Origin of the sequence: Streptomyces sp. CA-210063 (assembly GCF_024612015.1) — a bacterium.
Classification (GTDB): domain Bacteria; phylum Actinomycetota; class Actinomycetes; order Streptomycetales; family Streptomycetaceae; genus Streptomyces.
This window is the reverse complement of the sequence record NZ_CP102512.1, coordinates 2,471,850-2,529,520: the sequence shown is the minus strand read 5'-3', so window position 1 is coordinate 2,529,520 and position 57,671 is coordinate 2,471,850. Positions and strand designations below refer to the sequence as shown.

The 57,671-nt window shown below is 70.0% G+C and carries 48 protein-coding genes and 2 pseudogenes (2 of these 50 cut by a window edge); 35 read left to right on the top strand and 15 right to left on the bottom strand.

Going from position 1 to position 57,671, the window contains the following annotated elements; genetic code table 11:
* Window positions 1-344, bottom strand: the beginning of a protein-coding gene (locus JIX56_RS10930; RefSeq protein WP_257539682.1) for an ABC transporter ATP-binding protein. The gene continues 625 nt to the left of window position 1, outside the view; 344 of the gene's 969 nt are visible here — the first part of the coding sequence; the start codon lies at window positions 342-344; its stop codon lies beyond the left edge, outside the window.
* 297 nt (window positions 345-641) lie between these two features.
* On the opposite strand from JIX56_RS10930, the gene JIX56_RS10925 reads away from it, so the two are divergent.
* The 10 genes and pseudogenes from JIX56_RS10925 to JIX56_RS47630 all read left to right on the top strand — a co-directional run bounded on the left by JIX56_RS10925 (window position 642) and on the right by JIX56_RS47630 (window position 11,849).
* Complete coding sequence (locus JIX56_RS10925; RefSeq protein WP_257539680.1) at window positions 642-1,298, top strand: class I SAM-dependent methyltransferase; 657 nt, start codon at window positions 642-644, stop codon at window positions 1,296-1,298.
* A gap of 14 nt (window positions 1,299-1,312) precedes the next feature.
* Window positions 1,313-1,667, top strand: a pseudogene (locus JIX56_RS10920) (NF041680 family putative transposase); the annotation flags it as partial.
* Between the two features lie 158 nt (window positions 1,668-1,825).
* Window positions 1,826-1,993: a hypothetical protein gene (locus JIX56_RS10915; protein WP_257539678.1), complete on the top strand. Its 168-nt coding sequence runs from the start codon at window positions 1,826-1,828 to the stop codon at window positions 1,991-1,993.
* Window positions 1,994-3,171: 1,178 nt separating this feature from the next.
* Entirely contained in the window at window positions 3,172-5,970 is a 2,799-nt protein-coding gene (locus JIX56_RS10910; RefSeq protein WP_257539677.1) for a tetratricopeptide repeat protein, read from the top strand.
* A gap of 557 nt (window positions 5,971-6,527) precedes the next feature.
* The gene (locus JIX56_RS10905) at window positions 6,528-6,986 is read left to right on the top strand and encodes a flavoprotein (protein ID WP_257539676.1); all 459 of its coding nucleotides are present in this window, start codon (window positions 6,528-6,530) and stop codon (window positions 6,984-6,986) included.
* Between the two features lie 142 nt (window positions 6,987-7,128).
* Window positions 7,129-9,243, top strand: a complete 2,115-nt coding sequence (locus JIX56_RS10900) for a tetratricopeptide repeat protein (protein WP_257539674.1) — start codon at window positions 7,129-7,131, stop codon at window positions 9,241-9,243.
* A 388-nt stretch (window positions 9,244-9,631) separates the two neighbouring features.
* Window positions 9,632-10,261: a site-specific integrase gene (locus JIX56_RS10895; RefSeq protein WP_257539672.1), complete on the top strand. Its 630-nt coding sequence runs from the start codon at window positions 9,632-9,634 to the stop codon at window positions 10,259-10,261.
* Between the two features lie 231 nt (window positions 10,262-10,492).
* Window positions 10,493-10,699 (top strand): helix-turn-helix domain-containing protein, encoded by a 207-nt coding sequence (locus JIX56_RS10890; RefSeq protein ID WP_210525259.1) that lies wholly within the window; start codon window positions 10,493-10,495, stop codon window positions 10,697-10,699.
* A 162-nt stretch (window positions 10,700-10,861) separates the two neighbouring features.
* A pseudogene (locus tag JIX56_RS47970) lies at window positions 10,862-11,020 on the top strand (tyrosine-type recombinase/integrase); the annotation flags it as partial.
* A 487-nt stretch (window positions 11,021-11,507) separates the two neighbouring features.
* A complete protein-coding gene (locus JIX56_RS47630; protein WP_306819938.1) occupies window positions 11,508-11,849 on the top strand; it encodes a tyrosine-type recombinase/integrase in 342 nt (113 codons plus the stop codon).
* A 64-nt stretch (window positions 11,850-11,913) separates the two neighbouring features.
* On the opposite strand, the gene JIX56_RS10875 is transcribed toward JIX56_RS47630, so the two are convergent.
* The gene (locus JIX56_RS10875) at window positions 11,914-12,081 is read right to left on the bottom strand and encodes a hypothetical protein (RefSeq protein ID WP_257539671.1); all 168 of its coding nucleotides are present in this window, start codon (window positions 12,079-12,081) and stop codon (window positions 11,914-11,916) included.
* 398 nt (window positions 12,082-12,479) lie between these two features.
* Between JIX56_RS10875 and JIX56_RS10870 the strand changes: the two genes are divergently transcribed.
* Complete coding sequence (locus tag JIX56_RS10870; RefSeq protein WP_257539669.1) at window positions 12,480-12,953, top strand: hypothetical protein; 474 nt, start codon at window positions 12,480-12,482, stop codon at window positions 12,951-12,953.
* A gap of 52 nt (window positions 12,954-13,005) precedes the next feature.
* Here the strand turns inward: JIX56_RS10870 and JIX56_RS10865 are convergent, their stop codons facing one another.
* Window positions 13,006-14,421, bottom strand: coding sequence for a NucA/NucB deoxyribonuclease domain-containing protein (locus tag JIX56_RS10865; RefSeq protein WP_257539667.1), 1,416 nt, complete (start codon window positions 14,419-14,421; stop codon window positions 13,006-13,008).
* Between the two features lie 461 nt (window positions 14,422-14,882).
* Between JIX56_RS10865 and JIX56_RS10860 the strand changes: the two genes are divergently transcribed.
* Both JIX56_RS10860 and JIX56_RS10855 read left to right on the top strand, forming a co-directional pair.
* On the top strand, window positions 14,883-16,355 hold the full coding sequence (locus tag JIX56_RS10860) for a TIGR02680 family protein (protein WP_257539665.1): 1,473 nt from the start codon (window positions 14,883-14,885) through the stop codon (window positions 16,353-16,355).
* Window positions 16,352-17,602 (top strand): TIGR02679 family protein, encoded by a 1,251-nt coding sequence (locus tag JIX56_RS10855; protein ID WP_257539663.1) that lies wholly within the window; start codon window positions 16,352-16,354, stop codon window positions 17,600-17,602. Before JIX56_RS10860 ends, JIX56_RS10855 begins: the two co-directional genes overlap by 4 nt.
* Window positions 17,603-17,666: 64 nt before the next feature.
* Here JIX56_RS10855 and JIX56_RS10850 read toward each other — a convergent pair whose 3' ends face one another.
* From JIX56_RS10850 to JIX56_RS10835, 4 genes are all read right to left on the bottom strand, one after another.
* The gene (locus JIX56_RS10850) at window positions 17,667-18,431 is read right to left on the bottom strand and encodes a class I SAM-dependent methyltransferase (protein ID WP_257539662.1); all 765 of its coding nucleotides are present in this window, start codon (window positions 18,429-18,431) and stop codon (window positions 17,667-17,669) included.
* 81 nt (window positions 18,432-18,512) lie between these two features.
* On the bottom strand, window positions 18,513-19,715 hold the full coding sequence (locus JIX56_RS10845; protein WP_257539660.1) for an aminotransferase class V-fold PLP-dependent enzyme: 1,203 nt from the start codon (window positions 19,713-19,715) through the stop codon (window positions 18,513-18,515).
* Window positions 19,716-19,719: 4 nt separating this feature from the next.
* Complete coding sequence (locus JIX56_RS10840; protein ID WP_257539659.1) at window positions 19,720-21,063, bottom strand: pyridoxal-phosphate dependent enzyme; 1,344 nt, start codon at window positions 21,061-21,063, stop codon at window positions 19,720-19,722.
* A complete protein-coding gene (locus JIX56_RS10835) occupies window positions 21,060-22,568 on the bottom strand; it encodes a Y4yA family PLP-dependent enzyme (protein ID WP_257539658.1) in 1,509 nt (502 codons plus the stop codon). The genes JIX56_RS10840 and JIX56_RS10835 overlap by 4 nt, the downstream gene beginning before the upstream one ends.
* Before the next feature lie 424 nt (window positions 22,569-22,992).
* Between JIX56_RS10835 and JIX56_RS10830 the strand changes: the two genes are divergently transcribed.
* Window positions 22,993-23,736: an alpha/beta hydrolase gene (locus JIX56_RS10830; protein ID WP_257539656.1), complete on the top strand. Its 744-nt coding sequence runs from the start codon at window positions 22,993-22,995 to the stop codon at window positions 23,734-23,736.
* Between the two features lie 291 nt (window positions 23,737-24,027).
* Here JIX56_RS10830 and JIX56_RS10825 read toward each other — a convergent pair whose 3' ends face one another.
* The 4 genes from JIX56_RS10825 to JIX56_RS10810 all read right to left on the bottom strand — a co-directional run bounded on the left by JIX56_RS10825 (window position 24,028) and on the right by JIX56_RS10810 (window position 26,054).
* Window positions 24,028-24,495, bottom strand: coding sequence for a hypothetical protein (locus JIX56_RS10825; RefSeq protein WP_257539655.1), 468 nt, complete (start codon window positions 24,493-24,495; stop codon window positions 24,028-24,030).
* The gene (locus tag JIX56_RS10820; RefSeq protein ID WP_257539653.1) at window positions 24,479-24,979 is read right to left on the bottom strand and encodes an RNA polymerase sigma factor; all 501 of its coding nucleotides are present in this window, start codon (window positions 24,977-24,979) and stop codon (window positions 24,479-24,481) included. The genes JIX56_RS10825 and JIX56_RS10820 overlap by 17 nt, the downstream gene beginning before the upstream one ends.
* Before the next feature lie 77 nt (window positions 24,980-25,056).
* The gene (locus tag JIX56_RS10815) at window positions 25,057-25,674 is read right to left on the bottom strand and encodes a class F sortase (protein WP_257539651.1); all 618 of its coding nucleotides are present in this window, start codon (window positions 25,672-25,674) and stop codon (window positions 25,057-25,059) included.
* A complete protein-coding gene (locus JIX56_RS10810) occupies window positions 25,671-26,054 on the bottom strand; it encodes a Tat pathway signal sequence domain protein (protein WP_257539649.1) in 384 nt (127 codons plus the stop codon). Before JIX56_RS10810 ends, JIX56_RS10815 begins: the two co-directional genes overlap by 4 nt.
* Before the next feature lie 136 nt (window positions 26,055-26,190).
* Between JIX56_RS10810 and JIX56_RS10805 the strand changes: the two genes are divergently transcribed.
* The gene (locus JIX56_RS10805) at window positions 26,191-26,841 is read left to right on the top strand and encodes a maleylpyruvate isomerase N-terminal domain-containing protein (protein WP_257539647.1); all 651 of its coding nucleotides are present in this window, start codon (window positions 26,191-26,193) and stop codon (window positions 26,839-26,841) included.
* Between the two features lie 77 nt (window positions 26,842-26,918).
* Here the strand turns inward: JIX56_RS10805 and JIX56_RS10800 are convergent, their stop codons facing one another.
* Both JIX56_RS10800 and JIX56_RS10795 read right to left on the bottom strand, forming a co-directional pair.
* Complete coding sequence (locus tag JIX56_RS10800; protein ID WP_257539645.1) at window positions 26,919-27,518, bottom strand: hypothetical protein; 600 nt, start codon at window positions 27,516-27,518, stop codon at window positions 26,919-26,921.
* A gap of 91 nt (window positions 27,519-27,609) precedes the next feature.
* Complete coding sequence (locus JIX56_RS10795) at window positions 27,610-28,050, bottom strand: hypothetical protein (protein ID WP_257539643.1); 441 nt, start codon at window positions 28,048-28,050, stop codon at window positions 27,610-27,612.
* A gap of 180 nt (window positions 28,051-28,230) precedes the next feature.
* On the opposite strand from JIX56_RS10795, the gene JIX56_RS10790 reads away from it, so the two are divergent.
* The gene (locus JIX56_RS10790) at window positions 28,231-29,583 is read left to right on the top strand and encodes a sensor histidine kinase (protein ID WP_257539641.1); all 1,353 of its coding nucleotides are present in this window, start codon (window positions 28,231-28,233) and stop codon (window positions 29,581-29,583) included.
* A complete protein-coding gene (locus tag JIX56_RS10785; RefSeq protein ID WP_257539639.1) occupies window positions 29,583-30,185 on the top strand; it encodes a response regulator transcription factor in 603 nt (200 codons plus the stop codon). The genes JIX56_RS10790 and JIX56_RS10785 overlap by 1 nt, the downstream gene beginning before the upstream one ends.
* 38 nt (window positions 30,186-30,223) lie before the next feature.
* Here JIX56_RS10785 and JIX56_RS10780 read toward each other — a convergent pair whose 3' ends face one another.
* Window positions 30,224-34,345: a bifunctional nitrate reductase/sulfite reductase flavoprotein subunit alpha gene (locus JIX56_RS10780; protein WP_257539637.1), complete on the bottom strand. Its 4,122-nt coding sequence runs from the start codon at window positions 34,343-34,345 to the stop codon at window positions 30,224-30,226.
* Between the two features lie 357 nt (window positions 34,346-34,702).
* On the opposite strand from JIX56_RS10780, the gene JIX56_RS10775 reads away from it, so the two are divergent.
* The 4 genes from JIX56_RS10775 to JIX56_RS10760 all read left to right on the top strand — a co-directional run bounded on the left by JIX56_RS10775 (window position 34,703) and on the right by JIX56_RS10760 (window position 37,601).
* Complete coding sequence (locus JIX56_RS10775) at window positions 34,703-35,092, top strand: cell division protein SepF (RefSeq protein ID WP_257539635.1); 390 nt, start codon at window positions 34,703-34,705, stop codon at window positions 35,090-35,092.
* Between the two features lie 327 nt (window positions 35,093-35,419).
* The gene (locus JIX56_RS10770; protein ID WP_257539634.1) at window positions 35,420-36,595 is read left to right on the top strand and encodes an ATP-binding protein; all 1,176 of its coding nucleotides are present in this window, start codon (window positions 35,420-35,422) and stop codon (window positions 36,593-36,595) included.
* Window positions 36,582-36,932, top strand: a complete 351-nt coding sequence (locus tag JIX56_RS10765; protein ID WP_257539632.1) for a nucleotide pyrophosphohydrolase — start codon at window positions 36,582-36,584, stop codon at window positions 36,930-36,932. Before JIX56_RS10770 ends, JIX56_RS10765 begins: the two co-directional genes overlap by 14 nt.
* 192 nt (window positions 36,933-37,124) lie before the next feature.
* Entirely contained in the window at window positions 37,125-37,601 is a 477-nt protein-coding gene (locus tag JIX56_RS10760; RefSeq protein WP_257539630.1) for a DUF6099 family protein, read from the top strand.
* Between the two features lie 288 nt (window positions 37,602-37,889).
* Here JIX56_RS10760 and JIX56_RS10755 read toward each other — a convergent pair whose 3' ends face one another.
* Window positions 37,890-38,057 carry a hypothetical protein gene (locus JIX56_RS10755; protein WP_257539628.1) on the bottom strand — a complete coding sequence of 56 codons (168 nt, stop codon included), beginning with the start codon at window positions 38,055-38,057 and terminating at the stop codon, window positions 37,890-37,892.
* A 238-nt stretch (window positions 38,058-38,295) separates the two neighbouring features.
* Between JIX56_RS10755 and JIX56_RS10750 the strand changes: the two genes are divergently transcribed.
* From JIX56_RS10750 to uppS, 14 genes are all read left to right on the top strand, one after another.
* Entirely contained in the window at window positions 38,296-39,219 is a 924-nt protein-coding gene (locus JIX56_RS10750) for an LLM class F420-dependent oxidoreductase (protein ID WP_257539627.1), read from the top strand.
* Between the two features lie 142 nt (window positions 39,220-39,361).
* Window positions 39,362-40,255, top strand: coding sequence for a dioxygenase family protein (locus JIX56_RS10745; RefSeq protein ID WP_257539625.1), 894 nt, complete (start codon window positions 39,362-39,364; stop codon window positions 40,253-40,255).
* Window positions 40,256-40,469: 214 nt separating this feature from the next.
* Window positions 40,470-41,843, top strand: a complete 1,374-nt coding sequence (locus JIX56_RS10740; protein ID WP_257539623.1) for an amidohydrolase — start codon at window positions 40,470-40,472, stop codon at window positions 41,841-41,843.
* Window positions 41,833-42,939 carry a LacI family DNA-binding transcriptional regulator gene (locus JIX56_RS10735; protein ID WP_257539622.1) on the top strand — a complete coding sequence of 369 codons (1,107 nt, stop codon included), beginning with the start codon at window positions 41,833-41,835 and terminating at the stop codon, window positions 42,937-42,939. Before JIX56_RS10740 ends, JIX56_RS10735 begins: the two co-directional genes overlap by 11 nt.
* A 118-nt stretch (window positions 42,940-43,057) precedes the next feature.
* Window positions 43,058-43,807, top strand: coding sequence for a glutamine amidotransferase (locus tag JIX56_RS10730; protein WP_257539620.1), 750 nt, complete (start codon window positions 43,058-43,060; stop codon window positions 43,805-43,807).
* Window positions 43,804-44,649 (top strand): purine-nucleoside phosphorylase, encoded by an 846-nt coding sequence (gene deoD / locus JIX56_RS10725; protein WP_257539618.1) that lies wholly within the window; start codon window positions 43,804-43,806, stop codon window positions 44,647-44,649. Before JIX56_RS10730 ends, deoD begins: the two co-directional genes overlap by 4 nt.
* A gap of 120 nt (window positions 44,650-44,769) precedes the next feature.
* Entirely contained in the window at window positions 44,770-45,867 is a 1,098-nt protein-coding gene (locus tag JIX56_RS10720; protein ID WP_257539616.1) for a BMP family ABC transporter substrate-binding protein, read from the top strand.
* 30 nt (window positions 45,868-45,897) lie between these two features.
* A complete protein-coding gene (locus JIX56_RS10715; RefSeq protein ID WP_257539614.1) occupies window positions 45,898-47,604 on the top strand; it encodes an ABC transporter ATP-binding protein in 1,707 nt (568 codons plus the stop codon).
* Window positions 47,601-48,743 carry an ABC transporter permease gene (locus JIX56_RS10710; protein WP_257539612.1) on the top strand — a complete coding sequence of 381 codons (1,143 nt, stop codon included), beginning with the start codon at window positions 47,601-47,603 and terminating at the stop codon, window positions 48,741-48,743. The genes JIX56_RS10715 and JIX56_RS10710 overlap by 4 nt, the downstream gene beginning before the upstream one ends.
* Window positions 48,740-49,675, top strand: a complete 936-nt coding sequence (locus JIX56_RS10705; protein ID WP_257539579.1) for an ABC transporter permease — start codon at window positions 48,740-48,742, stop codon at window positions 49,673-49,675. The genes JIX56_RS10710 and JIX56_RS10705 overlap by 4 nt, the downstream gene beginning before the upstream one ends.
* 98 nt (window positions 49,676-49,773) lie before the next feature.
* The gene (locus tag JIX56_RS10700; RefSeq protein ID WP_257539577.1) at window positions 49,774-52,635 is read left to right on the top strand and encodes an esterase-like activity of phytase family protein; all 2,862 of its coding nucleotides are present in this window, start codon (window positions 49,774-49,776) and stop codon (window positions 52,633-52,635) included.
* Between the two features lie 101 nt (window positions 52,636-52,736).
* On the top strand, window positions 52,737-54,251 hold the full coding sequence (locus JIX56_RS10695) for a 3' terminal RNA ribose 2'-O-methyltransferase Hen1 (RefSeq protein WP_257539576.1): 1,515 nt from the start codon (window positions 52,737-52,739) through the stop codon (window positions 54,249-54,251).
* Window positions 54,248-56,824 (top strand): polynucleotide kinase-phosphatase, encoded by a 2,577-nt coding sequence (locus JIX56_RS10690; RefSeq protein WP_257539574.1) that lies wholly within the window; start codon window positions 54,248-54,250, stop codon window positions 56,822-56,824. Before JIX56_RS10695 ends, JIX56_RS10690 begins: the two co-directional genes overlap by 4 nt.
* A 239-nt stretch (window positions 56,825-57,063) precedes the next feature.
* On the top strand, window positions 57,064-57,671 hold the 5' end (the start) of the coding sequence (uppS, locus tag JIX56_RS10685; protein WP_257539559.1) for a polyprenyl diphosphate synthase. The gene runs 1,225 nt beyond the window's last position; 608 of the gene's 1,833 nt are visible here — the first part of the coding sequence; the start codon lies at window positions 57,064-57,066; its stop codon lies off the right edge, out of view.

The window sequence follows — 57,671 nt, the reverse complement described above, 5'->3', positions numbered from 1 at the left end:
AGCAGTTCCCGCACCCGCCACTTGCCGTGGTCACGCCAGGACTGCAACACGATGCCCAGGCGCGCACGCCACCGCTCGTCCCCGTCGGCCGGATCGGCGCCGAGGACGGTCACGTCACCGGCCGAGCGCATCCGGAAGCCTTCCAAAACCTCAATCGTGGTCGTCTTGCCCGCGCCGTTCGGGCCGAGCAGCAGGACAACTTCGCCTCGCCGGGCCGTGAAGCCGACCCCCTTCAATACGTCCTGGCTGCGGTAGCGCATCCGCAGATCCCGTACGTCGATGACCGTGTCGCTCTCTGGCGGTGGGTTGCTCCCAACCCCGGATAAGGAGTGAGCGGTCGTCATCGGTGTTCCCCGTCCGTCTCGTGGTCCGTCCTCTGGGATCAGGGGCCGGAGGCCGTGCCGACGTCCGTGGTCATGAGACGTGTCTACGGCTGTGGCTGCCGTTGCCACCTGGCAGCAGCGGTTCGGGCCCTCCCGGACGAACACATTACCGAACGGTTAAGTGAGTGCTCTTCAACTCGTCTCCGTGGGCTGCTTCCGGCGTAGGGCACTGCCGGGCGGCGGGGCCCTACCGGGGAGCGGTAGGTCTTTGTTCTGGAACGGGGTGTGCGTGCTGCCAGGACTTGATGGACTGAGGGGATGAAGATCCTTTCGCCTCGTGTCCTGCGGGCTCTTGAGCGGTTTAATGCCGCCTATCCCTGGGATCACAACGCCCACTACCACCGCTGGATCTTGCGGCAGCTGCCGAAACGCTTCGATCGCGCTGTGGACATCGGCTCCGGCAGTGGTGACCTTGCAAGGCTCCTGGCCCGACGCGCCGTTGCCGTGACGGCAGTCGATGCCGATCCGGTGATCACGGTCCAGGCTCAGGAACTGACTCCTTCATCGCTTCCTGTGACCTTCACCGTCGCGGATGCAGTAGCCGAGTTCCCTGCCGGCACGTACGACGTCATCACGTGTGTCGCCACGGTCCATCATTTGCCGTTCGCCGAGGCACTCGCCTGTTTCCGCAATCATCTGGCGCCGGGAGGGACCTTGGTGATCGTCGGCTTGTCCCGAGCCCAGACCCCTGTGGACCATTTGCTTGGCGTCCTCGCCATTCCAGCCAACGCCGCTATCGGCTGGCTGAAGAACAAAGGCCGCTCCTCACCGCGGCCCGCATCCATGACGGCCCCTACTCGCACAGCAGACATGGCCTTTGACGACGTCGTCCGTGAAACCGGGACCCTCCTCCCCGGCGCACGCCTGCGACGGCAGCTGTTCTGGCGCTATACGCTCGTATGGTGTCAACCCTGAGTGGCCTGGGGCTTCTTCGACCACCCGTCAGCCCTGCGGACTGTTGGACGTGGCTCGTCATCACCGCCCACACCCAACTCCGGCTCGCCCGGCCGCGCGTGAAGGACCTGCGGCACCCCTGGGAGAAACCAGCCCCGCTCGAACGGCTCACCCCAGCCCGGCGTCCGACGCGGCTTCAGAAACCTCCGCACAAAGGCGGCTTTACCTGCCAGTGCACCCAAACCGCGCCGCCCTGCCCCGGCCGACCGCCGGGTTCGAAGAACCGGCCCCGCCACCCGTCATGACGTTGGCAGAGCCCTCGCAACAGGCCAGCCCTACCAGCGGCCCGCCCACCACAAGGTCGGCACCAAACCCCGGCGAACAGGTTAAGGTGAAGCTGATCTTGTCGCTTAACGTCCAACCTCGAACGTGATCGGCTGGTCCGGCATCGGCGGCACTGACATCATGCTGCATGCCGCTCGCACCGGTGTGGACGAGCTGTCCATCCCTGTGGCGCTTTCCACCGCCCACCTCTCAGGAGAGCTCTGGTGAAGAAGAAGAGCATGACGTCCGGCACACCGCTCGTCATCGGCAGCCTGATCGCCGCCGGCAGCATTGTCCAGGACAACTACGGCGGCGCCGTCTTCGCCGTCGTGACCTGTGCGGTCATCTCGCTTGTCCTGCACGTCAGGTCCAGCCGCACCCAGGGGCGTTGAGTGCGGTACTCGATACTCCAGAACCCCGCCGCTCGTAGCTGACGATCGCGGCCACGCCTTGGTCTCCTGGTGAGACCTTCACGAAGCCCTCCCGGGAGCGTGTTCAACCCCCGGACGCCTACCTCACCCGGCTTACGCACGAGTCGGGCTCTGGCCTCTCCCGCCATCCACAGTGAGGTTAAGACTCAAGCTCAAGTATCTCATCCTGTTCCACCGACCTGGCGAACGTTCCCGGTCAGAGCACTAGGCGATCAGCCCGTGTTGTCGTGTAGAGCGTTCGAACTCGCCGAGCATGACACGGGATTGACCATTCGCAAGTTGGCAACGGAGCTGGCCAGGACTTATCAGGCTGCGTGGTTGTGGAGGACTCATCCTATGGAGTGCGTTGCCATCACTTGAACCGGTAGCAAAGGGCTCTTGACCTGCGGTTTGTGCATGCGGATTATGTGCAGTGTCGGCGTTGCGGGCGACATCTTTACGCTGAAATGACGCTCGTTCTGATGGGGCGTCAGGCGCCTTGGGGTGCTGGTCAGGTCGCCTGCAGTGGCGGGGAAAGGGATGGCTCGTCAGTGAAAACGGCCCCGGCGTTGACGGGTGGATCGCACCTACTGGAGGGCGAACCGGCCAGATCGGCACGGCGTGCAACATGCTGGTTCGGGCGAGCGGCAGCCGCGTGGTGACAGAGGTCTGTCGGCCCGGACTGAACATGGTGGCGTGTCGCCGCTGGCGTTTCCGGGGCTGCGACAGATTGCCGTGGCGAACCGGCTGGCCCACGCGTCGTGGACGTGCTGCCGCGAGCGTCTCGCGCAACACGTCGACGAGCCTTTCGCGCAGGCTCTTCGCGTCGTCCCGGGCCCGGCGAGCCATGTCCTCGGTGCGCGTCAATGCGTCACGCCGGGACGGTCCGCAGGCCGATGTGCGACAGGTCGGCCGCGCCCTGTGCGATCGGGCCGTTGGAGAGGGCACATCGAGGTTGCGGCAGCACCAGTCTGAGTAGAGTGCTGATGATGACTCAACGATGAGGTGGGCGGGGACGTGACGGATCTCGACACGGCGAGTCAGGTAGACGGAATCACGCAGGCAATCACCGCGCGGCTGGGCCCGAGGGCGTCCGTATACGCCCCTTCTTGCGGCTGCGTGGTGGTCACCAGTGACAAGGGGGCTGGGGTCGGGGGATCGTGAGCCCGGAGTATCGGCGCCGGCCTGAAGCGGTGCCGTCTTCTTCGAAGGGCGCGCTGGAGATACCGGTGACCGCCTCGGGACAGCGTGCGGTCGCCGCAGGCGGGGATATAGGCCAAGCAGTCACCGGTGATGGCGCCTTGGGGATACAGGTCGAGCACGCGGTCCTGTTGCCGAAGGAAGCGTTCACACCGTCGGCATCTGTGGTGTGTCCGCCAGGGGTGACGAACTTGCCGGAGATCCCGGGTCTGTTCGTTGGACGTCAGTGGGAGCTAAACCTGCTGGATCGTGCCCTGGGGCACGTCGGCGGGGTCGTGGTGCATGCGGTGCATGGTCTCGGAGGGATCGGAAAGTCGACTCTCGCGGCGCACTGGGCCTGGAGCCGGATGGCCGACCACAATCCGGTGTGGTGGATCAGCGCTGATACTCCTGCCGCCCTCGACGCCGGCCTGGCGGCCCTCGCCACAGCACTTCAGCCGGCCTTGGCCCAGGCCCTGTCCCAGGAGGCGTTACGCGAGCGGTCCCTGCAATGGCTTTCAACTCACGAGGGATGGCTACTGGTTCTGGACAACGTGACCGACGCAGCACACGTCAAGCCTGTGCTGGCGCGGGGCGGCGGCGGTCGGTTCCTGATCACCAGCAGACGGGCCACTGGCTGGCACGGCAGCGCAACCCCTCTGGCCTTGAACGTCCTTGACCATGCCGAGGCCGTCGAGCTGTTCACCGGCATCTTCGCGTACGACCAGCCTCGGGATCTCGACGGCGTTGATGAGGTGTGCACCACGCTGGGGTGCCTGCCCTTGGCCGTGGAACAGGCCGCTGCCTTCTGCGCCGAGACCGGCACATCCCCACGTGGCTACTTGGAACTGCTGGAGCACTATCCGGCAGACGTGTACGCGAGTGTCGCCGAGGGTGGTGACGTAGCACGAACCATCGCCCGGATCTGGCATCTGTCATTGGACTGCATGGTCGACGATCCGCTCGCCGGGCAGATCCTGCGGATCCTGGCCTGGTATGCCGCGGACGCCATTCCCCGTTCTCTTCTGACTCCGCTGGCTCCTGCTCCGACCTTGCTCCGCGCCCTCGGGCGGCTTGCTGCGCACAGCATGATCACTATCCACAGTGACACAGCAGATCTCAGCGTTCACCGCCTCGTCCAGGCTGTCGCCCGTACCCCCGAACCAGCAGATCCTCATCGCCGTCCCGAAGACATTGCAGATGCTCGTATCCGCGCCACTATCGCGCTTGCCGAGGCGCTTCCTACTGACACCGCGGGTGATCCGGCCTCATGGCCCGCTTGGGAGATCTTACTCCCGCATGTCGACGCGCTTATCGACCGCACGCCTCCCGGCGCCGAGAGCACGGACCTCGTTCGGATCCTCAGCCAGACCGGTCAGTTCCTTCTCCGTAAGGGATCGATCAGTCGTGCTACGGCCCGCATCCAGCGGGCTGTAGAGATGTTCGAGCAGGCCGCGGATGGGGACCGACACAGTGCCCTCGCTGCCCGGAACAACCTGGCCCAGGCTTACCAATTGGCGGGAAACACGAGGAAAGCAATCCCGTTGTGCGAGCAACTGCTTGCCGACAGCGCACGGGAGTTGGGCGAGGATCACCCCGACACCCTGACCGCCCAGCACAATCTCGCCCACGCCTACCTGTTGGCGGGAAATTCGAGGCGGGCAATCTCGATATGCGAGCGCACTCTCGCCGACCGAATTCGGATTTCGGGTGAGGATCACCCCGAGACCATCATCGCGCGCGGCAACCTTGCCGCTGCGTACCGAGAGGCTGGGGAGCCGAGACGGGCGATCCCCCTTCTCGAATGCGCCCTGACCGGTGCTCTTCGTGTCCTGGGAAAGGAGCATCTCAATACCCTCAGTATCCGGAACGCGCTAGCTGCGGCTCATCACGCTGCAGGGAACGTGTGGCAGGCAATCCCCTTGTATGAGGAAGGCTTGGAAACCAGCGTTCGAGTTCTCGGTGACGATCACCCAGACACCCTGACCGCCCAGAACAACCTCGCCTACGCCTATGCGGCGGCAGGCGACGTACAACGGTCGATCTCGCTATACGAGCAGACCCTCACCGACAGCATTCGAGTCAGTGGCGAGGACCACCCCAGCACGCTGACCACACGCACCAACCTCGCCACCGCCTATCAACTGGCAGGCGATCTCGAACGCGCGATCCGCATGCACAGGCGGACCCTGGAAGGGTACGCACGAGCCCTGAGCGAGGACCATCCCGCAGCACTCAACGCTCGAAGCAACCTTGCGGTGGCCTACCGGTTGGCCGGAGACCCGGAGCAGGCAGTCCCGTTATGCGAGCGCACCCTCGCTGACAGCATTCGGGTACTGGGTGAGGATCACCCCCGAACAATCACATTGCGTAACAATCTTGCTGCCGCCTACCGACTGGCGGGCGACATGAAGCGGGCCATCCCGCTGTGGGAACGTGCCCTCGCCGACCATGTAAGGATCTCGGGCGAGGAACACCCCGACTCTCTGATTGCGCGGGACAATGTGGCCAGCGCATACGCATCCGCAGGCGAGCCGAAGCGGGCGATCCCTTTGCACAGACGGAGCGTGGCGGGATGGGGTCGCACCTTAGGCAAGGACCATCCGAACACCCTGACCGCACGGAACAACCTTGCCTACGCCTATCGGCTGGCGGGCGACCTGAAAAGGGCAATTCCGATCTATGTGCAGGCCCTTGGCGACTCCACCCGGGTCTTGGGAAAGAGCCACCCGCTGACCCGGATGATCCGAGAAAACCTCAATGCTGCCAGGCGAGGCTGACCACAGGGCGCCTCTACGTAGATGCCCCGTGCCCTTGCCCATGGAGCATCTGATTTGCACCCTCCGCTTCAGACGGGGCCACGTGCCGGTCGCGGACATGGCCCCGGGGCCGACGTTCCCAGACGGGTCGAGAGGTGAGCGTCTCAGGAGATGCTTGACTTTGCCCGGCTGTCCACGTACCTGGAGATGACCTTGACCTCCTTGATCAGGACCGGGTTCTCCATTGCTTGACGGCGACCCGGCGGTTTGATCCAGCGCGCACCCCCGGCTGACAGGCGCACTGGCCCGGCTCCACACCTGCCCTCCTGCCACGACGTACGTCGTGGTAGCTCGTAGGCAACAATCCCAAGGTGCGCGAGAGGCGGCGAGAACTGATCAAGCAATCCCAAGGACCGGAGCCTCTCGCTAACCCGAGGTGTTCGCGACGGCTCAACGGCGCAGGGTGGTGCAGTGAGTTCAGACAAGCGTGGTGTGCTCGGAGTCGTCGGCTCGGCTGCCGGGGGGCGGAGGTTCTCTGGACCAGGCTTGTCGAGCCCGCAATGGATCGTGGGTGGCAAGTGGCCGTGACGCTGACACCGGCCGCCGGCCAGTGGCTACGGACAACCGGCAAAGTCGAGCGACTGGAGAAGCTGACCGTCCTGCCCGTCCGTGATAGGCCGCAGCTCCCTGAGGAGACCCGACCGCACCCGCCAGTTGACTGCTACGTGGTCGCGCCGGCATCGGCCAACACGGTCGCGAAGCTGGCTTTGGGCCTGATGGACAACCAGGCACTGACACGGGTGGGTGAAGCCAGTGGCACGCTCGGCTTGCCGGTCGTCGTTTTTCCCCGAGTGAACGCGGCCCACGCCCGCCACCCGGCTTGGCAGCGGTATACCGACGCTCTGCGTGTCGGAGCCGTCCACCTCGTGTACGGACCGGCGGTCTGGCCCCTGTACGAGCCGAGGGAGGCGCCGGTGGAACGAGAGCTTCCATGGAGCGCGGTGCTCGATGCGGTCGACGAGGCATCCACGCCATGACACCCGCTGGTTCGAACTCATCCGGATAGCAACAGGGGGCAGGCCCCCAGTCGCGCCTTACACCTTCAGCGGAAGCGTGCATTCCTGCTTCGGTAAGGGGATCCGCCCCCTAATCTGGCGCAGGACAGGAGGGAAGGCCCCCGTGACCGCTGGGTACGAGGACCACATCGATCTTCGTGGCAGCGACTTCCACGGCTCGGTGTCGGGCAAGGTCGAGCACCACTACCACGCTGTCGCAGCCGAGGTACCCATGGCCACGGCAGCGCTGCCCGCAGCGCCCGTCACGCTCATCGGCAGGGACGAGGAACTGGTCCGGATTCTGCCCGCACTCGACCCTCGATCCGGCACAGAGCGTCCTGTGGTGGTCTGTGCTGTATCGGGCCTGGCTGGCATCGGCAAGACTGCGCTCGCCCTGCATGCCGCGCACCGCGCACATGGGTATGGCTGGTTTCCCGGCGGGACGCTCTTCGCCGACGTGGCGGGATACAGCGCAAGCCCCCTCTCCGCGGACCAAGTGGTGGAGGACCTGCTTGACGCCCTGGGTGTTCGCGGGTGGGGCCTGCCCCGGACCACGACGGCTCGGTTGGCCCTCTATCGCACGTTGCTTGCGCAGCAATCCGAGCGGATGCTTCTCGTCCTGGACAACGCCTCCACCACGGCTCAGATCACTCCGCTGATTCCCGCTTCCCCGCGCCACCGGGTTCTCGTCACCTCGCGACACAAGCTGACGGACCTCAACGCCCGTCTCATCGACATCCGGACTCTGGCCCCGCAGCCCGCTGCCGAACTCATTGCCACTACCCTGGAGATCAGTGACGAAGGCGATGACCGCCCGGCCCGCGAACCCGACGCGCTGCTCGAACTCGCGGCCCTGTGCGGGTACTTGCCGCACGCACTGAACATCGCGGCCGGCCTCCTGCGCCGACGTCGACACCGCACCATCGCCACGCTGGTCGACGACATAAAAGCCTCGGCCGATCCCACCGACACCCTGCGTCTGCGTCCGGTCTTCGACGCCACATACCGTCATCTGCCAACGGATCAGGCGCGGTTGCTGAGACTGTTGGCACTTGCCCCTACGGCTGATGTGCCCACCGAGACAGCGGCTGCCATCGCGGACCTGCCCGCCGCCCGAGCGCTCCCCCTTTTGGAAGATCTGGCAGCCGCGCACTTGGTCAACCCCACCCGGGATGCCCGGCGGTGGCGGCTGCACAGCCTTGTACGGCAGTACGCAGCAGGCGCATCGGTCACGTACGCCGATCAGCCGGATGAGGCGGGCAACGCCCGGGCGAGGGTTCTGAAGGCGTATGCCGAGAAAGCGGAAGCCGCCTGTCGGCACCTGCAGGTCACCCCGCCGGATGCGGGAAACCGGGCGGGACAGGAGTTCGAGAGCCGGGCAGCGGCGTTGGCCTGGCTTGATACCGAAGCCACGAATCTCCTGGCCGCGGTTCAGTGGACGGACGAGGACCAGCACGCATCCTTGGGCATCAAGCTTGCCCTCGAACTGGGCATCTATCTGGAAATTCGGCGGCGTTTCGACGACTTGATCTCGGTGAGCCGCCTGGCTCAGCAGGCGGCTCACCGAGCTGGGGACCAAATAGGTGAAGCTAAGGCGTGGAACAACCTCGGCAACGGGCTGTGGAAGAAGAAGGCGGCTGGAGGAACCAGCGAAGCGATTCGTGCTCTTGTCCGTGCCCGCGATCTGTACCGAGCCATTGGCGATCAACAGGGAGAGGGCAAAGCGTGGAACAACCTCGGAAACGCCCAGCTTCAGTTGGGCCGGACAGCAGAAGCCATTAACTCGCACGCTCTTGCTCGTCATCTCTTCCATGTAGTTGGTGACATTCAGTGCCAGGCCGCGGCAGCAGCCAACCTCGGTAGCGCGTTGCGGGACGCAGGGCGCTCTAACGAGGCTGATAGTGCTTTCGAAAAGGCTCTCCGAGCGTTTCGGTCCATCGGAGACCAGCGCGGAGAGGCGGCGGCCCTGACCAGCCTAGGCAACGCGCTACTCCAGGCGGGGCGCCGGGACGCAGCCCACGGTGCCTATATCCAGGCGTTGGGGATCTGGGAAAGCCTTGAGGACTGGCACGGCGTAGGAGACACGCTGCGTAATCTCGCCCTTGTTCACCGTGCTTACCACAACTTCGCTACGGCGCGGGCCACTTGGGCACGAGCCGCAAAGGCATACCACCGCGCCGGCGCCTCCGACCAGTCAGCCCGGGCGGCCGGAGCCGCTGTCGGTCACCGGGAGGGCTGAGCTTCCGCCAGGAGTACTCGGCTACTTCTGGAATACAGGGTAGGCGCTTAGAAGGCGCCTGCTCTGTTCTCTGACGTCGACAGCAAGGCGAGCGCGCCGGTAGCGGCGCTCCTGCGTGATGCTGGGGTGTTCTGATTCGCCGACGGCAGACACATTGAGGGCGCGACGGACTGGAATGACGCGGCGAAGCAAGCAAACCTAGAGCGGTCCGGAACAGCGCGGCTACGCCCTGCTGTTCCGCATACGCCTGGATGCCGTGAGCGCCGTGTCGGGCGAAACATAGCCGACGATCGCCGGTTAGCCAAACCGGCGATTCCGCAGACCATTGAACCTGTCGCGCTGACCCCCGCGTGACGCATTCCGTTGTTTCTCCGAGGAGTTCAGAGCTATGTATGTCGAGGTCATGGACGAGGAATGGTTGTATTCCGAGGAGCAGGTTCGATCGCTGCTCGAGTGGATGCGCGGGCATGCGGGTACCAATCGCTCGGTGCACCCCTTCATGCGCATCGTGGCCGAGCAGGCTCTGCGACCGGGTGAGGCTCGCGCCCTGCGAGTGAGCGACGTGGTGCTCCCGGAAGGCGACCTGGGTAAGTTGACAGTCCGTCACAAAGGCGTTGCGAGGGAAATTCCTCTCCAGCCGCAGGCCGTGGAGTTCCTGCGTGGGTGGATCAGCGAGGCTGGTCTATGGGAGGACGACCTGCTGTTTCCCGGTAGGCGAGGTGGGGCGCTTTCGGGATCCGTGTGCAAGCGGGTCTGGGAGCAGGCCCAAGAGGCCGTTCTGCCGCGGGACGAGCTGTCCTGGTGGCGTCTGGGGGAGCCGATCTCGATTCTCCGTGAGCCCTGCCTGGTGAAGTGGCTGAGGATGGGCATCTCGTCCTTCACGGTTGCCGAGTGGGCCGGTGTCACCCCGAACTGGCTGGGGCTGCGTTATCAGCACTGCTTCCGCACGGAGAAGGTCGAAATCGACTGGGACCGCCTGGCCGAGGTCTTGGCTCTTCCGGACGTGTCCGGGTCGTGATTCTTGCCCCGCGCTCTGGCTCACAGCCAGAGCGCGGGCGCTACCTGGTCATCCTCCCCCGCACCGGTGGTCCTCGCCCGGCGGAGCCGCACGTGATCGGCTCCTTGCGCGGAGATTCTCCATGACGTGATCCCACTGCCTGACAGGGCCGGTTGACCGCCATGGATCGGCCGATTCCCCGGTGTTGACTCGCCGGACCCCCAGTCCATCCCCACCCCAAGGTTCTCCTCCATGCCTGCACGTCTGCTGTCCATTCCTGCCGTCGCCGCCGCCCTGGACGTCGACCGCCGCACCGTCTACCGCTTCATCGCTGCCGGCGACCTGCCTGTCGTCGACCTCCGTACCGGACCAGGCCGGTCCCGTGTACGGGTCCCCGCGGACGGCCTTGATGAGTTCATCAGCCGCCGCGCCGTCGTCTCGCCGGCCGCCCGCCGCTGACCTGGGCCATCCCGGCCTCGTCACCGTTGAACAAGGAGTAGTGCCTCGTACATCCGCAAGTTGAAGTCCGGCAAGTGGCAGGCGACCGTACGCAACCGGATAGGAGACCGGTTCAGTGAGTCGTTCCCCCTCAAGGCGCAGGCGCGCGCCTGGGGCATCGAGATGGAGACCCAGTTCGCCCGCGGAGGCATGCGCGACCCGCGGGCCGGTGAAATGTCGTTCCGCGAGTGGCACGACCGGTGGTGGAACGCCCGCATCGTTGAGCCCCACACGCTTCGCGGCGACGCCTCCAATATCAAGAACCACGTCATGCCCTACTGGGCGGACTGGGAGATGCGGGCCATCACCCGCATGGACGTCCAGAGCTGGATCCGGACCCTGGTCGAGAATGGGGCGGGGGCCGCTGCGATCAAGAGGGCCTACAACCTGACCTCCTCCATGATGCGCGCGGCCGTCGACGACGATGTCCTGGCGGTGACTCCGTGCCGCAGCATCGACTTGCCCCAGATCGCGGTCAAGCCGCCGCAGTGGTTCACGCTTGACCAGGCGCAGAGCATCCTGGACGAACTTCCCGCCGTGTGGCGGACAATGCGCCTGCTCGGCTTCTACACCGGACTGCGCTGGGGAGAACTCTCCGGCCTGCATCGCCACCGCATCGACCAGCGCCGCTCGCGCTTGTTCGTGGTGGAGGTCAACTCCAAGAGCGGCATCAAGGAGTATCCCAAGAGCTCCAAGAGCCGTAGAGAGGTCCCGCTCCCGCCTCACGTCCTGGAGGCCGTCGAACGCCACATCCACCGGCTCGACCGGGATGCCGTGGTGTTCACCACCGTCACCAAGGGCCGTGCCGGACGGCTCCTCGCCGACAGCAACTGGCGTCGGCAGACCTGGTGGCCCACCGTCGAAGCCGCTCACTTACTTCGACACCGACGGCGAGCAGCAGCTCGTCCCGCACTACCCGCCGCACTCCATGCGCCACACCTGTGCCTCGTGGCTGGTCCAGAAGGGAGTCTCGCTCTACGAGGTCCAGCACCTCCTCGGCCACGAGAGCTTCCAGACCACCCAGCGCTACGCTCACCTTCAACTGGACGCGCACAAGGCCGTTCTTGGTGCCTGGGAGCGCTTGGACGTTCCGCTCACCATCGCCGCATGAACGATTTTCCGCCCTGTCCCTTCACGGACAGGGCGGAGACGCTTGCCTGATCAGCAGGGTTTGATCAAGTTCCGTACGGGTCCGGGTTGTTGGTGACGCACAGGGTGAGGAGTGCTCGTTCGGGTTCATGGCGGACCGTCCGGGTGGGCTTGGCGATGTCGTCGGCTTTGAGGTTTTCAGCGCGCATCCACTCGGCAAGTTCGTCGATGCTCTTCGCGCCCGAGACAACCACGCAGGCGCAACACCAGCAAGGTCGCCGTCAGCGAGTACCACCGGCCCCGCCGCGAGCGCGGGTCGGGCTCGAGCCGAGGTAGGGGCGCAGATCAGCACCCCGGCCGGCGTCCAGCGGGCCCAGCTTCACCAGCGTGGCAGGGACAGGAGAAGATATGGCAGCAAGCACGGGCCTCATGACTATTGGGCTTCAGACACCCCAATGATCACGAAGCCCGTGCCTGCTCTGCCACGTACCCCAACCGGTCGCTGCCCGACCAGCCGCACGACCCCGGAACCTGCAATTGCCCTGGGGCCAAACGGCAGCCAGTGTTCGCTGCACTCTGTTACACGGAAAGACCAATACAGGGCACGGCATCAGTCGGTGTGAGTGCCCGATTAATGAGGAGTAGGAGTGCTATGTCTGAGCCCCGGATGGTGAGGGAGCAGGAACTCGAACCCGAGGTGGATTTCTACGGGATGTGCCTACAGGATGAGGAGTCTGCCCAGGTTGCGTATCCGGGTGGCCGTGTCATGGACGAGGGCGTGTTCTTGACCGCTCACCCTGGGCGGGTCGATATCGAGAGTGCTGGTCATACTCACACGCCGACGATGACCGCTCAGGTCTGGGACGGCGAACCGCCCGTTGACACGAGCCGTGCATGGGAGCAGCGGGCTGATACCGCCATGCGGTCCGCGACGGGCACTCTGCAGGTATGGGCGGTGGCGTACGGCCCGATTGAGGATGTGATCGAACTGGGGGCTCCCGACCGGGACTGGCACGTGCGGGTCTACTGCTCCGGCCGAGCTGAGGTGGCTCGCGTCATCGAGGAGGAAGGGATTGCCGAGGGCGTCGAGCGTTACCTCGTGCAGTTTTGGCCCCAGCAGGCATGAGAACCGGCCCTGAGGGCGTACGCCCCCAGGGCCCTGCCTGGCACTTGCTCCGCTATTTGATGGTTACGTAGAAGCCGTCGTCGTCGCCGTCGAGTATGCGGTTGAGCGTCATGAACTGGCCGAGAAGGTTGCCGGCGTTACCGTTGTCCTTCTTCGCCAGGGGCCGGACGGAGAAGTTGTTCTTCGGGGCGGAAGGCTCGTACGTGTTCTGGGCGCAGCCCTCATAGGTGGTTGCGAAGGGGTACTCGTCGCACTCCTTTCCGCCCTTGGCGTAGTCCTTGCCGAACACCTTCTTGCACGCGCTCACTGCGGTCGACCGGTTCTTCTTACGTCGTGCGTTGTCGTGGTAGAGCCTGCGCAGAGGCGACTGCGCGCTCGACCCGGGGACCTTCTTACTGGCGTTGACCGGCTTGGTACTGCCCGGTTTGGTGAACGCGGTCTTTATGTGGTTGGCGACGGCTCTCTCCGGAGAGCCTGCCTTGGTGCTGTAGACCAGCGGGACGAGATAGGTGAAAACTGCTCCGCCCTGGGCTTTCTTGGGGAGATACGAAGCCTTGTCCCACCGCGGCGGCAGGAAGAACAGCGTCCCGCTCAGCTCCCCTGCGGCTGTGTAGCCGGGAGGCGGAGTGATCACAGCCGATGCTTCGAAGACAGAGGCGACAGCGTCAGCAGGCTTGGACCCCTGTCCTGCGGCGGCCTTCAGGACGCGAGTGAATCCTGCAGGCTGTTGAGCGGCGATGACATCGAAGCTCCGCGCCCCAGGCACCGCGCCGGTCTGGGTGACCTTCGCGGTCTTCGGCCACACCTTGGGTATTTTCACCGACGGCTTGATCATCATGGCCGACGTAGGCACCGCACCAGTCTTCTGCAACTTGGTGAAGTACTGCGTGATACGCACGTCACGGCTGTCCTTCGCTATCGTCCCGACCGACAGGTAGACGAACTGAGTCTCACCTACGGGTCGGCCGTTCTGCGACCACACAGTGAAGAACACCGCACCGGAGCAGGAAGCGAAACGCGACTTGAAGAAGAACTTCTTGTCCGTGCCCAAGCCCTTGATGCACTCCTGCGGCGTCATCGTGCGGGCGGGCTCGGGATAGGTCACCGGCGGATCCGCTACCGCAGAGCGCTGGTTGCTGACGCGGCCGTACGTGGCCGCCGGACCGACAACCTCCGGCGCATGCTCGGAACCAGCGAACGCTTCACGCTCCACGAGCAGCAGGTCTTTACCTCCCGCCCGCTGCAGATCGGACAGTGAGGGAAGTCGCGTCCCCACCGGCAGGACACTTGTGTGCATTTCTCTGCTTGGCGGTGTGGCCGCGGCCGGTGACGCCACCGGCAGAACAGAAGCAGCTGCCAGAACACCAATCGCCGCAGTGATGGAAAAGGTCCGACGAAACGTCACTTTCATAGTCCCCGTTTGCCTGATGAGGCTGCACACCACCACGCCCCGCGGAACAGTCGGCACGGAGGCTCATCTGGCGCGCAGCAAAGGATGACGACAGTCCCAGGGGGCCTCACGCCACCCTGAGAACGCCACAGTCTCATCGAACACACGTGCTAATCAAGGTGATTTGAGACATCTGTTCACCGCGGCTTGGCTGGCAGGTGATGGGTGAGTGAGGCCCTCCGCGGCGGGTCGGCCAGGGGCCCCTGTGGAGGGCGGCTCCCCCCAGGGCCCGCTTCTCGGGGCTTGGCTTGCCAGAGATCTCTGCTCGACTCGGGCAGGTCAGTCGATCGCCGAGCGCGCGAGGGAGGCCGTGGCGCCGAAGGCGGCTCCGTCAGGGGGGTTGCCGGAGGCGTAGGCGAGGAGACCCCGACGCGGCGGGTCTGCAGACTGATCAGGGAAACCACCGCGGAGCGGAGGCTTAACTGTGGCTCCTGGGGCCTGTCGTTCCTCAGCATCAGTTCGCCCTCGAGGTCTGAGCCTTGGCCCGCGCGACGTTGTCGTCGCCCAGCCTCACCGCGACCGCCGCCGCCGACAGGGCCCACCAGCTGGCCGGGCAGGCAGACCGCTCCCGCCGAGCGGCTGAGGAACAGGCCGAGGCCGCGGCCGCCGCCGAAGCGGAGGCGACGGGGCTGAGGGCGCGCCTGGAGGCGGTGGAGGCCACCGTCGGCGAGGACTACCGGCAGATCGTCGCACGCGTCGCCGAGGCGCGCGCCGAGCTGGACCGCTGCCGGAAGGAGGCCCGCCGGGCAGCCGATCTCCTGCTGCGCCTGGAAGGGCGTGTCGGAGAACTGCGAGCCACCAGCGGACAGGACGCCGAACGACGGGAGCAGGCCGTCGCGACCCGGGACGGCGCGGCGCACCGGTTCCGGCACCTGTGCCTGATCGGGCTGGCCGAGGACGCAGGCATCACGCCGGAACTCGACGCCGGCGACGGCACCAGGGCCACCCTGGAGGCCGCCCGCACCACAGCGGCGAAGTGGCCGGACATCCCGCACGCCCCACGCAACCTGGGCGACGCCGCGACCCGCCTCTCCGAAGCGGTCCACGAGGCTCGCCAGCGCCTCGGCGCCCGTGCCGACCTGGACCTGGAACCCGACGACGACATCCAGCTCTTCACCGCCACCCTGGACGGCGTACGCATGGGGGCGACGGGCCTGCTCGCCACGCTCACCCAGGAGCGCGACCGCAGCCGTGACGACATCACCACCGCCGAGCGGCGCCTGTTCGACCAGATCCTCACCGGCGACATCCGCCGCCACCTCGCGGCGCGCATCCGTCAGGCCGGCGAACTCGTCGACCGTGTGAACGGGCACCTGGAGCGGGTCCGTACCGCCTCCAACGTCGCCGTCCAACTCGTCTGGGACGTCCGTCCCGATCTTCCGGACAGCACCCGCACCGCCCGCCGGCTGCTCCTCAAGGACCCCGGCCGGGTCACCGAGACCGACCGGGAGGCCCTGCACGCCTTCTTCCGCGCCCGTATCGAGGAGGCCAAGGGCAGTGACACCGCCGCGAGTTGGGAGGAACAACTCGGCGAGGTGCTCGACTACACCGCCTGGCACCGCTTCACCGTGCGCCTGGACCGGGCGAACGGGACCGGCTGGCAGCCGCTGACGAAGAAGCTGCACGGCGCGCTCTCCGGCGGCGAGAAGGCCATCGCACTGCACCTGCCGCTGTTCGCCGCCGTCGCGGCCCACTACGAGGCCGTGCCCCTGGCCCCCCGGCCGATCCTGCTGGACGAGGTCTTCGTCGGTGTCGACGCCGTCAACCGCGGACAGGTCTTCGCCCTGCTCACCGCACTCGACCTGGACCTCATGGTCACCTCCGACCACGAGTGGTGCACCTACGGCGAGCTGCCCGGCATCGCCGTCCACCAGCTCCTCACCGACGGGGACGACGACGCGGTCACCAGCGCCCGCTTCGTCTGGAACGGCACCGACCTGGAGGCGGGATGACCCACGCGGAACCGGCTCCGGGCGAACGCACCCTGCGGAGCCCCGAACTCCGCCCGCTCTGGCACACGGTCCACGACCGTCTCTCCTCCGGCCGCCCCGTCACACGGGTGCGCCTCGGACCGCTCGACGACGCCCAGCGCGAAGCCCTCGCCGACCTCCTCGGCCTGGACCGCCTGCCGGACGCCCGCACCTCCGTCGCCCTGGCCCGTCTGGAAGAGGCCGTCGCCGAGCTGTGCGGCCGTACGGTGCGCGAAATCGTCACCGAACTCGTCGGCCCTCTCGACGACCGCGCGGGCGAACGGCGCCGCCGAGAAGGCGAACGCGCCGAGCTGTGGACATGGCTGGACGGCCACGCCACCGTACGTGCCCAACCCGCGCTCGCCGACTGGACCGCCTCGTGCCGAGCCGCCGGTCTGGTCGGTGGCTCGACGGAACGGACCCGCTCGCTGCTGACCGACGCACTGACGGTGCTCGCGGCGCTCCCGGCCGGAGCAGAGCCCCTGCCCGTGTTCGCTGCCCGGGTCCTGAAGGGCGAGTCCCACGCACTCGACGACGGCACCCGCCTGTCCGCCCTCGTCCTGCGTGCCCTGGTGACCCTCCACGACACCGCCCCGCCGCAGTCCGCGGCGGACCGGCGTGCCCTGTGGACCCGCGCGGGTGTCGCCGACGACGATCTGTCCGCCACGGTTCTCGTCGGTGGACTGCGCCCGGCCGGAGACGGTCCGCTCGCCCGTGTGGCGCGCGTCTGCGCCGAGGCCGGTCAGGCCGTCAGCCTGACCCTCGCCCAACTGCGGGCCCCGGGTGAGTTCAGCCTCGCCGCCGACCCCGCACCCGTCGTCCACGCTGTGGAGAACCCCAGCATCCTGGCGCTCGCCGTACGCCGCTTCGGCCCGGACTGTCCGCCGCTCGTGTGCACATCCGGCTGGCCCAACAGCGCGGCCATCCACCTCCTCCGGCTCCTCGCGGATCAGGGCGCCGTCCTCCGCCACCACGGCGACTTCGATGGTGAAGGCATCCGCATCGCCGCGTATCTCCTGGACAAGACGCCGGCCCGTCCCTGGCGCATGACGGCGGCGGACTATCGCGCCGCGGTCGCCCGCACTCCCCACGGCTCTCAGCCCGGCCGCCTCACCGAAGCGCCCTGGGACCCCGAACTGATCCGCGCCCTCACCGAACACGGCGCCGCCGTCGTCGAGGAACTGGTGGCTGACGTCCTGTTGGCAGACCTGGCTGAAGTGCCCCTGTGAGGACGACCTCCCCTGTGGCCGGGTTGATCACCCCGTCCCCGATCCGGGAGTGATGACGTCGGATTCAGTCCTTGAGGGCCACGAGGACGTGGCTGTCGCCGAACTGCCAGACCGGGGTGGTGTGGCGGAAGCCCGCCTGCCGCAGCAGGTCGGTGTGGTGGGCGAGTGTCAGGTCGTTGCCGTCGTCGTTGCCGGCCGCCGCCTGCCGCTTCTCACGTCGGCTGAACAGGTCGGTCAGTTCGGGGTCCTGGGCGGCCGCGTTCCACCAGGACTCCCAGTCCTCGTGGTCGCGTGTACGGGACCGTTCGGCTCGTCGTCGGCCCACGTGGCCGGTGAGTTCCGAGCACCGCCGGTCGTCCAGGGGGAAGTGGTCGCCGTTGACGAGGACGCCCCCCGGTCGCAGCAGGTTCTCCAGGCGGCGGTACGTCCGCAGAAGGGTCTGTTCGGACAGGTAGTGGAGGGCCGTTGTCGAGACGACCGCGTCCACGGGGCGGTCCAGGCCGAGGGCCTCGGTCCAGCCGTCGGCCCCGATGACGGTGTCCACGTAGCGGGCGGCGTCCGCGTGATGGGTGCGGGCGAGTTCCAGGAGCACCGGGTCCATGTCCACCGCGACGATCTCCGCGTCCGGCAGCCTCGTGGCGAGCCGGGCGGCCAGCGAACCCGGGCCGCAGCCGAGGTCGAGGAGCAAGGGGCGAGCCCGGTGGGCCGCGACGTGTTCGACGACGTCGGCGATGACCGTGAACCGCTCCTCGCGGGCGACGGCGTAGTGCTGCTGCTGGAGTTCCCAGCGCTCGACCCACAGCTTGGCCGTCTCCATGCTCACGCCCATGAGTTCGCGTCGCCTCTTCCGTCTCTCGACCGCCGGGTACCCTCAGAACCTATCGGCTATTGGAAACGGTTTCCATTCGCGCTACTCATCCAGGGACGCGAGCACGGTCAGCAGCCGGTCGATCTCCTCCACCGTGTTGTACACATGGAGGCTGACCCGCACCGAGCCGTCCCGCTCGTCCGTACCGGCCTGGCACAGGCTGTCGGCCCGGACCATGAAGCCGTGGCTGTACAGGATGAAGCCCAGGTCGTCCGACGGGATGTCGCGGTGGCGGAAGGTGACGATGCCGTGGCGTCGCCGCACGGTGGCGTCGGCTGCCAGGCTGGCCTGGCAGCCCAGGATCTCGTAGGGGAGCAGGCGGCGAAGTCCTTCGGTGAGCCGGGTCGCGAGGGCCGTGGTCCAGCGTGCGATCCGGTCCGTGCCCGCGGCGTCCAGCCAGTCGAGTGCGGCCTCCAGGGTCGCGATGCCCACGGTGTTGGGGGTGCCGTTCCAGCCGCCGGGCCGGAACTCCGGGCCGCGTTCGGGTGCGTTGCGGGCCCAGACGGCACCGGAGCCGGGCAGGGCCAGCGCCTTGTGCCCGGAGAAGACCACGAAGTCCACGTCCAACCGGGCCGTGGAGACGGGGAGATGGCCGACGCTCTGGGCGGCGTCGAGACAGATCGGTACCTGCGGGCCGACGGCGTCACGGATGTGGTGCACGTTCATGTCACCGCCGTAGACGTGGTGGATGTGGGTGGCGGCGACGAAGCGGGTGCGTGGGCCGATGACGTCGGCCAGCGCCCGGTGGTCGTAGTCACCGGACGGCTCCTGGTACGGCAGCTCTCGCAGGCGCACGCTGACGCCCTGCCGCGCCAGCAGTCGCTGGGCCTCCAGCCAGGGATCCAGGTTCGCCCGGTGGTCGGCGAACGGAACGAGGATCTCGTCGCCGTCCGAGAGATGGCCGGGGAGCCAGTCGCGGGCGACGGTCCGCAGTCCTTCGGTCGTGCCGCTGGTGAAGTGGACGCCCGAGCGCCCCGGTTCGGGGTCGCCGAGGAACTCCTTGACGCGCTGCCGGGTCCGTTCCACCAGTGCCGTCGTGTGGTTGGCCCACGGGTAGCTGCCGCGCCCGGCGTTCGCGTTCGTCGTCGTCAGATACGTCTGTGCGGCGTCGAGGACGGCCCGCGGCTTCTGCGAGGTGGCCGCACTGTCCAGGTAGACCATCTCCGGGTGCGCGGTGACGATGGGGAAGTGTGTCCGCAACTCGCGCTGCCAGTCGGCCAGTTCCGTCAGTTCGGGGTCGGCCATCGTGTCAGTCCCGCACCAGCGGCGCACCGGCGTCGCGCCATGCGACGATCCCACCGGACAGACTGCGTACGTCGGGGTGGCCCATGCGGGCCAGCAGCGCGGCGTAGCGGGCCGACTTCTCGCCGATCGGGCAGGCCAGCAGCACCGGCTGCCGTTTGCTGAACGGCAGCCCGCCGCGCACGAGTTCGTCGAAGATCTCGTCGGTGATGTTGACCGATCCGTCGATGTGCAGTGCGGCGTACGCGTGCGGGCCGCGCAGGTCGACCACGAGCGGCCGCGGCTGTCCGTCCTCGATCCACCGCCGCGCCTCAGCCGTGTCGATGACCGTGGCCTCCGCCCGCACCTCGGCTTCGGAGAGGGACGCCGCGGAGTTCTTGCGGGCCGGCCGGCCCAGCAGCTCGGGGCGGCGCTGCCGTACGTAGCTGAGGTAGCTCTCGGCGCGGTCGCAGACGATGAAGACCGCCGTCCGCCGCTCCGTCACCCCGGCTTCGGCCAGTTCCGTGTCCACCGTACGGAGATGGCGTACGGCACCGTGATAGGCGGCGCCGCCGGTGGGGCCGGCCAGCAGCCCGCAGCGGCGGATCAGGGTCAGCATGCCGTCGATGGCCTCGTCGGCGGTCACCGACTCGATCGTGTCGTACGTCGCCGGGTCGAACAGTCCCACCTGGTGCACCTCGTCGATGGTGCGGATGCCGGGGATGAAGTCCGACTTGTGGGCGACGAGCCCGACCACGTTCACCTCCGGGTCCTGTTCGCGCAGTGCCCGGGCCACTCCGGTGGAGGAGCCGGCCGTGCCCACACAGGCGATGAACCAGTCCGGGGCCCGCCCGTCGAGGTCCTTGAGGATCTCCGGCCCGGTGCCGGTCGCATGCGCTTCGGTGTTGCGTGGGTTGAAGTACTGGTCGGTGTGCAGGTACGTGGTGTCCGGCCCGGCGAGCGCCTGGTGGAAGCGGGTCAGCGGGTCGTCGGTGTCCGTCGGGTCGAGGCATTCGCTCTGCCCCGGCAGCTCCTCGATCTCCGCGCCCAGCAGCAGGAGCAGCTCCTTGATCTCCGGTACCCGCATCCGGTTGGTGACGCTCTTGAACTTGAGGCCGTGCATCCCCGCGAGGAGAGCCAGGGCCTTGGCCGTGTTGCCGCTCGACAGCTCCACGACCGTCGCACCGCGCTCCGCCGCCGAGTCGAGAGAGGGTCCGGCCATGCTCCAGGCGGCCCGGTCCTTGACCGATCCGAAGGGGTTGAGCATCTCCAGCTTGGCGTACAGGTCGATGTGGCGCAGGCCGTGCACGGCCGGATCGATCCGCACCAGCGGCGTGTTGCCGATGGCCTCCGTGATGCTGTCGTACCTCATGAAACCGGTCCCCCAACTCGCGTGATCGGCCAGTACTCCTCGTCCAGGCACCAACGCCAGGAGCCCTCCTGCCGGGTGACGGCGACCGTGCGGGCGACCGGCTGCCGCTGTGCGTGGTGGGCGTGGAAGTCCATCGCGTATCCGGCGGTGTTCGCGAAGGCCAGCAGATCGCCGGCGCGCGGAAGCCGGGGGAGGAAGACCTTGCGGCGCGTGATCAGGTCGGCCTCCAGGCACAGATTGCCCGCCAGATAGACGCCCACCGGCTCCTCGTCGGCGCCGTCCTCTGCCCTGTCCTGCGGCCCGGGCCGGGGAAGGAGGACCGGATCGACGAGCACTCCGTGCTCCTCCAGGCTCACATCGCCGGCGTTCATGCCGAGACGCACCAGAAGGTCATCCGAGTCCTGGCCGGTACGACGCACGTCGAGCACCCGAGCGAGCGACACTCCGCACTGGTCGACAAGAGCCCTCCCCGGCTCGCAGACGAGGTCGTAGAGATGCTCCAGAAGCAGCGTGGCGAGCGGGCGGCCCGAGGAGGGCCCGGGGTGGGCCAGCAGCTCGTCGAGGTATCCGGGCCCCGCGGTGGGACGGTGGGCCGGGTAGAGCGCCTGCGCCCCACGCAGCGTGCCGCCCTCGTTCCGCAGCCCGTAGCCATGGCCGCGCCAGGTCAGGGCGGGACGCGCCCCGAGCACGGCCTCGGCGAGCTCGGTCGTGTAGCGCTCCCACTGACCGGCGTCGGCGACATAACCGACGCCGAAACCGCCGCCGATGTCGATGATCCGCGGATCCGTTCCCCGGGCGCGGCATGCGTCCATGACCGCGACACAGCTCTCCAGCGCGACGGCCTTCTCCGCGACCCCGGTGGTGTCCAGATGGTAGGCGACACCCGTCAACCGGACGGTGCCCTGGTGCCGTTCGACCGCGTCGAGCAGGGCGTCCACCTCCCGCACGGGTGAGCCGAAGCGGCTGCGCCGGGAGAGCACCTTCGTGCCGGAGGTGGCGAAGGCGGAGGCCTCGAACTCCGACAGCCGCAGCAGGATGTCGGTCCGGGGCAGGTCGTACGCCCGTATCAACCGGGCCAGTTGGTCGAGTTCGGTGGGCGAGTCGATGTTCACGCAGGCGCCGGTGCGGGCGGCCAGCCACAGGAACTCGGGGTCCTTGGGCCCGGTGGCCATGATCCGGTCGGGGGTGAATCCGCACTCCAGGGCGTGCCGCAGCTCGCGCAGCGACGCGACATCGATGCCCACCGCGGCCGGGTCCGTCGCGGTCAGCCGCCGAACCAGGCTGGAAGCCTGGTTCGCCTTGTGCGCGAAGTACACCCTGCCGGCCAGATGGTGCTTGTGGTAGACGCCGCGGAACCCGGCGGCGTTCTCGACGATTCGATCGGGCAGCAGCAGGTTCAGCGGTGAGCCGAGGGAGTCGACGAGGGAGTGGAGGAAGGACGCGTCCTCCAGCAACGAGTCGAGCGGTGGCTCCAGCCGTGGCTGCAGATACAAGGGCGCACGCACGGCAAGCCCCCTTTCCGTGCACCGGCGGCCCCAGCCCCGGCGGTCGAGCGACACCGCTGTGGAGCGTCGGCAGCCACTCAGACAACCGTTCGGGGATCATCATTTCCCGTTGTATATGCCTTTAAGCCCTGGGGTGAGGCCGTGGTTCAGCCACAACGTGCGAGCACTTCCTGTACGAGCCCGTCCTGAGGGGCGACATCGCCGGGGTGGCGGTCGTGCACGGCGGCGCGAGTGACGCCTGCCGAGCCTCCGCGAAAACCCGTTGGCAGCCACGGCGACCACTGCTACTTTTCCGGAGGCCGTGCGAGAGAACGAGGAGGTGGTACCCGTGAACGTATCGACATGGGTGCTCTCCTCCGGGGTCACGGTCGGGCGATAGGTCGTCCGGGAGCGCCGTACCTGAGCACTCCCGAAAGGCACGACCATGCGATTCACCTCTGAACAGCGCCTCGACGACGGCGTCCTCGAGCGCGAATTCACCCTCGGCGAGATCCCCGGCATCCTGTGGACGCCCGCATCCGCATCCGCATCCGCACCGGCGCCGCTGATCCTGGTCAGCCCCCCTCCCCTCGGACTGCGCAAGATGTACCCCCGGCTGGCGGGGCGGGCCCGGTACTACGCGGCGGAGTACGGCTTCGCCGCGGCCACCATCGAGCTCCCCGGGAGCGGTGAACGGCCCCGTTGGGCCGCCGCCGAGCAGGCACGCGCCGACCTGCGCCGGGTGATGGAGGCCGGCGAGCCGGTCGGCGACGAGATCGTCGACGCCCTCATCCTCCCGCTGGTCGACAGGGCGGTCCCGGAATGGCAGGCCGCCCTGGACGCCCTCCTGTCGCTGCCCGGGATCGGCGGCCCGGTCGGGTACGAGGGGGGAGTGATCTCCATCGGCGTCCGCCTCGCGGTGGTCGAGCCGCGCATCGTGGCCGCCGGTTTCTTCGCCGGGAGTCTCGTGCCCGCCGCCATGTTCGAGGAGGCCCGCCAGGTCACCGTTCCGCTGCAGGTCCTGCTGCAGTGGGACGACGAAGGGAACGACCGGCAGTCGGCCCTGGACCTGTTCGACGCCTTCGGCTCCAAGGAGAAGACCCTGCACGCCAACCTCGGCGGTCACACCGGCGTCCCGCACTTCGAACTCGACGCCGGGGCTCGGTTCTTCGCCCGGCACCTGAAGTGAGGCCGGGCCGTCGGGTCGGCAGCAGACGGTAGCTGATGTCGGCCGGGGCACGTCCCAGCCGTAGGAGCCGTTACCGGTTCACCGGACACCCACGGCACGCCCGTGCCCGAGGAGACCAAGCAGGCCCTGGCCGAGCTGGACGGCTGGTTCCTCGGCCCGCACGACTCCGTCGGCCATCCCGAGCCGCACAGGTCGGCGCTCAACCCTTCCGGCACCTGCGGCCGGTGGTGTCGGTCGCAGGTGACTCCAGGAGCGGGCTGCCGGTGTCCGGGTCGGGGTCCGGGCCCCGGATCAGGGCTCGACGACCGGGGTCGGGGTGGCCGATGGCGCACCGGTCGCGGTGGGTTCGGTGGAATCGGCGGGGTGAAGGGAATCGGTGGCTTCGGCGGGCGGGGCGGATGAGGCCGACGGGACGGGCGTCGGGGGTTGTTGGGTGGGGCGGGGGGTGTCGGAGGTGGGGGATGCCGACGGGGTGGGGGTGGGGGAGGGGCTGGTCACGGGGGGCGGGGCCATGGGGACCGAGGGGGACTTGGGGGCGTCGTCCTTGGCGAAGTGCAGGGGGAGGGCGATGAGGGCGACGGCCGCGCAGGTCGCGGCGGCGCCGGCCGCGGCTCGGAGGAGGCGGCGGCGGGCGGCGGTGCGGCGGATCGTCTCGTAGCGGTCGGCGGGCGGGCCGAGGAGATCGGAGGGTGGGCGCAGGATGACCATGAGAGGGTCGTCGGGCTCGAAGTCCGGGCCTTCGTCAGGGTGTGTGATCAAGGCTTCTCCTCAAATGGGCGCGGAGCAGTTCGCGGGCCGCGTGGAGGTCGGCCTTGACGGTTCCTTCCTTGCGTCCGGTGAGCACGGACACCTCCCGGATCGGCATGTCAGCGTAGTAGTGCAGCAGGATCGGGACGCGCAGCCGTTCCGGCAGCGACTGCACGAGCAGCCGTACCGAGGGGTCGGACTGTTCGGCGTACAAGGACTGCGGGCGTACCGCGGCCTCGGCGGTGGCCCGGTGCATCGCCCGGCGTTCACGTTCGAGTTTGCGCCAGTGGTCCCGGACGAGGTTGGCCGCGGTGACGTAGAGGAAACCGTGCGGCTCCGCCACGGACGTCCAGCGGGCCCAGAGCCGGGTGAACGCCTCCGACGCGATCTCGTGAGCCGTCTCGTCGTCGTCGACCAGCCGACGGCACCAGCCGGCGAGGCGCGGGTAGAGGGCGGCGAACAGCTCGGACGCGGCCTTCTCACGGGACCGTTTCAACGCTCTCCATGGTCGTGAGGGTGCGACAAGTGGCAGGGGAGGGTGGGTGGTCGGCGGGACGAGCGGTGGGCCGTGGGTCACCGGGCCGTGGCGCCCAGCGTGGCGAAGACGATCACGTTGTCGCGGTATTCGTCGCCCGAGCGGGGGCCGCCGCAGGTGATGAGACGCAGTGCGGGGCGGTCCACGTTTCCGTAGACCTCGTCCGCCGGGAAGTCGGCCTTGGCGACCGTCCGTACGCTGTCGACGGTGAACTCCGGTGTGGTGCCGTTCTCCAGGCGCGCCTCGATCCGATCGCCCCGCCGCAGCCGTGCGAGACGGCGGAAGACCCCGTCCCCGTAGCGGCCGACCGTGACATGGCCGAGGATCACCGACGGGCCGGTCCCACCCGGTGTCGGCGAGTGCTCGTACCAGCCCGCCCGGTCGTGCGCCGTGACCGGCGGCACCTCCACGGTGCCGTCCGGGGCCAGCCCCAGCCGGATGACCGGGGTGTCGACCTCGATGGCCGGAATCAGCAACCTGACCGGGACCGAACGGCCGAGGGGACGCGCGGAGCCGGTGGCGGACGGCGAGGACGGGAGCGGCGAGGTGCCCGGGGAGGGCGCGGTCGTGGCCCGGTCGGTCCGTCGGCCGTCGCAGCCCACGAGCAGTGAGGCCGTCGCCGCGGTGGCGAAGGCGCGCCTGGAGAGCAACGTCACGCCCCGTTCGCGCGCCGACGGCGTACGAGAACGATGGCCGCGCCGCCGCCGAGGAGCACCGCGGTGGCGCCCGTGCCGGCCAGCACGGAGCCGGTGCCGGACCCCTCCGACTCCTGCGTCGCACCGGTGTCGGGCGCGCCGCTGGGTACGACGGAGACCTGGCTCGGTACCGGAGTCGGATCCGTTTCGGTCGCGTCCTTGGTGGTTTCGGCCGGGGACGGATGATCGGTAGCCGCGGTGGTGGTCGGGACCGGGGTAGGCGCCGCGGAGGCGTCCTGCGGCACGGGAGTCGGGCTCGTACCGTCGGCGAACGCGGGCAGCGTGGTCGCCAACACGGCGGTGAAGGCGAGTGCCGTGGCACTGAGGACGGTTCGGCGCATGAGTCGCTCTCTCTCGTCTGGTTTCGTGGGGCGGTTGTCGAGCGGAGAGACGAGACAGCCTCGGGATGCGTTGTAAAGAGATGGCAAAGTCATTGGTTCCGGGTGGTGTTCGGCACCCGTTGTTACGATCTTCCGCATGGGTGACGGGGATTCGACGGTCGACGGCGAGGACGTACGCCAAGTCGTCGCGCTGGCCGTCGAGACCTTGAGAAGGGCGGCGTCCCGGGACTGGGAGGCCGCGGCGGGCCCGCTCGACTGGACGTGCTGGGAGACGCTCGAACATCTCGCCGACGACCTGTTCACGTACGCCGCACGGTTCGGACTGGCGACGCCGCCGCTGTCATCGCTGCTGCCGTTCCGCACGAGCAGTGACCGGAGCGGTGGCCCGGCGAACGTCTTCTTCGTCGAGCGTGCGGCGGGCCCCGAGGGCCTGCTGACCGTGGTGGAGGCGTGCGGTGGCCTGCTCGCCTCCGTCCTGCGCACCGCCCCCTCGACCACGGTCGCCCACCATGTCTTCGGGCCCTCGGACCCGGAGGGCTTCGCCGCGATGGCCGTCGTGGAGACCGTCGTGCACACGCAGGACATCGCCGAGGGGCTCGGGCTGGAGTGGTCGCCGCCGCAGGAGTTGTGCGAGAGGGTCCTGAAACGGCTCTTCCCCCATGTCGTCTCCGAGCCCGACCTCGACGGTGACGCCTGGCAGACCCTGCTCTGGGCGACCGGACGTATCGCCCTCCCCGGCCGCCCCCGGCTCACCGAGTGGCGCTGGTACGGCACGCGGGGCGCGTGAGGGCGTACGCGCCGCGGCCCGTCGCGCGCGCACGGCTCCCGTGCGTTCGAACCGTTCGGCCCGCGCCCGCTCGCTCCTCACGTGAGGAACAGCAGTTCCACGGCGACCATCATGTCCACGACGGCGCACCATTCGGCGAAGGTGGGGGCGACGATTCCCTGGAGCCCGCGCATCCGGATATGGGCGAGATCCCAGACGCCGTGGCAGAACCAGCCTGCCGCCACCACATAGCGGCCGAGGTCCGGGTCGACCAGGAGCCCCGTCCCGGCGAGCGCCCCGAACAGAACCGCCCCCGCGGCCTGGATCCCGAAGACGGCCGGCCCGTGCGGGGTTCCCCGGAACGCGCCCCAGAGCAGCACCGCCAGCGCGACGCCCACCATGACGCCCGCCGGCGAGACGAGGTCCAGGGCCTGGAGGGCGAACGCGAACGCCGCGCCCACCACGAGGACCGGCCAGGTCACCTTCGGCTTCCCGGCCTGGTGGATGACCACGTACAGCAGGGGGAGGATCGGCAGGAAGTCGGCATAGCCGTGGACCGAGTCGGCCGGATCGTCCGAGGTGCCCAGGACGAGCCCCGGGACCGTCAGCGCGAGGGCGAACGCCGTGGGCCAGCGGCGCAGCAGAGCCTGGGCCGGGCGGCGCCCTTCGGAGGCCTTCCCGGAAGTCGTGGCAGACATGGCGGTTCTCCTGAGGAGTGAGGAGTGAGGGGCGAGGACTGAGGAGCGAGGAGTGCGGCGTGAGGGCTCGCTGTGCGGGATGGCGTGCGGGTCAGGCGCCGTACTCGTGGCGGCGGCGCAGCATGACCAGGAACATCAGCGGGAGCATCAGGACGTGCTCCAGGACCATCAGCGAGTCGGCGGTGATGACGTCCAGCCGGAGCAGCGGGACGAGCGCGAGCGCCGGTGCGAACATCGCGCCGCACATCTCCAGCGTGCTCGGCCAGGAGTGCCCGCGCAGACGCATCCACACGGTCATGCCGACCGACATGTCGAACGCCATTTCCAGCAGGGCGAGTTCGGGATGGCCGGCCGACGAGAACTCCACGCCCACCCACGCCAGTACGCCGTGCGTGACCACGCCGAGCACCAGCATCCCGACGGCCATGGCCACCACCATCTCCAGGTAGTGACGGGCGAACCGCCACCAACCACGTTCGCCGTGACCGGTGTTGTGTCGTGTCCGCACGGTCGTGTCCTCACGTGTCCGCATGACGCTCTCCTCAAATGCCGCCCGGCGGCGGGGAGTTCCGCGATTACCGGGGTGGGGTATCTCCACGTGCCTCAGCCTGCTCGCGACGACACGCCGGCAGTAGTGCCGTATCCGCACGTCCGTGCGTGGTGATGTCACGTCTCCCCATGACAGATGTCATGCGGCTGCGACAATGGCCGGGTGCGTGACGGGGCGAGCGAGCGCGGGGCGGGGCTGACGAGCCTCCGTCGTTTCACCTGGTGGACCGTGCCGGGGACCACCGTGTGTCTTCTGGTGGTGTTCTTCGGCGCATGGGTCCTGGACACGGACGTGCCCGCGTGGGCCCGCGTCCCGACCGCCGTGGCCCTCGTGGTCGACACGGTGGCGAGCGCGGTGCTGCTCGGCGGCTGGCTGACGCTGTCGGCCGCCGCCGACGACACGCGTCCCGTACGGCCGCCGAGGAGCTGGCTGACGGCCTCGGTCGCGGCAACGGTCGTGCTCGCGGTGCTGCCGCTGGCCCGGCGTAACTACGGGCTGTGGGCGGTCGCGCCCGCCGTCACCGTGGCGATCTGCGCGACCTACCTCGGCCCGCGCCACCGCCGGCCGCTGATCGTCGGCGCGGTGCTCCTTGCCCCGCTGCCGGGCGGCGCCGTCAGTCTGGCCGCCGGGGACGGGGAGGTGGCGTACGCCGCGCTCTTCCCGGCGGGCCTCGTCGCCTTCACCGTGTGGATGGTGCTCGGCCCGCTCTGGGCCTGGAACATCGCCGGACGACTGGACCGGGCTCGAAGGCTGGAGGCCGAGTCGGCGGTCAAGGACGAACGGCTGCGGTTCGCCGCCGACCTGCACGACATCCAGGGCCACCACCTCCAAGTCATCGCGCTGAAGAGCGAGTTGGCGGCCAGGCTCGTGGAGCTGGACCCGGGGCGGGCCGCCGCCGAGATGCGAGAGGTACGGCAGTTGTCGGCGGACGCCCTCCGGGACACGAGGGCCGTGGTGCGGGGCTACCGCCGTACGACACTCGACGACGAGATCGCGGGCGCGGGCAAGGTGCTGGCCGCGGCCGGCATCGACGCCCGTACGGCCCTCGAACCCGCCTCCCCAGCCGCCGGCCTGGGCGACTCCACCCGGCATCTGCTGGGCCTGGTCATGCGGGAGGCCACCACCAACGTGCTCCGCCACAGCCGGGCCCGGTACGCCGAGGTCGACTACCGCGTCACCGAGGGCCGGGCCCGGCTGCGCGTGGCCAACGACGGCGCCGACGCGTATCCCGCCGGCACGGACGGCACGGGGCTCACCACCCTCGCCGAGCGACTGCGGGCGGCCGGCGGCGAGTTGACCTGGCACCGCGACGGCGACCGCTTCGAGGTCACGGCCACGCTGCCGCTGGACCCCGGGGTCCAGGCCGGTCGGACGAGTACGGCCGAGTCGCCGGGTGCGCCGCACTCATCGAGCTATCCGGGGCCACCGCAGCGCCCGAGCTCTCCGGAGCCACCGCAGCGCCCGAACTCTTCGAAGCCCTCTCAGACCCCGGGTCACGCGAAGGGAGCGGTGTGATGATCCGGCTCCTCATCGCCGACGACGAGGACCTCCTCAGAAGCGCCCTGGCCGCCCTCCTCGCGCTGGAGGACGACCTGACCGTCGTGGCGGAGGCGGCCACGTCCACCGACGCGGTGCGGCTGGCCCGCGAGCACCGCCCGGACATCGCGGTGCTCGACCTGGAGATGCCGCCCACCGACGGGCTGCGCGCCGCCGAGGAGATCGGGGCCGAACTGCCCACCCGCGTCATCATCGTCACCCGGCACGCCCGCCCGGCGGTGCTGCGCCGGGCCCTCTCCGCCGGCGTACGCGGCTTCGTACCGAAGACCACCCCCGCCGCCCGGCTGGCACAGATCATCCGCGATGTCGCCGCCGGCCGCCGTTACGTCGACCCGGACATCGCCGCGTCCGCCCTCACCGAGGACGACTGCCCGCTCAGCGACCGCGAACTACAGGTCCTGCGCGCCGCCCGCACCGGCGCCTCGGTCGCCGAGATCGCCACCGAGGTCCACCTCGCCCAGGGCACGGTCCGCAACTACCTCTCCGCCGCGATGTCCAAGCTGGGCGCCCCCACACGCCACGCGGCGGCGCACCACGCGTGGCAGCAGGGCTGGATCTGACCGAGGAGCCGGAAACGGGGTCCGGCCGAAGAGGCGGCTCAGTACACGTCCCGCACGTACCGCTTCTCCGTCGCCAGCTGCTTCACATACGCGGCGGCCTCGCCCTCGGTCATCCCGCCGTGGGTGACGGCGACATCCCGCAGGGCATGGTCGACGTCCTTCGCCATCCGGGAGGCGTCGCCGCAGACATAGAAGCGGGCGCCGTCCTGGAGCCAGTGCCAGAGCTCGGGGCCGTGCTCGCGCATCCGGTCCTGGACGTAGACTTTCGCGCGCTGGTCACGGGAGAAGGCGGTGTCCAACCGGCTGAGCACACCCGACTCATGAAGGGCCGTCAGCTCTTCCTCGTAGTAGAAGTCCGTCGCCCGGTGCTGCTCGCCGAAGAACAGCCAGTTGGGCGCCCGGTGGCCGAGAGCCTGCCGCTCCTGGAGGAAGCCGATGAAGGGGGCGACACCGGTACCGGGGCCGACCATGATCATGGGGGTCACCGGGTCGGTCGGCGGCCGGAAGTGCGGCGAGCGCTGCACGAAGACCGGCACCTCCAGGCCCGCCTCGCCGTCCGCGAGGAAGGGCGAGCAGACCCCGCCGCGCGAGCGCCCGCGCAGGTTCTCGTACCGCACGACGGAGACCGTCAGTGAGACGTGGTGCGGATCGACGAGCGGGCTCGACGAGATGGAGTACAGCCGGGGCTGAAGCCGCTTGAAAACGCCGACCCAGTCCTGCGCGGAGGCACGCACGGCGAACTCGGTGACCACGTCCACGGCCTGCCGCCCCCACGACCACTGGGCCAGCCCGTCCTTGTTGTCCGGGCGCATCAGCTTCTTCAACTCGCGGTTGTCCCGCGTGTGTTCGGAGACGAAGCGGAGCAGGTCCGGGGTGATCCGGGTGACGTCGAGATGCCGGTGCAGGGCCTCGGCGAAGGCCACTTCGCCCACACCGTTGACCTCCACGGGAGTCGACCCGTCGAGGCCGGTCACGGCCAGCCATTCCGCCACCAGGTCGAGGGAGTTGACCGGCCGCACACCGAGCGCGTCACCCGCCTCGTACGACAGCCCCGTCCCGCTGGTGTCGAAGGTGAACCGGCGCACCTCCTTGCCCGCCCCGGGCAGGCTGAGCAGCCGGTTGCCGACCAGCCGGGCGGCGGCGGGCGCGGGCTTGGCGGAACGGGTGACGGGCGCGGAAGCGGGGGCGGGGGCGGCGGACGCGGGGGCGGCCTGCGGCTTCGTCTCCGGAGCCGACTCGGGAGCCGTCTTCGTCTCCGTGCCGAGCGCGGTGATGACCTGGCCCAGCCAGGCGTCCGCCGACGGCTCGTAGTCCGGCTCGCAGTCCGTACGGGGGGCCAGACGGACCGCGCCCAGCTCGTCGAGCCGTGCGTCCAGCCGGCGGCCGTGTCCGCAGAAGTCGTCGTAGGAGGAGTCGCCGAAGGCCAGCACGGCGTAGCGCACGCCGTCCAGGCGCGGGGCCTCCTGGTGGGACAGCGCGTCCCAGAACCCGGAGCCGTTGTCGGGCGCGTCGCCGTCCCCGAAGGTGCTGGTGATCAGCAACAGGTCGGCCCCGCGCGGCAGTTGGCGGGGATGCGCCTCGTCCATGCCGACGAGCGTCGCCCGGTGCCCGGCGGCCCCCAGATGCTCGGCCGCCGCCACCGCGAACTCCTCCGCCGTGCCGGTCTGCGAGGCCCACAGCACGACGACCTCACGCCCGGCGGGCTCGACGGCGGCGGGTACGGCGCTCGGGGCCGCCGTCCGCGAGTACATCCCGGCGAGCACCCCGTTCACCCACACCGCGTGCTCGGGACTGAACGGCGCGTCCGCCGGCAGCACGGGCACGCCCCGCACCCCGGAGCCGAGCCCGGCGAGGAAGCCGGTGAGGTACTGGCGCTCCTGGGCGGAGAGGACGGGGGGCGGTGAGGGCTCGAGGCCGAACGGGTTCGCGCCGGGGGTGACCGCCGTCGGCACCAACGTCTCCACGGGCTTCGCCTCGACCGGTGCCTGCACCTGTACCGGCGCCGCCACCTTCGCCAGCGAGACCGCGCACACCTTCAACTCCGGCTGGAACGACAGCGGATCCACCGCGTCGCTCGTCACCGCGTTGATGCTCAGATACTCACCGAACAGGTCGTTCCAGTGGAACGGCGCGAACACACAGCCGGGCATCACCCGGTCCGACACGACCGCCGGAAGCACGGCCCGCCCCCGCCGGGACGCGACCTCCACGGAGTCCCCGTCCTGGACACCCAGTTCACGCGCGTCCTGCGGATGCACCTCCACGAACGGCCCGGGGTTCAGCTTGTTGAGCTTGGCGACCCTGCCCGTCTTCGTCAGCGTGTGCCACTGGTGCTGCAACCGCCCGGTGTTGAGCACGAACGGATAGTCGTCGTCCGGCATCTCGGCGGCCGGCAGGTGCGGCCGCGCGTGGAACACGGCCCGCCCACTGGCCGTGGGAAAGACCAACTCACCGTCCGTGCCCGCGTCCACGTACCGGATAGGATTCCGCGCCGGCCCGTCCGCCGCGGCCGCCGGCCACTGCACGGACCCCGACCGCAGCCGCTCGTACGTCACGCCCCGCAGATCCCACCCGGTCTTCGGGTTCCACGCCCGCTTGATCTCCTCGAAGACCTGCTCGGCACTGTCGTACGAGAAGCCCTTCTCGAAGCCCATCTCCCGGGCGACGGCCGCGACGATCCGCCAGTCGGCCATGGCCTCGCCCGGCGGGTCGGCGGCGGGGGCGGCGAGGGTGAGGTTGCGCTCGCTGTTGATGAGGACGCCCTCGGACTCGGTCCACAGCGCGCCGGGGAGGACGACATCGGCGTACGCGTTGGTCTCGGTGTCGGCGAAGACGTCCTGCGTGACGACGAACTCGGCCGCTTCCAGCCCCTCGATGACGGTCTTCCGGTTGGCCACGGAGGCGACCGGGTTGGTGCAGATGATCCAGCAGGCCTTGATCTCCCCGTCGGCCATCTTCTGGAACATCTCGACGGTGCCCTTGCCGACCCCGTCCTCGCGGAGGGTGTCCGGCGCCAGCTCCCACAGCTCCTCGACGAACGCCCGCTCCTCGTCCACGAGCACCGACCGCTGACCGGGCAGCCCCGGACCCATGTAGCCCATCTCGCGCCCGCCCATGGCGTTGGGCTGACCGGTGAGCGAGAACGGCCCGCTGCCCGGGCGGCAGATCGCGCCGGTCGCCAGATGCAGATTGACGAGCGCGTTGGTGTTCCAGGTGCCGTGCGTGGACTGGTTGAGCCCCATCGTCCAGCAGCTCGTCCACTCGGCGGCCTCGCCGATCAGCCGGGCGGCCTCCCGGATGTCGTCCGCCGGGATACCGGTGATCCCGGAGACGGCGTCCGGCGCGTACTCGGCGAGGAAGTCGGGCATCGCCTCCCAGCCCTCGGTGTGGGCGGCGATGAAGTCGGGATCGGTGTGCCCGTTCGCGTGCAGCAGATGCAGCAGCCCGTTGAGCAGGGCCAGGTCCGTGCCCGGGCGTATCTGCAGGAACAGATCGGCCTTCTCGGCCGTCGCCGTGCGCCGGGGATCGACGACGATCAGTTTCGCGCCCGCCTTGACCCGGTCCATCATCCGTAGGAACAGAATCGGGTGGCAGTCGGCCATGTTCGAGCCGATGACGAGGAAGACGTCCGCCTTGTCGAGATCCTCGTACGAACCGGGCGGCCCGTCGGCGCCCAGCGACAGCTTGTAGCCGGTGCCGGCGCTCGCCATGCACAGCCGGGAGTTCGACTCGATCTGGTTGGTGCGGATGAAGCCCTTGGCCAGCTTGTTCGCCAGGTACTGGGCTTCGAGGCTCATCTGCCCGGAGACATAGAAGGCGAACGCGTCGGGCCCGTGCTCGTCGATGATCGCGCGCAGCCGCCGGGCGGTCTCGGCGATCGCGTCGGAGACGGGCGCGGGGACCGGTTCGTCGCCCCGGTCGTCCCGTACGAGGGCGGTGGTGAGGCGGCCGGGCGCGGCCAGCATGTCGGCGGTCGTCGCGCCCTTGGTGCAGAGGCGGCCGAAGTTCGCCGGGTGGGACTTGTCACCGGACGCCTTCAGGACCGTACGCCGGCCGTCGGGACCCATCCCGACGTCCAGGAGCATGCCGCAGCCGACACCGCAGTACGAGCACACCGTCCGCACCTGGGTCGTGGTGCTCTGCGGGCCCTGCGCGGCCACGGGCGGCCCCTCTCTGTCGGCGTCCCGGGTGTCCGGGCGGTCTCCGGTCGCTGTCTCGCACGGCGGCCGATCGCTGTCTGGTACGGCGGCCGGTCGGCTTCCGCTCAGCGTCCGAGTCACTGCCCGGCAGGTCCGATCGTACGAATTGCCCGTTACGCCGATGTCACATGGCCTGATCATGAGGCGTTACGCCCGCCACACACGGCCGCGCAAGGGGATGTGAGGGCGGGATCCGGCCGTCGCGCCGAACCGGGGGTGTCGCGGTCCGTGTCGTTGTTGGGCCGAACGGGTGACCATGCGTAAGAATTGGCTGATGCAGTCATTCAGTGCGAGCCAGGGGGAAGGCCGGTGAACAGGGTGAGCAGCCACGATGTCACCGACGAACAGTGGGAGGGGCTCGCCCAAGTCGTGCCGCTGCGGGGCCGGGACGCCTGGCCGTCCGCGGTCGGCCACCGGACCATACCGGAGGCCGAGACCGAGGCCCGGCGCCGGTTCGTGGTCCTCCGCGTCAATGTCTTCGCGGACGCCCGTGAGGTGGCGGAGACGCTGATGGCGGGCATTCCGGTGCTGCTGGATCTGTCGGGCGCGGAGGCCGACACCGCCAAGCGCGTGTTGGATTTCAGCACGGGGGTCGTTTTCGGCCTCGCCAGCGGAATGCACCGGGTCGACCGGAACGTGTTCCTTCTCACGCCGCCGGGCACGGAGGTGCGGGGGCTGATGGAGGGGGCCGGGGTCCCGGGGGTGTGACGCACGGGGCGTGGCGCTCCCGGCCGCGGCCTGCCCCACCGCGGCCTGCCCCACCGCAGTCCGATCGGGGTGACCAGTCGAGAGGGCGTGATGCTCTGCCGGGGACGAGGTACGGGGTTGCGCCGTGGGGGCAGGTTTGTTCGCCGGCTTCGGGTTCGCCGTGGTTGCTCGCGCAGTTCCCCGCGCCCCTGACGGGGCGCGCCCGCGTTCGGTCCGGGCGCTCGGCCGGCCCGGGGCGCTCGTGGCAGGTCGGGGCGCTCCCTCGATCGTAGGAAGATCCACTGGGCGGAACGGTTTGCCTGACGAACGGGACCCTACTGTCCGCATATGACCGTGTCATCCCTGTCGCCGGTGCTGCCCGGCGCGGACGCCGGGGCGCGTCCGGAGCGGCCGAGCGTCACCGAACTGCGGCTCTCCGCCTTCGCCGGACACCGGAACGCCGTCTTCCCGCTGGGCCCGCTGACCCTCCTCGCGGGACGCAGCGGCACCGGCAAGACCACCGCGCTCCGGGCGTACGAGGCGCTGGCGCGGCTCGGCGGCGGCGCCCGCCTCGACGAGGCCTTCCCGGACCCGGAGGACTGCGTCCCCCAGCGGGCCCGCCCCGACGCCCAGCGGCGGCGCGGCTTCCGCATCGGCTGCACGACCGACGGCCCCGAGGGACCCGTACGGCTCGACGTCGCCGTCCAGGCCGAGCCCGAACTCCGCATCGTCGGCGAGCGGTTGACGGCCGGCGGGCTGACCCTGCTCCAGACGGCACTGGTCGACCCCAGCCGCCCCGTCGTCCAGGCCGCCTGGCACACGGCCGGCTCGTCCCCCGTCACCCGTGGCCCGCTGCCCGACGACCGGCTCGGCACCGCGCTGCTCCCCCTCCGCGTCGCAGGCAAGACGGACGGCCAGCGCCAGGTTCTCGCCGCGGCCGAGCAGATGGTGGTCGCGCTCCGCTCGGTCTACGCCTGCGATCCGCGCCCCGGCCGTATGCGCGCCGCCGTGCCACTCGGCTCCGGACGGCTGCTCCGGGGCTGCGACAACCTCGCCGACGTGCTCTGGCGCACGCGGACGGAGTGCGGCCGACGGCACGCGCTGCTCGTCGCGGCCCTCCGCGACGGCTGCGCGGGGCCGGTCCTCGATCTGCTCGCCGAGCCACTGCGCGACGGCGCGGTACGGGCGGTGCTGGACCGGGGCGACGGGGTGCGGACGGCCCTGGGCCTGCTCGGGGACGGGGAGTTGAGGTATCTCGCGCTGGCCCTCGTGCTGCTCACCGGCCCCGGGGTGCTGGAGGTCGACCCCGTCGCGGAGGTGCCGGCGGCGCTCCAGACGCTCACGGTCCTCGCCGACGGCTTCGACCGTGCCCTGGACCCGTGGCAGGCCCTGGAGCTGATGCGGCTGGCGGCGCGGATGTGCGAGCGCGGACACATCCGGCTGGTCGGCGCGGTGAGTGACGCGTCCTGGGCCGCCGGAGTGGCGGGGGTGACGGTGGTAGACCTGAACCGTGAAAGATCCTGAATCCGCGCGGAAGCCCGACGTGGCGGCCCTGCAGCGGCGGCTCGCCGAGTTCGCCGCCGCCCGCGACTGGCAGCGGTACCACACGCCCAAGAACCTGGTCTCCGCCCTGAGCGTCGAGGCGTCCGAACTCGTCGAGATCTTCCAGTGGTTGACACCGGAGGAGTCCGCCCGCGTGATGGCGGACCCGGAGACCGCCCACCGGGTCACGGACGAAGTCGCCGACGTGCTCGCCTACTTGCTCCAGCTCTGCGAGGTGCTGGGGATCGATCCACTGTCGGCCCTGGATGCGAAGATCGACCGCAACGAACGGAGATTTCCGGCGCCGGGGAAGCCCTGACGAGGCTTGAGGAGGAGCGCGTCCATCCGGTTGTCACTCTCCGGAGTTGAAAAGTTCTCCACAGCCGACTTGTTATCCACAGATTTCAGGCTTCCTCTGGCTTTCTGTCTCAGCGGACCTCACTGTGGGTAATGAACAGGCAGGAGTTCGGGCGGACGTGTGAGAGCGCGTCGGGACAGTCGGGGGCAGCGCATGGATGCGGTGCGGCTCATCTTGGCGAGCAGGCGTGCTCTGGCGGGCAGCGTCGAGGGACCTCAGATCATGGCCGAGGCATGGCAGTCCTATGCCCTGGCCCAGGCGATCGGCAGCCGCCTCGCGGTCTCGGGCCCGCCCGAACTGCGCGGCGAGGCCCTGGGGTTGACCGAGCTGGCCGGCAGTGGGTGCGGCATACTCGGCGCCCCGCCGCTCGGTGTGGGCGATTTACGCGCCGCCCAGCTCACCGAGTTGGGCGACGCCCACGAGTCGCTGCTGCGGCTCGGTGGCCTGCTGGGGGAGGTCGGTATCGCGCTCGTGGGGCTGGCGAGCGGAGCGGATGACGAGACGACGTACTGGCAGTGCATGGAGGCGATCGACGCGGCGGACGAGGCCCGGGACCGCGTGCTGGAGATGCTGCGACGCCTGGCGGTGAGAGACCAGGTGCTGTCGGAGCGGGACGCGACGACGGGGTGAGTGCGCCGGCCGCGGGCTGTGTATGGCTGGTCGCGCGGTTCCCCGCGCCCCTGAAAAGCAGGGGCTGCGCCCCGTGCTTTTCGTTTTTAGGGGCGCGGGGAACTGCGCGACCAGCCCCCACCCACCCGCAGCCGAAAACCGCACGCGACGGGGGTCGAAGGGGCGCAGCCCCTGGGGATGGGACGGGTAGGGGCGGCGGGGGCGAGGAATCATGAGCGCCCCAGGGGCATGGCGAACGCCCGGCCGGAAAGGGATGGCCGGGCGTCGGAGTTCATGGCTCGGAGAAGGTCAGGCCCTGTCGCTCTCCTCCGCGGCAGCGGCACGCGGCGCCGAGAGATCCGCGTCGAGCTGGGACAGGTCCGCGTTCAGGGCAGCCATCAACTCCTCCATCTGCTGGAGCAGACCCTTCGGCTGCGCAGGCACGGCGGCCTGCTCCGGCACGGCTTCCTGGGACATGTGACGGCCTCCTCGGCCCTCGCCCCCCGAGGGGGCACGTGTGCAGGCGTCCCGGCAGCGGCCGCCGGCGACGGGTGCCGGGCGGTCCGGCTCCTCCCGAGCAACGATCACCGTTCCCGCCGGTCACTGGGCCGAGCCCGTCCCATGCGCGAATTGACGGAATTTCACCCGACCGTGGCCCCCCGGCGCCGGTGGGACCGATGCCGTTGACCGACGGCCGAGCGTGCAGGATGGAGGCATGGATCTTCGCATCTTCACCGAGCCCCAGCAGGGGGCGACCTACGACACCCTTCTCGCCGTCGCCAAGGCCACCGAGGACCTCGGCTTCGACGCCTTCTTCCGCTCCGATCACTACCTCCGGATGGGCTCGACGGACGGCCTCCCCGGCCCCACCGACGCCTGGATCACCCTGGCCGGACTCGCCCGCGAGACCAAGCGCATCCGCCTCGGCACCCTGATGACCGCAGGAACCTTCCGCCTGCCCGGCGTGCTCGCCATCCAGGTCGCGCAGATCGACCAGATGTCCGGCGGTCGCGTCGAACTCGGCCTGGGCTCGGGCTGGTTCGAGGAGGAGCACAAGGCGTACGGCATTCCCTTCCCCAAGGAGAAGTTCGCCCGCCTGGAGGAGCAACTGGCCATCGTCACCGGCCTGTGGGCCACGGAGGTCGGCAAGACGTTCTCGTACGAGGGCACTTACTACCAGTTGACCGACTCGCCGGCGCTGCCCAAGCCGGCGCAGACCAAGGTGCCCGTTCTGATCGGCGGGCACGGCGCGAGCCGCACCCCGCGCCTCGCCGGGCAGTACGCCGACGAGTTCAACATGCCCTTCGCCTCGATCGAGGACAGTGAGCGCCAGTTCGGCCGGGTGCGCAAGGCCGTCGAGGAAGCCGGCCGCAAGGCCGACGACCTCGTGTACTCCAACGCCCTGGTCGTCTGCGTCGGCAAGGACGACGCAGAGGTCGCCCGCCGTGCCGCCGCGATCGGCCGCCAGGTCGACGAGCTGAAGGCCAACGGCCTCGCCGGCTCCCCGGCCGAGGTCGTCGACAAGATCGCCCGCTATCAGGCCATCGGCTCTCAGCGCCTCTACCTCCAGATCCTCGACCTCGACGACCTGGACCACCTGGAGCTGATCTCCACCCAGGTGCAGTCGCAGCTGTCCTAGCGAGGGCGCACAACCAAGCAGAGCCGGCCCCGCGCCCCCATCGAGGGGCGCGGGGCTGTGTCGATGCGCGACTCCGTGCTCGCTTGACTCTTCAAGTAATGCCGCCCTAGGTTGAAGGGTAAATCAGTTGAACCGTCAACTCATGGGTGCTGCTATGAACTCCCTCCTCGACCCGGCGGTCCCCGGCGGGGCGTACGACCGGTTCCTGGTCGACGCCCTGCCCAAGGCCCGCGCCCAGCGCGAGTGGACGCCCGAGGACGGCCCGCTCCCCGCGCTGTACCTGAGCCACGGCGCGCCCCCGCTCTTCGACGACGGCCCCTGGCTGCGGGAGCTCTTCGGCTGGGCCCAGTCGCTGCCGAAGCCCAGGAGCGTCCTGATCGTCTCCGCGCACTGGGAGGCCGCGCCCCTGTGCATCTCGGCCCCCGAGGCGCACACCCCCCTCGTGTACGACTTCGGCGGCTTCCACCCGCGCTTCTACACGATGAAGTACGACACCCCGGACGCCACCGCCCTCGCCCGCCGCGTGGCCGGGACCGTCCCCGACGGCGAGCCGCTGTACCAGCACCGCGGCCGGGGCCTCGACCACGGTGCGTGGGTGCCGCTCATGGCCATGTACCCCCTCGCCGACCTCCCCGTCCTGCAGCTGAGCATGCCCACCCAGGACCCGGCCCGGCTCCTCGAACTCGGCGCCCGGCTAGCCTCGTTGCGCGAGGAAGGCGTCCTGGTCGTCGGGTCCGGTTTCATGACCCACGGGCTGCCGTTCATCACCCCCGCCATGTTCCGGGGCGAGGTCCCCGGCTGGTCCTCCGACTTCGACGCCTGGGCCGCCGACGCCCTCGCCCGCGGCGACGTCGACGAACTCGCCGCCTTCAAGGACCGCGCCCCCGGCATGCCCTACGCCCACCCCACCGTCGACCACTACATCCCCCTCTTCATCACCCTCGGCGCCGCCGGCAGGCCCGACGCACCGGTGAGCACGGCGATCGACGGCTATGCGATGGGCTTCTCGAAGAGGTCCTTCCAGACGGCGGTGTGACGGCGGCCGCACGGCGGTGTGGCCGCGGCGCCGTGCGGCACGGCGGTGTGCGGCACGGCGGTGTGACGGCGGCCGCACGGCGGTGTGGCCGCGGCGCCGTGCGGCACGGCGGTGTGCGGCACGGCGGTGTGGCAGCGGCGTCGCCGGAAAACATCCGGAGATCCAAAGCGTCTCGTTGTTGTGCAAAACGTTTTGGATATCTAGCTTGTGCCGCATGAGCGACAGAACACCCCCTTCCGCTACCCGCCACCGCCTCCTGGTGCGCGGCTGTGACGTGCTGCGCGTCCCGGTGGCGGGCGAGTGCGACGTCCTGCCCGGGCAGGACATCGTGGTGGAGGACGGCGTCATCGCGGACGTACGGCCGACGGGGGCCGAGCGGCCGGGGGAGCGGGGCGCGGAGGTGGTCGACGGGCGGGGACTGCTGGCCCTGCCCGGGCTCGTGAACGCGCACACGCACAGCCCGATGGTGCTGATGCGGGGTGCCGCCGAGGACGTGACGGTCGAGGGGTGGTTCAACGACCGGGTGTGGCCGATGGAGTCCAATCTGACCGCCGAGGATGTGCGGGCCGGGGCGCGGCTGGCCTGTGCGGAGATGATCCGGTCGGGGGTCACGACCTTCGCGGACCACTACTTCTTTCCCGGGCAGATCGCCGAGGCGGTCGCCGAGACGGGGCTGCGGGCCGACATCGCGCCCACGTACTTCAGCAGTCAGGGCCAAAAGGCTTTGGAAACCACCGTCGCGTTCGCGGAGGAGTGGCACGGCGGGGCCGGCGGCCGGGTGACCGTCTCGCTCGGGCCGCACGCGCCGTACACCGTGGACGACAAGGATCTGCGGACCCTGGCCGACCATGCCCGGCGGCTCGGGGGACGGATCCACATCCATGCCGCCGAGCATCTGGAGCAGACGGAGTCGAGCCTGGAGCGGCGCGGGATCACACCGGTCCGGGTGCTGCACGAGACCGGGGTCCTGGACGCGGGGGTGCTCATCGCGCACGGCTGCGGCATCGTCGAGCGGGATCTGCCGCTGCTGGGGGAGTACGCCGGCACGACCGCCGTGGCCTGCTGCCCCAAGGTGTACCTCAAGCACGCGCTGTCCCCGCTGACCCCGGTCCGCGACCTGCTGGCCGCCGGGGTCACCGTGGCCGTCGGCACGGACGGGGCCGCCGGCCACAACACGCTGGACGTGTGGGAGGCGCTGCGGCTGGTCGCGCTCACGCAGAAGCAGGCGGTGCGGGACGCGACCTGGATGACCGTCTCGGACACGCTGCGGCTGGCCGTGCGGGGCGGGGCGCGGGCGCTGGGCCTCCAGGACCGGATCGGTGCTCTGGAGCCGGGTATGCGCGCCGACATCGTCCTCACCGATCTGTCCGGCCCGCACTGCCGTCCGCTGCACGATCCGCGCGCCGCGCTCGTCTACAGCGCCCGTGCCAGTGACGTACGCACCGTCGTCGTCGACGGACGGGTCCTGATGCGTGACGGGCGGCTGCTCACCGTCGACGAGCCCGCCCTGCTCGCCGAGGCCGACGCGCGGGTGGCGCGGATCCTCGACACCTCCCACGGGAGGGCGGTGCAGCGCTATGACCCGTGAGACGGCTCACGAGAGACACGAGAGACACGAGAGAAGCGACAGGCATGAGCGGTACGGGAACGGGGGTGCCCACGACCGGCCGGCCGTCCGCCGGGCCGCCTCCATCAAGGACGTGGCCGCGGCGGCCGGGGTGAGCCCGACCACCGTGTCGCATGTGCTGAGCGGGAACCGGCCCGTCAACGAAGAGACCGCCGCCCGCGTGCGGAGCGTCGTCAACCGGCTGGGATACGTGCCCGCGTCGCTGGCCCGCAGCCTCCAGGCCGGTTCGACCTCCGTGATCGGGCTGCTCATCCCGGACATCAGCAACACCTTCTTCGCCGAGCTGGCCAAGGGCGCCGAGGACGCCGCCCATGACCTCGGGTACGGGCTGATCCTGTGCAACACCGAGTTCGACGCCGACCGCGAGGACCGCTACCTGGGCATGATCCGCAGCCGGTTCATCGACGGCATGGTGTACGCCTCCGGGTCACCGCCGTCCCGGCGGCGGCTGGAGGCGCTGATGGGCAAGTTCCCGATCGCGCTCGCCGACGAGGAGGTCGAGGGCCTGAGCGGTGCGCTCATCGCCAGCGCCGACCACGAGGCGGGCGGCCGGCTGGTCGGTGAGCACCTGCGGGCGCTCGGCCACCGCCGGGCCCTGATGCTGACCGGCCCCCGCGACCTGAAGAGCGGCGCGGCCCGCGCGCACGGCTTCGTCCAGGCCTTCCACGGTGATGTCGTCGAGCGGGCGGGCGACTTCAAGGAGGAGTCCGGGTACCGCCTGGTCGCCGAACTGCTCGACGACGGCGGCCTCGCGGACCGTACCGCCGTGTTCGCGGCCAACGACCTCATGGCGTTCGGCGCGCTCGCCGCGCTGCGGGAGGCCGGGCTGTCCGTGCCGGACGACGTCTCCGTCGTCGGCTTCGACGACATCCGGGCCGCCTCACTCGTCAACCCACCGCTGACCACCGTCCACCAGCCCGCCTACGACGTCGGGCGCACCGCCACCGCGCAACTCCTCCAGTACGTCTCCCGGGGCGAGGTCCCGCCCGCGTCCCGGCACACCCTCCCCGTCGAACTGAAGGTACGGGGCAGCACGGCGCCACCCGCCGCCCGCTGACCCGCGTCGTCCGTTTCCCGAGTCCGAGCCGCCGCGCCACGTGGCCATGTCCCTGTGCCCCGAGACGTGCGAGAGAGCCCCACAGCAGCCCACGACGCCCCCGAAAGGCGGTTCACCCATGCCCAGAGTCCTCGTCATCGGCGAGTCCTGGTTCACGTACACGGTCCATCAGAAGGGCTTCGACGCCTTCCACACCGCCGAGTACACCGAGGGCGGCGGCGTCTTCCTCGACGCGCTGCGCGCACGCGGCCACGAGGTGACCTACGTGCCCGCGCACGAGATACCCACCCGGGTCCCGGACACCGCCGACGGCTTCGACGCGTACGACGTCGTGGTCATCAGCGATGTCGGGGCCAACAGCTTCCAGCTGCCGCCGGAGACGTTCAACCGGTCCGAGCCCGCGCCCGACCGCTCGGAGCTGGTGCGGGACTTCGTCGAGCGCGGGGGCGGGGTGCTGATGATCGGCGGCTACCTCACGTTCAGCGGCATCGACGCCCGCGCCCGCTGGGGGCGTACGCCGCTGGCCGCCGCCCTGCCGGTGACGATGCTCGACCGCGACGACCGGGTGGAGCTGCCGGCCGGAGCCGTACCCGAAGTGGTGGGCACGCACACGGTCGTGGCCGGACTCGACCGGACCTGGCCCGCGCTCCTCGGCCTCAACGAGGTCACCGTACGGCCCGACGCCGCGCTGCTCGCCGCATGCGCCGGGCATCCGCTGCTGGCCGTCGGCGGCCACGGCACGGGCCGTTCGGCCGCCTTCACCTCCGACGTGGCCCCGCACTGGGCCCCGCCCCCGTTCCTGGAGTGGGACGGCTACCCGGAGCTGTGGGACCGCCTGGTGCGCTGGCTCACGGGGGAGGAGCTGTGACGGCCGACGAAGAGCCGTTCATCGCGCCGAAGGCCGCCGCCCCCGCTCCGGACACCGCGCTCAAAGTCGCCGCCCCCGCTCCGGACACCGCGCTCAAAGTCGCCGCCCCCGCCGGCACGCCCCACATCTCCGCCGCCCCCGGCGACTTCGCCCCCCTCGTGCTCATGCCGGGCGATCCGCGTCGGGCCCGGCGGATCGCCGAGACTTTTCTCGACGACGCCCGGCTGGTCACCGATGTGCGCGGCATCCTCGGGTACACCGGCAGCCACCGGGGCGTACCCATGTCGGTCCTCGCCTCCGGCATGGGCATCCCGTCGGTGTCGATCTACGCGACGGAGCTGTTCCGGCACTACGGGGTCCGCCGGATCGTCCGGGTCGGCACGGCGGGCGCGCTCACCGCCTCGGTCGCCGTACGGGACGTCGTCATCGCCTCCGCCGCGCACACCGACTCCAGCGTCAGCCGCCTGCTGGTGGACGGCGTGACCCTCTCGCTCGCCCCGTCCTACCGGGCGTTGCGCGCGGCCGTGGACGCGGCGGACGCCGTCGAACGGGAGGCGTCGGACGGAGTGGCCGTACACATCGGCCCGGTGTTCTCCAGCGACCACTTCTACCTCGACCGGCCCGCCGTCCTCGACGCCCTCGAACGCCGGGGCACGCTCGCCGTCGAGATGGAGGCGGCCGGGCTGTACGCCGTCGCCGCGGCGGAGGGCGGCGAGGCCCTCGCCGTCCTGACCGTCTCGGACCATGTGCGCACCGGGGAGGCCCTGTCCGCCGCCGACCGGGAGACCGGCTTCGACCGGGCCGTACGCATCGCCGCGGCCGCGCTGCGGGCCGACGGCTGAAATTCCCCAGGAAGAAATCAAACAGAAACCCTTCGACGTAGCCAAAACGTTTTGCACTTCTTACTGTCACTGTCAGTGAGAGCGGAAAATGATCAGGAGCAGGAAATGATCAGGAGGTCGATGACGATGAGAAGTTACGGACCGGGCGCCGCCGTCGCGGTGGCGGGAATGCTCGTACTGACCGCGTGCGGAGGATCGGGCTCGGACGACTCCGGGTCGGCCTCCTCCGGAAAGACCCGGATCAAATTGGTGGTCAATGGCGGGCTGGGCGACAAGTCGTTCTTCGACTCCGCCTACGAGGGCCTGAAGCGGGCGGAGAGCAAGCTCGGCTACGAGTTGAAGGTCGTGGAGCTGGGCCAGGACCGCACCAAGTGGGAGCCGGGCTTCGAGGACGCGGCGGCCGCCGACGACTACGACATCCTCGCGGCCGGCACCTTCGACGTCACCGACTACATCGGTGAACTCGCCCCGCAGTACCCGGACAAGAAGTTCTGGGTGTTCGACTCGGCCGTCGACTACACCGGCAAGAACGGCTGTTCCAACAAGTGCGAGAACGTCTACTCGGTGACCTTCAAGCAGAACGAGGGCGGATATCTGGCCGGATTCCTCGCCGAGAAGCTGGTCGCCGAGAAAGCGCTCAAGGGCGCCGAATCCCTGAACAAGGTCGGAGTCGTCGGCGGGGTGAAGATCCCCGTCATCGAGGACTTCATCGTGGGATTCAAGGCCGGATTCAAGGCGGCCGGCGGGAAGAACTCCGACGTCCTCGTGCAGTACGTCGGCGGCGACAAGCCCTTCGGCGACCCCGCCAAGGGCAAGGAGATCTCCACCGCGATGTACGGGCAGGGCGCCGCCCTCGTCTGGCCGGTCGCCGGGCTCTCCGGACTCGGCACCTTCGAGTCGGCCGCGAGCGCCGGGCGCTACACCTTCGGCGTCGACTCCGACCAGTACCAGACCCTCACGGACAACGCCCAGAAGAACACCGTCGTCACCTCCATCCTCAAGAACGTCGGCAACGCCCTGTACAAGGCCGCCGAGGACGACAAGAAGGACGCGGTGAAGTACGGCGCCGTCGAGAGCGTCGGTCTCACCGAGGACGCGGTCGGCTATGTCGACGACGACCACTTCCAGGAGGTGGTGCCGGAGAAGATCCGCACCGAGCTCCAGGAGGCCGCCGACAAGGTGAAGTCCGGTTCCCTCACGGTCCCCAGCGCCTTCTGACCCCCGAACCGACCCCTGAACGGCCTTGAGATGAACGAGTCATGGGACCCGGCCGGGCCCGCCGTCGCCACCCGCGCGGTCACCAAGACGTACGCCAACGGTGTGCGCGCGGTCCGGGGCGTCGACCTCGACGTACCGGCCGGTGAGATCCGCGCGGTCGTCGGCGAGAACGGCGCCGGCAAGTCCACGCTGATGAAGCTGTTCTACGGCCTGGAGCAGCCCACCTCCGGCGAGATCCTGATCGGCGGCCGGCCCCGTGTGCTGCGCGGCCCGGCCCCCGCGATCGCGCTCGGCGTGGGCATGGTCCACCAGAACCTGATGCTGGTGCCGTCCTTCACGGTCGCCCAGAACGTCGTCCTCGGCGTCGAGCCCGGCCGCCGGGGCCTGGTCGACGCCAAGGCGGCCGTCGAGGCGACCGCGCGTCTCGCCGAGGAGGCCGGACTCGCCGTCGACCCGCTGGCCCGCATCGACGAGGTGTCGGTCGGCATGCGTCAGCGCGCCGAGATCCTCAAGGCCCTCCACCGCCGCGCCCGGATACTGATCCTGGACGAGCCGACCGCCGTCCTCACCCCGCAGGAGACGGAGGACCTCTTCGCCGCCGTACGACGGCTGCGCGACGGCGGAATGACGGTGCTGTTCATCTCCCACAAGCTGCGCGAGGTACGGGAGATCAGCGACAGGGTGAGCGTGATGCGCGCCGGCGCCCTGGTCGGGACCGTCGCCACCGCCGACACCACCGAGCACTCGCTGGCCGCGATGATGGTCGGCCGCGAGATGTCCCTGGACGTGGCCCGGGCGCCCGCGCGGCGCGCCGGGACCACGCTGCGGGTGCGGGGCCTGGAGTACGACGCCCCGACCGGCCAGTCCCTGCACGGCCTCGACTTCGACGTCGCCGCCGGCGAGATCGTCGGTGTGGCCGGCATCGAGGGCAACGGACAGACCGAACTCGCCGAGATCCTGGCCGGGTTGCGACGACCGAGCGCGGGGACCGTCCGCGTCGGAGACACCGACACCGCCGGTCTGGACGTCGCGGGCCACCGCCGGGCCGGCATCGGATACGTCCCCGAGGACCGCCTCCACGACGGGGCCGCCCTGGACGAGTCCATCGCCGACAACCTCGTCGTCGACCGGCACGACCGCCCGCCCCTCGCCCGCCGGGGCGTCCTGCGCCCGGCAGCCGTACGCGCCCACGCCGAGCAACTCGTCGAGGACTACGCGATCCGCACCCCCGACCCGTCCGTCCCGGTGCGCGCGCTGTCCGGCGGCAACATGCAGAAGGTCGTCGTCGCCCGCGAACTCTCCGCCGGACCAAGGCTGTTGATCGCCTCCCAGATCACCCGTGGCGTGGACATCGGCGCCATGCGCTTCATGTACGAACGTCTCGTCGCCGCCCGGGACGACGGCGCCGCCGTCCTCCTCATCTCCGCCGACCTCACCGAACTCCTCGCCCTCTCGGACCGGTTGCTCGTCCTGAAGGACGGCCGCCTCGTGGGCCGCTTCGACGACACGACCGGCCTCACGGAGAAGCGGGTCGGGCTGTACATGCTCGGGGTCGAACACCACGAAGGGAACCACCTGACGGCCGGGTTGGACGGCACGGCCGGTTCCGACTCCGCGCCCGGAACCCACGCCGATAACGGCCCGCGCGCCGATACCGGCCCCCACGCCGACACCGGCCCCACGACCGACCCGGACGACGACGGTTCCGGCGACTCCGGGAAGGCGGCCGCCGAATGACCACCAGCCCTCCGACCACGCTCATCGAGAGCGAGGACCGCCGGGAGTACAAGGCCACCCGGCGCCGCGGCCTCGCCGTCGATCTCAGCATGACCCTGGCGACGATCCTGGCCGCCCTCGTCATCGGCTTCCTCGTGATGCTCGCCACCGGCAAGGACCCGATCGCGGCGTACGAGGCCCTGCTCACCGGCCCGTTGGAGCGTTCCTTCCGCGTCGGCCGCTGGCTGGAGGACGCCACCACACTCACCCTGCTCGGCCTGTCGGTGGCGATTCCCTTCCGGGCCCGGCAGATCAGCCTGGGCGCCGAGAGCCAGCTGTACGCGGGCGCGTTGGCGGCGGCCACGGTGGCCGTCTTCCTGCCGCTGCCGCCGGTCGCCGCCGTGATCGTGCCCCTGGTCGCCGCGGCGACTGCGGGCGCCGGCATGGGCTTCGTACCGGGATCGATGAAGGCCCGGCTCGGCGCCAACGAGATCGTGGCGACGCTGATGCTCAACGCCATCGTGGTCCGCGTCTACGACTACCTGGTCAACGGCCCGCTGAAGGAGCCGGGCAGCAGCGCCGTCCACTCGGAGCGCATCCAGCCGGACTCCGCCCTCACCCCGCTCACCGACTGGCTCGGCATCCCCTTCGGCCGCGCCAACGTCGGCTTCCTCCTCATGCTGCTCACCGCCGTCGCGCTGTGGCTGCTCATCACCCGCACCCCGCTCGGCTACCGCATCCGGATGACCGGTTCCAACCCGCACTTCGCCGAGTACGGCGGTATCCGGGTGCCCCGCGCCATCGAGTGGAGCTTCGTGATCGGCGGGGCCGTCGCGGGCCTGGCGGGAGCGCATCTCGTGCAGGGCGTGTACGGACGTCTGGAGCCCGGGCTCGCCGGCAGCCTCGCCTTCGAGGGGATCGTGGTGGCGCTGCTCGCCCGCAACAACCCGCTGGTCGTCGTGGTCGCCGGCCTCTTCTACTCCTACCTGCGTGCCGGGGGAGACATCATGGAACAGCAGACGGACGTGGGCACGGAGATCGTGGTCGTGATCCAGGCGGTCATCGTGCTGCTGGTCACCGCCCAGGCCCTCCCGGACCTCCTCAAGCGCCGCCTCGCCCGCAGACAGGCCACCGCAATCGGTGAGGCGGGTGCCCGATGAACTCCGTCCTCGACGTCGTCCTCAGCAGCGCCTTCCTCGCGGCCGTGCTGCGCGTCGCGACCCCCTATCTGCTCGCCGCCATGGGCGGACTCGTCGCCGAACGCGCCGGCATCAGCAACATCGCCCTGGAGGGCCAGATGCTGAGCGCCGCCTGCACGGGCGCGCTGGTCGCCGGCTACAGCGGATCGGTCGCCGCCGGAGCCCTGGCCGGGGTAGCCGTGGCCGTCCTCCTCGGTGTGCTGCTCGCCGCGCTCCGCCTGGAATTGGGCGCCGACGCGATCATCGCCGGCATCGGCCTCAACCTGCTCGCCTCCGGCGGCACCGCCTACGCCGTCTTCACCCTCCTCGACGACAAGGGCGGCACCTCAGGCCTCAAGAGCGGCACCCTGCCGACGGTCACCCTGCCCGGCATCGAGCACATCCCGGTGGTGGGCGAGGTGCTGAGCGGCCAGAACCTGGTCACCTGGCTGGCCTTCCTCGCCGCCCCCTTCGTGGCCTGGCTCTTCTTCCGCACCCGCTTCGGCTTCCACCTCCGCGCGGTCGGCGAGATGCCGGACGCCGCCGCCTCGGTCGGCATCGCGGTACGGCGCGTCCAGTACGCCGGGCTCGCCCTCAGCGGCGCGCTCGCCGGGCTCGCCGGGGTCTTCCTCAGCATGGGGTACGTGTCCTTCTTCGTCCGGGACATGACCGCCGGCCGCGGCTTCATCGCCCTCGCCGCGGTGTTCCTCGGCGGCCTGCGTCCCTGGGGCGTCTTCCTCGCCGCCCTCGGTTTCGGCGCCGCCGAGGCCCTGGCGGTACAGCTCGGCACCCTCGACGTACCACCGCAGCTGGTCTCGACCATCCCGTACGCCATGACGCTCCTCGCCCTCGCGCTGTACGCGTGGCGCAGGAAGCGGCGAGGCGTGGGGGAGGTGGCCCCGGCCTCCCTCTGAGCTCCCTCTCCGCGAGGTCCAACGTCCCTTAGGACCCTCCGTTCCTCCGGCCTGCCCGGAAACCCACCCTCACCCTCTCCCGGAAGGGACACCCACCCATGCCCCGACACCGACGGCGAGTCCGCCGCAGACACGTGGCGCTCGCCGGCCTCACCGCCTCCGCCCTCCTCGGCGGCGTCGCCTTCGCCGGCGGCTTCGCGGCCGACGCGGCCCCCGAAGCGGACAGCGCCCCGAAGAAGACCCAGAACGGCATCACCCTCCTCGACACCCTCACCGTCCCCGCCGGAACCACCGAACTCGGCATGCCCTTCGGCGGCCTCTCCGGTATCGACTACGACCCGAAGACCCACACCTACGCCGCCCTCAGCGACGACCGCTCGGAGAACGGCAAGGCCCGCTTCTACTCGCTCCGACTGCCGCTCGAGGACAAGGAGTTCGCCGAGGACAAGCCTGCCCTCGACGCCCTGACCGTCCTCGACGACAGGACCGGCGAACCCTTCGCCCCGAAGGCCGTCGACCCGGAGGCGATCCGCTGGAACCCGGACGGCAAGGGTCTGCTGTGGACCAGTGAGGGCGCCTCGGCCTCCGGGCAGCCGGCGTTCGTCCGTGAGACGTCCGCGTCCGGTGCGCACCTACGCGACCTGCCGCTGCCGAAGGCGTACGCCCCGGTCCGCTCGGAGTCGGGCACACTCACCGCCGGGGTCCGCAACAACCAGGCCCTGGAGGGGCTGACCCTCACCCCGGACGGGCGCGAGGTCGTCACGATCACCGAGAACGCGCTCGTCCAGGACGGCCCGGCGGCCGGACTGACCGCCAAGAGCCCGTCCCGGCTGCTGGTGACGGACCGCCGTACCGGCGAGGCGGAGGCGGAGCACGTCTACGAGGTCGACCCGATCTCCGCCGCGCCCACCGCCCCGCTGCCCGCCCCCGTCGGCACGTACGCGGCGGACCGGGGCGTCTCCGAGATCCTCGCGATCAACAAGACCGACTACCTCACCGTCGAGCGCTCCTTCGCCTCCGGTGTCGGTTTCGCGATCCGCCTGTACTGGACCACCACCCGAGGCGCGACGGACGTACACGGCGAGGACAGGCTGTCCGGCTCCGAGAGGCCCATGCCGAAGAAGCTGCTCTACGACTTCACCCTCTCCGGCACGGACGCCGACAACGTCGAGGGCATCACCTGGGGCCCGACCCTGCCCGACGGCTCCCGCACCCTCGTCCTCGTCGCCGACGACAACTTCGGCTTCAACGGCAGCGTCACCAAGTTCCATCTGCTGTCCGTGCGCCCCGGCGTCCTGACCGGCGCTTTCCCCGTCACCCCGAAGCAGCCGTCCACCGTCGACGTCCAACTGCTCTCCTTCAACGACTTCCACGGCAACCTGGAGCCGCCCACGGGCCGTGACGCCAACCTCGGCTCCAAGCTGGACGCGAAGTCCACGCCGGTCGGCGGCGCCGAGTATCTGGCGGCCCGGCTGAAGCAGCTCCGCGCGGGCACGGACGCCTCGCTGACCGTCGCCGCCGGTGACGTCATAGGCGCCAGCCCCTTCCTCTCCGGCCTCTTCCACGACGAACCGACCGTCGAGTCCATGGAGAAACTGCACCTGGACGTCACCAGCGTCGGCAACCACGAATTCGACGAGGGCACCGAGGAACTGCTGCGCATCCAGCACGGCGGCTGCCACCCCGAGGACGGCTGCTACCTCGAGGACGAGCCGTACGACGGCTCCGCCTTCCCGTGGCTCGCGGCCAACGTCCTCGACCGCACCACCGGCGAGCCGCTCCTCGCCCCCACCTGGGTCAAGAAGGTCGACGGCGTCGAGGTCGGCTTCATCGGCATGACCCTGGAGGGCACCCCCGAGGTCACCGGCCAGTCCGGCATCAAATCCGTGCGCTTCACCGACGAGGTCGAGACCGCCGACGCCGCCGCCCGCAAGCTCCGCCGGCAGGGCGTCGAGGCGATCGTGGTCCTGCTCCACGAGGGCGGTGTGCAGGCAGGCTCGTACGGGCAGTGCGACGGCATCTCCGGCCCCATCGTCGACATCGCGAAGCACCTGGACCCGGCCATCGACGCCGTCGTCACCGGCCACACCCACCAGCCGTACATCTGCTCCCTGCCCGACCCGGCCGGCAACCCCCGCTCGGTCACCTCGGCCTCGTCCTTCGGCCGCGTCGTCACCGAGACGCGCCTCCCGGTGGACCGCCGTACCGGCGACGTCGTACGCGACCAGGTCGCCGCGATGAACCACCTCGTCACCCGCACCGTCACCAAGGACGCCGACCAGACGGCCGTCATCGACAAGTGGAAGGCGCTCTCCGCGCCCCTCGCCAACCGCGTCGTCGGCAGCGTCACCGCCGACATCACCCGCTCCGAGACCCGCGACGCCGAGTCGGACCTCGCGAACCTCGTCGCCGACGCCCAGCTGGCCGCCACCTCGGCACCCGAACGAGGCGGCGCCCAGATCGCGTTGATGAACCCCGGCGGCGTACGGGCGGACCTCGTCCACGCCTCCTCGACGGGCGGCGAGGCGCCGGGCGAGATCACCTACGCCGAGGCCTTCGCCGTACAGCCCTTCGCCGGGTCCCTGGTGTCGGTCGACCTCACCGGAGCACGGATCGAGAAGATCCTGGAGGAACAGTTCAACGACTCCGGCACCCGCGCACCCACCCTGATGCTGGGCGTCTCCAAGGGCCTGACCTACTCCTTCTCCCGCAGCGCCCCGGTCGGCGACCGCATCGACCCGTCATCGATCAAGCTGAACGGTGAACCGCTGAAGCCCGACACCACGTACCGCGTGACCGCCAACACCTTCCTCGCGGCGGGCGGCGACGGCTTCACCACCTTCGCCGAGGGCGGGAACACGGTCGGAGGCGGCGACGACATCACCGCGCTGACCGACTACCTCACCGCTCACAGCCCGGTGGCACCACCGGGGACGGACCGGGTGACCGAACTGCCCTGACGGTCACGTGAGGGGGCGGGCGCAAATCCCCGAGTGCGCCCGCCCCCTTCCCTGTACGTTGGGGTCTCCGCAGCTCAGACACCCACTACGAGGCACCCACCGTGTTCCTGACGATCAGTACCACCGGTACCCCAGAGCGCCCCGCGACCGACCTCGGCTTCCTGCTGCACAAGCATCCCGACAAGACGCAGGCGTTCTCCACCTCCTACGGCAAGGCGCACGTCCTCTACCCGGAGGCGGACGCCGAGCGGTGCACGGCCGCGCTGTTGCTGGAGGTGGACGCGGTGGCGCTGGTCCGGCGCGGCAAGGGCAAGGGCCGTGGCGGCGCACCCGACGCGGCGCTCGCCCAGTACGTCAACGACCGCCCGTACGCGGCCTCCTCCCTCCTCGCCGTCGCGCTGAACGACGTCTTCTCCAGCGCCGTGCGCGGCCACTGCAAGGCCCGTCCCGAACTCCCGGAGCAGACCCGCCCGCTGCGCGTCGAGATACCGGCGCTGCCCGCGCGCGGCGGCCCGGACCTCGTCGTCAAGCTCTTCGAGCCGCTCGGCTGGACGGTCACGGCCGAGGCGGTGGCGCTGGACACCGCGTTCCCGGAGTGGGGCGCCTCCCGTTACGTACGGCTCGTCCTGGAGTCGGAGTCGCTGACCCTCGCCGAGGCGCTGCGCCACCTGTATGTGCTGCTGCCGGTCCTCGACGACGCCAAGCACTACTGGGTGTCGTCCGACGAGGTCGACAAGCTGCTGCGGGCGGGCGAGGGCTGGCTCCCGGACCACCCGGAGCACAAGCTGATCACCAGCCGTTACCTGTCCCGCCGCTGGTCGCTGACCCGGCAGGCCATGGAGCGGTTGGAACTCGTGCGGCTGGCCGAGGCCGACGACAGCGAGGTCGAGGAGATCGACAACGCGGTCGAGGAGGGCGAGGTCGAGGAGACCGTGGACGACGCGGTCGAGCAGGCGGTGGACGGCGAAACCGAGGAGAAGCCGACACCGCTCGTCGTGCGGCGCCGGGACGCGATCATCGCCGCGCTCAAGGAGTCGGGAGCGGCTCGCGTGCTCGATCTCGGCTGTGGCCAGGGCCAGTTGGTGCAGGCGTTGCTCAAGGACGTGCGCTTCACCGAGATCGTCGGCACCGACGTGTCGATGCGCGCCCTCACCATCGCCTCCCGACGACTCAAGCTCGACCGCATGGGCGAGCGCCAGGCCTCCCGCGTCCAGCTGTTCCAGAGCTCCCTCGCCTACACCGACAACCGGCTCAAGGGCTACGACGCCGCCGTGCTCTCCGAGGTGATCGAGCACGTCGACCTGCCCCGGCTGCCCGCCCTGGAGTACGCGGTGTTCGGCTCGGCCCGCCCCCGCACCGTCCTCGTGACGACCCCGAACGTCGAGTACAACGTCCGCTGGGAGACCCTCCCCGCCGGGCATGTCCGGCACGGCGACCACCGCTTCGAGTGGACCCGCGAGGAGTTCCGGACGTGGGCGGCCACCGTGGCCGAACGGCACGGCTACGAGGTCGAGTTCGTGCCGATCGGACCCGACGACCCGGAGGTGGGACCGCCCACCCAGATGGCCGTGTTCAAGCAGCGCGGCACCGACGAGAAGGAGGCGAAGGCGGCATGAGCGAGACCATCAAGGGGCGCACCCTGCCCGTCACCGACCTCTCCCTCGTGGTGCTGATCGGCGCCTCCGGCTCCGGCAAGTCCACCTTCGCCCGACGGCACTTCAAGCCCACCGAGATCATCTCCTCCGACTTCTGCCGAGGCCTGGTCTCCGACGACGAGAACGACCAGAGCGCCACGAAGGACGCCTTCGACGTCCTGCACTACATCGCGGGCAAGCGCCTCGCCGCCGGCCGCCGCACCGTCGTCGACGCGACCAGCGTGCAGCAGGAGTCCCGCAAGCAGCTCATCGAACTCGCCAGGCAGCACGACGTGCTGCCGATCGCCATCGTGCTCGACGTACCGGAGGAGGTGTGCGCCGAGCGCAACGCGGGCCGCACCGACCGCGCCGACATGCCGCGCCGTGTGATCCAGCGCCACACCCGCGAACTCCGCCGTTCCCTACGGCACTTGGAGCGCGAGGGCTTCCGCAAGGTGCACATCCTGCGGGGCGTCGAGGACGTCGAGAACGCCACGATCGTCACCGAGAAGCGCTTCAACGACCTGACCCACCTCACCGGCCCGTTCGACATCATCGGCGACATCCATGGCTGCGCGAGCGAACTGGAGTCCCTGCTCGGCAAGTTGGGCTACGTCGACGGCACGCACCCGGAGGGCCGTACGGCCGTCTTCGTCGGCGACCTCGTCGACCGGGGCCCCGACAGCCCGGGCGTGCTGCGCCGCGTGATGTCCATGGTCGGCTCGGGGGACGCCCTCTGCGTGCCCGGCAACCACGAGAACAAGTACGGCCGCTACCTCAAGGGCCGCAACGTCCAGCACACCCACGGACTCGCCGAGACCATCGAGCAGATGGAGGGCGAGAGCGAGGAGTTCAAGAAGCAGGTACGGGAGTTCATCGACGGCCTCGTCAGCCACTACGTCCTCGACGGCGGCCGGCTGGTCGTCTGCCACGCGGGTCTGCCGGAGAAGTACCACGGCCGGACCTCCGGCCGGGTGCGCAGCCACGCCCTGTACGGCGACACCACCGGCGAGACCGACGAGTTCGGCCTGCCGGTGCGCTACCCGTGGGCGGAGGACTACCGGGGCCGCGCGGCCGTGGTCTACGGTCACACCCCGGTTCCGCAGGCCACGTGGTTGAACAACACCATCTGCCTCGACACGGGCGCCGTCTTCGGCGGCAAGCTCACCGCGTTGCGCTGGCCGGAGCGCGAGCTGGTCGAGGTACCGGCGGAGCGGGTCTGGTACGAGCCGACGAAGCCGCTGGCCACCGAGGCGCCCGGCGGGCACGAGGGCCGGCCGCTGGACCTGGCGGACGTGCACGGCCGCCGGGTCGTCGAGACGCGGCACGCGGGCCGGGTGTCGGTCCGCGAGGAGAACGCGGCCGCCGCCCTGGAGGTCATGAGCCGCTTCGCGGTCGACCCGCGCCTGCTGCCGTACCTGCCGCCGACCATGGCCCCGACGGCCACCTCGCACATCGAGGGCTACCTGGAGCACCCGGCCGAGGCCTTCAAGCAGTACAAGGAGGACGGGGTCGCCCGAGTCGTGTGCGAGGAGAAGCACATGGGCTCCCGCGCGGTCGCCCTGGTCTGCCGTGACGCGGACGCGGCTCGCGAACGCTTCGGTGATGGGGGTACCTCCCGCTCGAGCGCAGCCGAGAGTGGGGGAGGCCCCACCGGCGCCCTCTACACCCGTACCGGCCGCCCGTTCTTCGACGACGAGGCCCGCACCGAGCTGGTCCTCCACCGGGTGCGCGAGGCCATGACGGCGGCCGGGCTGTGGGACGAACTGGACACCGACTGGGTGCTGCTCGACGCCGAGCTGATGCCCTGGTCGCTGAAGGCGTCCGGGCTGCTGCGCACCCAGTACGCGGCTGTCGGCGCCGCCTCCGGCGCGGTGTTCCCGGGTGCGCTGGCCGCCCTGGAGGGTGCGGCGGCACGCGGCGTCGACGTGGGCGAGCTGCTGGGCAAGCAGCGTGAGCGGGCCGCCGACGCGGCCGCGTTCACCGACGCCTACCGGCGCTACTGCTGGCCGACCGAGGGCCTGGACGGCGTCCGTCTCGCCCCCTTCCAGATCCTCGCCGTCCAGGGCCGCAGCCTCGCCGCGCTCCCGCACGACGAGCAGCTGGCCCTCATCGACCGGCTGGTCGAGTTCGACGTCAGCGGCCTGCTGCAGACGACCCGGCGGCTCTTCGTCGACACCGGCGACGAGGCCTCGGTGCGGGCCGGCGTCGACTGGTGGCTGGAGATGACCGGCCGGGGCGGCGAGGGCATGGTCGTCAAGCCCGTCGGGGCCGTCGTACGGAGCGAGGCGGGGCGGCTGGTCCAGCCGGGCATCAAGTGCCGGGGCCGGGAGTACCTGCGGATCATCTACGGCCCGGAGTACACCCGCCCCGAGAACCTCGCCCGGCTGCGCGGCCGGTTCCTCAACCACAAGCGGTCCCTCGCCCTCCGCGAGTACGCCCTGGGTCTGGAGGCCCTGGACCGGCTCGCCGAGGGGGAACCGCTGTGGCGGGTGCACGAGGCGGTGTTCGGAGTGCTGGCCCTGGAATCGGAGCCGGTCGACCCCCGTCTGTGACGGTCGTGGGAGCCTCCGTGACGGCCGGGAGGGCTCGTCCGTGACGGCCGGGACCCCGGCCTGCCGGGTGACAATGCGGCTGATAATGTCGCGGGCAGGCGTGGCCGTGCACTGCGTTCGAATGGTTCCAGCGGTTCCGGCAGTGCTCGGGGGACAGTGATCGCGGCCCATCGCGGGCGATCGCTGTCACCCGAGTCGGTCCCATCCATCGGTCCCATTCGAAGGTATGTGGGGTTCCCATGCGTCGCACCACAACGCGGTCCGTAACGCGGTCCGGGCGAGAGCGATCGGCACTCGACGCCGCATACGACGAGTGCCGCCGTCTGGTCCGCACGACCCGGCCCACCGAGCACGCCCTGATGCAGCTCATGCCCCCGGTGGCACGGCCCGCGTGCTGGGCCCTGTACGCCGCCTTCGCCTACGCCGACGACCTGCTCGACTCCGCCGAGGGCACTGAGCAGGAGCGTGCTCGCCGCCTTCAGGAGTGGCGGGCCGCGCTGGAGGCCGACCTGACGAGCGGCACCAGCGAGGACCCGATCCGGCTCGCGCTGACCGACGCGGTGTGGCAGTGGGGGCTCGACCTCGGCGATCTGCTGGGCGCCCTGGACGCGGTCCAGCGCGACGACGGCCGCGAGGGCGTGGCGACCTGGCAGGAGTGGCGGGAGCGGGCCCATGCCCAGAACATCAGCTGGCCCGAACAGCTCATGCGGATGCTGGTCCGCTGCGGACTGCCCGTCCCCGTGCGGCTGCGGGATCTGCCGGGCTTCACCCGCTTCGTGGACGGGCTGTTCCTCACCGACATGCTCCGCGACCTCCCCGAGGACCTCGACGGCGGACACATATGGCT

What these genes read in the sequence shown, in the direction of transcription:
- JIX56_RS10760 (WP_257539630.1), top strand. Translation starts at nt 37,125, where the DNA reads ATGGATGCGGTGCGGCTCATCTTGGCGAGCAGGCGTGCTCTGGCGGGC.
- JIX56_RS10755 (WP_257539628.1), bottom strand. Translation starts at nt 38,057, where the DNA reads ATGTCCCAGGAAGCCGTGCCGGAGCAGGCCGCCGTGCCTGCGCAGCCG.
- JIX56_RS10700 (WP_257539577.1), top strand. Translation starts at nt 49,774, where the DNA reads ATGCCCCGACACCGACGGCGAGTCCGCCGCAGACACGTGGCGCTCGCC.
- JIX56_RS10750 (WP_257539627.1), top strand. Translation starts at nt 38,296, where the DNA reads ATGGATCTTCGCATCTTCACCGAGCCCCAGCAGGGGGCGACCTACGAC.
- JIX56_RS10830 (WP_257539656.1), top strand. Translation starts at nt 22,993, where the DNA reads ATGCGATTCACCTCTGAACAGCGCCTCGACGACGGCGTCCTCGAGCGC.
- JIX56_RS10845 (WP_257539660.1), bottom strand. Translation starts at nt 19,715, where the DNA reads ATGGCCGACCCCGAACTGACGGAACTGGCCGACTGGCAGCGCGAGTTG.
- JIX56_RS10855 (WP_257539663.1), top strand. Translation starts at nt 16,352, where the DNA reads ATGACCCACGCGGAACCGGCTCCGGGCGAACGCACCCTGCGGAGCCCC.
- JIX56_RS10715 (WP_257539614.1), top strand. Translation starts at nt 45,898, where the DNA reads ATGAACGAGTCATGGGACCCGGCCGGGCCCGCCGTCGCCACCCGCGCG.
- JIX56_RS10690 (WP_257539574.1), top strand. Translation starts at nt 54,248, where the DNA reads ATGAGCGAGACCATCAAGGGGCGCACCCTGCCCGTCACCGACCTCTCC.
- JIX56_RS10740 (WP_257539623.1), top strand. Translation starts at nt 40,470, where the DNA reads ATGAGCGACAGAACACCCCCTTCCGCTACCCGCCACCGCCTCCTGGTG.
- JIX56_RS10705 (WP_257539579.1), top strand. Translation starts at nt 48,740, where the DNA reads ATGAACTCCGTCCTCGACGTCGTCCTCAGCAGCGCCTTCCTCGCGGCC.
- JIX56_RS10730 (WP_257539620.1), top strand. Translation starts at nt 43,058, where the DNA reads ATGCCCAGAGTCCTCGTCATCGGCGAGTCCTGGTTCACGTACACGGTC.
- JIX56_RS10785 (WP_257539639.1), top strand. Translation starts at nt 29,583, where the DNA reads ATGATCCGGCTCCTCATCGCCGACGACGAGGACCTCCTCAGAAGCGCC.
- JIX56_RS10735 (WP_257539622.1), top strand. Translation starts at nt 41,833, where the DNA reads ATGACCCGTGAGACGGCTCACGAGAGACACGAGAGACACGAGAGAAGC.
- JIX56_RS10770 (WP_257539634.1), top strand. Translation starts at nt 35,420, where the DNA reads ATGACCGTGTCATCCCTGTCGCCGGTGCTGCCCGGCGCGGACGCCGGG.
- JIX56_RS10850 (WP_257539662.1), bottom strand. Translation starts at nt 18,431, where the DNA reads ATGGGCGTGAGCATGGAGACGGCCAAGCTGTGGGTCGAGCGCTGGGAA.
- JIX56_RS10795 (WP_257539643.1), bottom strand. Translation starts at nt 28,050, where the DNA reads ATGCGGACACGTGAGGACACGACCGTGCGGACACGACACAACACCGGT.
- JIX56_RS10870 (WP_257539669.1), top strand. Translation starts at nt 12,480, where the DNA reads ATGTCTGAGCCCCGGATGGTGAGGGAGCAGGAACTCGAACCCGAGGTG.
- JIX56_RS47630 (WP_306819938.1), top strand. Translation starts at nt 11,508, where the DNA reads ATGCCGTGGTGTTCACCACCGTCACCAAGGGCCGTGCCGGACGGCTCC.
- JIX56_RS10810 (WP_257539649.1), bottom strand. Translation starts at nt 26,054, where the DNA reads ATGCGCCGAACCGTCCTCAGTGCCACGGCACTCGCCTTCACCGCCGTG.
- JIX56_RS10710 (WP_257539612.1), top strand. Translation starts at nt 47,601, where the DNA reads ATGACCACCAGCCCTCCGACCACGCTCATCGAGAGCGAGGACCGCCGG.
- JIX56_RS10890 (WP_210525259.1), top strand. Translation starts at nt 10,493, where the DNA reads ATGCCTGCACGTCTGCTGTCCATTCCTGCCGTCGCCGCCGCCCTGGAC.
- JIX56_RS10720 (WP_257539616.1), top strand. Translation starts at nt 44,770, where the DNA reads ATGACGATGAGAAGTTACGGACCGGGCGCCGCCGTCGCGGTGGCGGGA.
- JIX56_RS10840 (WP_257539659.1), bottom strand. Translation starts at nt 21,063, where the DNA reads ATGAGGTACGACAGCATCACGGAGGCCATCGGCAACACGCCGCTGGTG.
- JIX56_RS10895 (WP_257539672.1), top strand. Translation starts at nt 9,632, where the DNA reads ATGTATGTCGAGGTCATGGACGAGGAATGGTTGTATTCCGAGGAGCAG.
- JIX56_RS10800 (WP_257539645.1), bottom strand. Translation starts at nt 27,518, where the DNA reads ATGTCTGCCACGACTTCCGGGAAGGCCTCCGAAGGGCGCCGCCCGGCC.
- JIX56_RS10805 (WP_257539647.1), top strand. Translation starts at nt 26,191, where the DNA reads ATGGGTGACGGGGATTCGACGGTCGACGGCGAGGACGTACGCCAAGTC.
- JIX56_RS10745 (WP_257539625.1), top strand. Translation starts at nt 39,362, where the DNA reads ATGGGTGCTGCTATGAACTCCCTCCTCGACCCGGCGGTCCCCGGCGGG.
- JIX56_RS10925 (WP_257539680.1), top strand. Translation starts at nt 642, where the DNA reads ATGAAGATCCTTTCGCCTCGTGTCCTGCGGGCTCTTGAGCGGTTTAAT.